The 57671-nt window shown below is 36.9% G+C and carries 54 protein-coding genes (2 of these 54 running past the window's edge); 29 read left to right on the top strand and 25 right to left on the bottom strand.

The window, feature by feature from the left end; translation table 11 throughout:
* Positions 1-2481, top strand: partial view of a carboxypeptidase regulatory-like domain-containing protein gene (locus MMF97_RS10320; RefSeq protein WP_243362173.1) — the 3' portion only. Its footprint begins 159 nt before the window's first position; only the last 2481 of its 2640 coding nucleotides appear in the window; its start codon lies off the left edge, out of view; its stop codon occupies positions 2479-2481.
* A 332-nt stretch (positions 2482-2813) separates the two neighbouring features.
* On the opposite strand, the gene MMF97_RS10315 is transcribed toward MMF97_RS10320, so the two are convergent.
* From MMF97_RS10315 to MMF97_RS10295, 5 genes are all read right to left on the bottom strand, one after another.
* Positions 2814-4235 (bottom strand): M56 family metallopeptidase, encoded by a 1422-nt coding sequence (locus MMF97_RS10315; RefSeq protein ID WP_243362170.1) that lies wholly within the window; start codon positions 4233-4235, stop codon positions 2814-2816.
* A gap of 3 nt (positions 4236-4238) precedes the next feature.
* Positions 4239-4601, bottom strand: coding sequence for a BlaI/MecI/CopY family transcriptional regulator (locus tag MMF97_RS10310; RefSeq protein WP_243362169.1), 363 nt, complete (start codon positions 4599-4601; stop codon positions 4239-4241).
* 121 nt (positions 4602-4722) lie between these two features.
* On the bottom strand, positions 4723-5238 hold the full coding sequence (locus MMF97_RS10305) for a hypothetical protein (RefSeq protein ID WP_243362168.1): 516 nt from the start codon (positions 5236-5238) through the stop codon (positions 4723-4725).
* Between the two features lie 2 nt (positions 5239-5240).
* Positions 5241-5744: a hypothetical protein gene (locus MMF97_RS10300; RefSeq protein WP_243362167.1), complete on the bottom strand. Its 504-nt coding sequence runs from the start codon at positions 5742-5744 to the stop codon at positions 5241-5243.
* Between the two features lie 10 nt (positions 5745-5754).
* On the bottom strand, positions 5755-7176 hold the full coding sequence (locus MMF97_RS10295; protein ID WP_243362166.1) for a dicarboxylate/amino acid:cation symporter: 1422 nt from the start codon (positions 7174-7176) through the stop codon (positions 5755-5757).
* Between the two features lie 209 nt (positions 7177-7385).
* Between MMF97_RS10295 and MMF97_RS10290 the strand changes: the two genes are divergently transcribed.
* From MMF97_RS10290 to MMF97_RS10255, 8 genes are all read left to right on the top strand, one after another.
* The gene (locus MMF97_RS10290) at positions 7386-7883 is read left to right on the top strand and encodes an RNA polymerase sigma factor (protein ID WP_243362165.1); all 498 of its coding nucleotides are present in this window, start codon (positions 7386-7388) and stop codon (positions 7881-7883) included.
* On the top strand, positions 7870-8469 hold the full coding sequence (locus MMF97_RS10285; RefSeq protein ID WP_243362164.1) for a hypothetical protein: 600 nt from the start codon (positions 7870-7872) through the stop codon (positions 8467-8469). The genes MMF97_RS10290 and MMF97_RS10285 overlap by 14 nt, the downstream gene beginning before the upstream one ends.
* Before the next feature lie 101 nt (positions 8470-8570).
* Positions 8571-10292 carry a lysine--tRNA ligase gene (lysS, locus tag MMF97_RS10280; protein WP_243362163.1) on the top strand — a complete coding sequence of 574 codons (1722 nt, stop codon included), beginning with the start codon at positions 8571-8573 and terminating at the stop codon, positions 10290-10292.
* Between the two features lie 168 nt (positions 10293-10460).
* Complete coding sequence (locus MMF97_RS10275) at positions 10461-10916, top strand: GNAT family N-acetyltransferase (RefSeq protein WP_243362162.1); 456 nt, start codon at positions 10461-10463, stop codon at positions 10914-10916.
* Positions 10917-10919: 3 nt separating this feature from the next.
* Positions 10920-11732: an AraC family transcriptional regulator gene (locus MMF97_RS10270; protein WP_243362161.1), complete on the top strand. Its 813-nt coding sequence runs from the start codon at positions 10920-10922 to the stop codon at positions 11730-11732.
* Positions 11733-11821: 89 nt separating this feature from the next.
* Complete coding sequence (locus MMF97_RS10265; protein WP_243362159.1) at positions 11822-12298, top strand: DUF6265 family protein; 477 nt, start codon at positions 11822-11824, stop codon at positions 12296-12298.
* Between the two features lie 176 nt (positions 12299-12474).
* Positions 12475-12846, top strand: coding sequence for a VOC family protein (locus MMF97_RS10260; RefSeq protein ID WP_243362156.1), 372 nt, complete (start codon positions 12475-12477; stop codon positions 12844-12846).
* A gap of 57 nt (positions 12847-12903) precedes the next feature.
* Complete coding sequence (locus tag MMF97_RS10255) at positions 12904-13155, top strand: hypothetical protein (RefSeq protein WP_243362144.1); 252 nt, start codon at positions 12904-12906, stop codon at positions 13153-13155.
* A 55-nt stretch (positions 13156-13210) separates the two neighbouring features.
* Here the strand turns inward: MMF97_RS10255 and MMF97_RS10250 are convergent, their stop codons facing one another.
* On the bottom strand, positions 13211-13756 hold the full coding sequence (locus tag MMF97_RS10250) for a DUF2892 domain-containing protein (protein ID WP_243362142.1): 546 nt from the start codon (positions 13754-13756) through the stop codon (positions 13211-13213).
* A gap of 81 nt (positions 13757-13837) precedes the next feature.
* On the opposite strand from MMF97_RS10250, the gene MMF97_RS10245 reads away from it, so the two are divergent.
* Together MMF97_RS10245 and ung are read left to right on the top strand one after the other, a co-directional pair.
* Positions 13838-14356, top strand: a complete 519-nt coding sequence (locus MMF97_RS10245) for a thioredoxin family protein (RefSeq protein WP_243362140.1) — start codon at positions 13838-13840, stop codon at positions 14354-14356.
* Positions 14357-14358: 2 nt separating this feature from the next.
* The gene (gene ung / locus MMF97_RS10240) at positions 14359-15033 is read left to right on the top strand and encodes a uracil-DNA glycosylase (protein WP_243362138.1); all 675 of its coding nucleotides are present in this window, start codon (positions 14359-14361) and stop codon (positions 15031-15033) included.
* 272 nt (positions 15034-15305) lie between these two features.
* Here ung and MMF97_RS10235 read toward each other — a convergent pair whose 3' ends face one another.
* Complete coding sequence (locus MMF97_RS10235; protein WP_243362137.1) at positions 15306-15776, bottom strand: Lrp/AsnC family transcriptional regulator; 471 nt, start codon at positions 15774-15776, stop codon at positions 15306-15308.
* A 139-nt stretch (positions 15777-15915) separates the two neighbouring features.
* Here MMF97_RS10235 and MMF97_RS10230 point away from each other — a divergent pair, with 139 nt between their 5' ends.
* The 5 genes from MMF97_RS10230 to MMF97_RS10210 all read left to right on the top strand — a co-directional run bounded on the left by MMF97_RS10230 (position 15916) and on the right by MMF97_RS10210 (position 20579).
* The gene (locus MMF97_RS10230; protein ID WP_243362136.1) at positions 15916-16566 is read left to right on the top strand and encodes a metal-dependent transcriptional regulator; all 651 of its coding nucleotides are present in this window, start codon (positions 15916-15918) and stop codon (positions 16564-16566) included.
* Positions 16563-18419 carry an Nramp family divalent metal transporter gene (locus tag MMF97_RS10225; RefSeq protein WP_243362135.1) on the top strand — a complete coding sequence of 619 codons (1857 nt, stop codon included), beginning with the start codon at positions 16563-16565 and terminating at the stop codon, positions 18417-18419. Before MMF97_RS10230 ends, MMF97_RS10225 begins: the two co-directional genes overlap by 4 nt.
* A 67-nt stretch (positions 18420-18486) precedes the next feature.
* Positions 18487-19335 carry a bifunctional helix-turn-helix domain-containing protein/methylated-DNA--[protein]-cysteine S-methyltransferase gene (locus tag MMF97_RS10220; protein ID WP_243362134.1) on the top strand — a complete coding sequence of 283 codons (849 nt, stop codon included), beginning with the start codon at positions 18487-18489 and terminating at the stop codon, positions 19333-19335.
* Positions 19336-19339: 4 nt separating this feature from the next.
* Positions 19340-19948, top strand: a complete 609-nt coding sequence (locus tag MMF97_RS10215) for an alpha-ketoglutarate-dependent dioxygenase AlkB family protein (protein WP_243362133.1) — start codon at positions 19340-19342, stop codon at positions 19946-19948.
* Positions 19949-20174: 226 nt separating this feature from the next.
* Positions 20175-20579, top strand: coding sequence for a hypothetical protein (locus MMF97_RS10210; protein WP_243362132.1), 405 nt, complete (start codon positions 20175-20177; stop codon positions 20577-20579).
* A gap of 9 nt (positions 20580-20588) precedes the next feature.
* Here MMF97_RS10210 and MMF97_RS10205 read toward each other — a convergent pair whose 3' ends face one another.
* From MMF97_RS10205 to MMF97_RS10175, 7 genes are all read right to left on the bottom strand, one after another.
* Complete coding sequence (locus tag MMF97_RS10205; protein ID WP_243362131.1) at positions 20589-21620, bottom strand: response regulator; 1032 nt, start codon at positions 21618-21620, stop codon at positions 20589-20591.
* A gap of 9 nt (positions 21621-21629) precedes the next feature.
* Positions 21630-22820, bottom strand: a complete 1191-nt coding sequence (locus MMF97_RS10200) for a PAS domain-containing sensor histidine kinase (RefSeq protein WP_243362129.1) — start codon at positions 22818-22820, stop codon at positions 21630-21632.
* 147 nt (positions 22821-22967) lie between these two features.
* Entirely contained in the window at positions 22968-23363 is a 396-nt protein-coding gene (gene rpmA / locus MMF97_RS10195) for a 50S ribosomal protein L27 (protein ID WP_243362128.1), read from the bottom strand.
* A gap of 56 nt (positions 23364-23419) precedes the next feature.
* Positions 23420-23731 carry a 50S ribosomal protein L21 gene (rplU, locus tag MMF97_RS10190; RefSeq protein WP_243362127.1) on the bottom strand — a complete coding sequence of 104 codons (312 nt, stop codon included), beginning with the start codon at positions 23729-23731 and terminating at the stop codon, positions 23420-23422.
* A 151-nt stretch (positions 23732-23882) separates the two neighbouring features.
* Complete coding sequence (locus MMF97_RS10185) at positions 23883-24773, bottom strand: helix-turn-helix domain-containing protein (RefSeq protein WP_243362126.1); 891 nt, start codon at positions 24771-24773, stop codon at positions 23883-23885.
* A gap of 19 nt (positions 24774-24792) precedes the next feature.
* Positions 24793-25395, bottom strand: a complete 603-nt coding sequence (locus tag MMF97_RS10180; protein WP_243362125.1) for an ankyrin repeat domain-containing protein — start codon at positions 25393-25395, stop codon at positions 24793-24795.
* Positions 25396-25474: 79 nt separating this feature from the next.
* On the bottom strand, positions 25475-26818 hold the full coding sequence (locus MMF97_RS10175) for an amidohydrolase (protein ID WP_243362124.1): 1344 nt from the start codon (positions 26816-26818) through the stop codon (positions 25475-25477).
* Between the two features lie 295 nt (positions 26819-27113).
* On the opposite strand from MMF97_RS10175, the gene MMF97_RS10170 reads away from it, so the two are divergent.
* Positions 27114-27917, top strand: coding sequence for a hypothetical protein (locus MMF97_RS10170; protein ID WP_243362123.1), 804 nt, complete (start codon positions 27114-27116; stop codon positions 27915-27917).
* A gap of 69 nt (positions 27918-27986) precedes the next feature.
* A complete protein-coding gene (locus MMF97_RS10165; protein WP_243362121.1) occupies positions 27987-28520 on the top strand; it encodes a hypothetical protein in 534 nt (177 codons plus the stop codon).
* 95 nt (positions 28521-28615) lie between these two features.
* On the opposite strand, the gene MMF97_RS10160 is transcribed toward MMF97_RS10165, so the two are convergent.
* Positions 28616-30499, bottom strand: coding sequence for a DNA topoisomerase 3 (locus MMF97_RS10160; protein WP_243362118.1), 1884 nt, complete (start codon positions 30497-30499; stop codon positions 28616-28618).
* A 320-nt stretch (positions 30500-30819) separates the two neighbouring features.
* Between MMF97_RS10160 and MMF97_RS10155 the strand changes: the two genes are divergently transcribed.
* Both MMF97_RS10155 and pbpC read left to right on the top strand, forming a co-directional pair.
* Positions 30820-36402 (top strand): alpha-2-macroglobulin family protein, encoded by a 5583-nt coding sequence (locus tag MMF97_RS10155; protein ID WP_243362115.1) that lies wholly within the window; start codon positions 30820-30822, stop codon positions 36400-36402.
* 135 nt (positions 36403-36537) lie between these two features.
* Entirely contained in the window at positions 36538-38907 is a 2370-nt protein-coding gene (gene pbpC / locus MMF97_RS10150; protein WP_243362113.1) for a penicillin-binding protein 1C, read from the top strand.
* Here the strand turns inward: pbpC and MMF97_RS10145 are convergent.
* The 3 genes from MMF97_RS10145 to MMF97_RS10135 are packed head-to-tail and all read right to left on the bottom strand — an operon-like array spanning position 38904 to position 41587.
* On the bottom strand, positions 38904-39593 hold the full coding sequence (locus MMF97_RS10145) for a lysoplasmalogenase (protein WP_243362112.1): 690 nt from the start codon (positions 39591-39593) through the stop codon (positions 38904-38906). The genes pbpC and MMF97_RS10145 overlap by 4 nt on opposite strands.
* Positions 39568-40803 carry a sterol desaturase family protein gene (locus MMF97_RS10140; RefSeq protein WP_243362110.1) on the bottom strand — a complete coding sequence of 412 codons (1236 nt, stop codon included), beginning with the start codon at positions 40801-40803 and terminating at the stop codon, positions 39568-39570. Before MMF97_RS10140 ends, MMF97_RS10145 begins: the two co-directional genes overlap by 26 nt.
* Before the next feature lie 13 nt (positions 40804-40816).
* Complete coding sequence (locus MMF97_RS10135; protein WP_243362109.1) at positions 40817-41587, bottom strand: queuosine precursor transporter; 771 nt, start codon at positions 41585-41587, stop codon at positions 40817-40819.
* An 86-nt stretch (positions 41588-41673) separates the two neighbouring features.
* Here MMF97_RS10135 and MMF97_RS10130 point away from each other — a divergent pair, with 86 nt between their 5' ends.
* Genes MMF97_RS10130 through MMF97_RS10110 form a run of 5 tightly spaced genes read left to right on the top strand, consistent with a single transcriptional unit; the run spans position 41674 to position 45841 of the window.
* Positions 41674-42819 carry a methionine aminotransferase gene (locus MMF97_RS10130; RefSeq protein WP_243362107.1) on the top strand — a complete coding sequence of 382 codons (1146 nt, stop codon included), beginning with the start codon at positions 41674-41676 and terminating at the stop codon, positions 42817-42819.
* A 22-nt stretch (positions 42820-42841) separates the two neighbouring features.
* Entirely contained in the window at positions 42842-43642 is an 801-nt protein-coding gene (locus MMF97_RS10125) for a nitrilase family protein (RefSeq protein ID WP_243362104.1), read from the top strand.
* Position 43643: 1 nt separating this feature from the next.
* Positions 43644-44654, top strand: coding sequence for a N(4)-(beta-N-acetylglucosaminyl)-L-asparaginase (locus tag MMF97_RS10120; protein WP_243362103.1), 1011 nt, complete (start codon positions 43644-43646; stop codon positions 44652-44654).
* Complete coding sequence (locus MMF97_RS10115) at positions 44654-45400, top strand: copper homeostasis protein CutC (protein WP_243362101.1); 747 nt, start codon at positions 44654-44656, stop codon at positions 45398-45400. The genes MMF97_RS10120 and MMF97_RS10115 overlap by 1 nt, the downstream gene beginning before the upstream one ends.
* Before the next feature lie 12 nt (positions 45401-45412).
* A complete protein-coding gene (locus MMF97_RS10110) occupies positions 45413-45841 on the top strand; it encodes a hypothetical protein (protein WP_243362100.1) in 429 nt (142 codons plus the stop codon).
* A 278-nt stretch (positions 45842-46119) separates the two neighbouring features.
* On the opposite strand, the gene MMF97_RS10105 is transcribed toward MMF97_RS10110, so the two are convergent.
* The 5 genes from MMF97_RS10105 to proS all read right to left on the bottom strand — a co-directional run bounded on the left by MMF97_RS10105 (position 46120) and on the right by proS (position 50893).
* The gene (locus tag MMF97_RS10105) at positions 46120-46623 is read right to left on the bottom strand and encodes a YdeI/OmpD-associated family protein (protein ID WP_243362097.1); all 504 of its coding nucleotides are present in this window, start codon (positions 46621-46623) and stop codon (positions 46120-46122) included.
* An 8-nt stretch (positions 46624-46631) separates the two neighbouring features.
* Positions 46632-47492, bottom strand: coding sequence for a TIGR02757 family protein (locus MMF97_RS10100; protein ID WP_243362096.1), 861 nt, complete (start codon positions 47490-47492; stop codon positions 46632-46634).
* Between the two features lie 82 nt (positions 47493-47574).
* Positions 47575-48714 carry a cystathionine gamma-synthase gene (locus tag MMF97_RS10095; protein ID WP_243362094.1) on the bottom strand — a complete coding sequence of 380 codons (1140 nt, stop codon included), beginning with the start codon at positions 48712-48714 and terminating at the stop codon, positions 47575-47577.
* A gap of 1 nt (position 48715) precedes the next feature.
* Positions 48716-49414: a hypothetical protein gene (locus tag MMF97_RS10090; protein WP_243362092.1), complete on the bottom strand. Its 699-nt coding sequence runs from the start codon at positions 49412-49414 to the stop codon at positions 48716-48718.
* Positions 49415-49420: 6 nt separating this feature from the next.
* On the bottom strand, positions 49421-50893 hold the full coding sequence (gene proS, locus MMF97_RS10085; protein ID WP_243362090.1) for a proline--tRNA ligase: 1473 nt from the start codon (positions 50891-50893) through the stop codon (positions 49421-49423).
* A 103-nt stretch (positions 50894-50996) separates the two neighbouring features.
* On the opposite strand from proS, the gene MMF97_RS10080 reads away from it, so the two are divergent.
* Positions 50997-51938 carry a hypothetical protein gene (locus MMF97_RS10080; RefSeq protein ID WP_243362088.1) on the top strand — a complete coding sequence of 314 codons (942 nt, stop codon included), beginning with the start codon at positions 50997-50999 and terminating at the stop codon, positions 51936-51938.
* Between the two features lie 28 nt (positions 51939-51966).
* Entirely contained in the window at positions 51967-53496 is a 1530-nt protein-coding gene (locus tag MMF97_RS10075; protein WP_243362086.1) for an OmpP1/FadL family transporter, read from the top strand.
* 56 nt (positions 53497-53552) lie between these two features.
* On the opposite strand, the gene MMF97_RS10070 is transcribed toward MMF97_RS10075, so the two are convergent.
* A complete protein-coding gene (locus tag MMF97_RS10070) occupies positions 53553-55385 on the bottom strand; it encodes a UbiD family decarboxylase (protein WP_243362085.1) in 1833 nt (610 codons plus the stop codon).
* Between the two features lie 87 nt (positions 55386-55472).
* On the bottom strand, positions 55473-55952 hold the full coding sequence (locus MMF97_RS10065) for a Dps family protein (protein WP_243363303.1): 480 nt from the start codon (positions 55950-55952) through the stop codon (positions 55473-55475).
* 156 nt (positions 55953-56108) lie between these two features.
* Between MMF97_RS10065 and MMF97_RS10060 the strand changes: the two genes are divergently transcribed.
* Both MMF97_RS10060 and MMF97_RS10055 read left to right on the top strand, forming a co-directional pair.
* Positions 56109-57665: a LysM peptidoglycan-binding domain-containing protein gene (locus tag MMF97_RS10060; RefSeq protein ID WP_243362083.1), complete on the top strand. Its 1557-nt coding sequence runs from the start codon at positions 56109-56111 to the stop codon at positions 57663-57665.
* A protein-coding gene (locus MMF97_RS10055; RefSeq protein ID WP_243362081.1) for a uridine kinase family protein crosses the window boundary here: on the top strand, positions 57655-57671 show its 5' portion. The gene runs 622 nt beyond the window's last position; the window shows 17 of its 639 coding nt (coding positions 1-17); the start codon lies at positions 57655-57657; its stop codon lies beyond the right edge, outside the window. The genes MMF97_RS10060 and MMF97_RS10055 overlap by 11 nt, the downstream gene beginning before the upstream one ends.

Genomic DNA, 57671 nt, shown 5'->3' with positions numbered 1-57671 from the left:
TATACCAGAACTAATGATAAAGGTGCTTTTACCCTAACTCTACCTAAGGAGGAAGCAGGATTAAAATTAGAAGCCAAAATATTGGGTTACGCTACAGAAACGCTTGATATTTCTGCGCAGAAGGATAGCTACAACTTTATACTTAAAGAAAAAGAAATGGAATTAAAAACGGTTGAAATTAAAAACCGTCCGTCTTTAAGTTACAATGGCGATACTTTAAATTACCGTGTATCTGATTTTAGCGATAAACAGGATCGTTCTATTGGCGATGTACTAAAAAAAATGCCTGGCGTTACAGTTGAAGAAAATGGGAAAATATCATACAATGGCAAGGATGTTAAAAACCTTTACATAGATGGGGATAATCTGCTTAATGACAAATATGGAATTGGCACTAAATCTATTCCGCATGGAGCAGTTGATAAAGTACAGGTTATTGAAAACGATCAGCCCATTAAAATGTTGCAAAAAAACAATAACAGTGATGATGTGGCCATTAACCTCCAAATAAAAGACGATGCCAAGTTAAAAATGATGGGTGATATCAAGGCTGGCTTAGGATTACCTGAAAAATTTGATGGTAGTTTTAATGGCATGTTATTTAAGAAAGATACCAAATTTGTAAACAGTATTAAAGGCAACAACGCAGGCATAGATGCCTCTAGCGAATTAACCAGTTTTGGTTTTGCGGCAAACCCTAAACCTAGTGCATTTTTATCTGCTGGTTCTGTAGGTGTGCCTACCCTTCCGGCAAACAGAACGCTGTTCAACAATTTGGGTATAGCCAATCTCAATAACCTGTTCAAATTCAATAAAGACCTGCAATTAAGGGCTAATATGCATTACCTGTACGATAAACAGAGTATGGCTTATAACCGCTTTTCTGAAACCTATCTGGGTAATCAGACCATCAGCTATCAAGAAACGCAGTACAACACCTTACAGCCGCAACGCTTAAAAGGACAATTTACCCTTAATCAGAATAAAGAAAATACCTACCTCAACAATGCGCTTACCGCTGAATATAATCCAATTAAAACCATTTCTAATGTGGTCATTAATCAGATTGCAGCTAACCAGGTATTAAGACAGGAAATGTTCGATTTTTCTAACGATCTGAATTACCGCTTCAAAATCAGCAAAAACAATACATTAAACCTGTATTCTTTTATCGATAAAAGTGCACAGCCCGAAAATCTGGGCATTAGTCCTGGTATTAATGCTGATATACTGAACAACAATCAACCCTATGCAGGATTAAATCAAAAAGTAAACATCCCTGCATTTTATACCAATAATTATGCAGCCATCAGTTTTGCAAAAGGCCAATTTACGCACTCTTATAAATTAGGCTTGAATTACCAGAACCAAACGCTGAATAGTAACCTGATCAAAAATTTAGATGGCAGTACGCAAACAGAGGTTGATCAAAGCATGAAAAATGACCTAAACTGGAATAAGCTGAACTATTATGCAGAATCTTCTGTTGAGTACAGTACTGGTAGAACCAAGGCCAATCTGGCCTTACCACTTAGCTGGATAGACATTAATTATAAAGATGATCTGCAGAATGTAAACAGTGGTTTAGAAAAATTGATCTTTAATCCGGTATTTAGATTGCAGCAAAAGGTTGGCAGAGAAAATGAGTTCAATATAAATTATGCATTCCGCAACAACGTAGGTAACATTACCGATGTTTACCATGGCACTATTTTAAAGAACTACCGTTCATTCTTCTCTAACAATGCACCTCTTTCAGAGAGCAACGTACATAATTTTGGGGGATCTTTTAATTACAAAAAAGCTGTAAAAATGTTCTTTGCCAATTTAGGTGCAAACTATAGTATCATAAATAATAATACGATCTCATCCTATCAGTTAACCAATAACACACAGGAAAGAATCGTGTTACCTTTAAAGAACACTGTAAGAAGTTTAAATACTACAGCGGGCATCAGCAAGTATTTATTTGATATAAGCACTACTGTTAATTTAAATGCTTCTTATTCTAATTCTAGTTTTAACCAGCTACAGAATAATGTATTGTTACCTTACAGCAGCAATAATTACCAGTATAAATTTGGTTTTGAAAGCAGGTTTATTAAGTCATTAAGTATAACTTATGAAGGGCTTTTTAATCAATCTTTCAATACTGCCAAACAAACACAGGTTAAAACCAGCTTTAATCAGTTTAAGCAAAATGCGGGTGTGAGGTATAGCATAAAAGATATCAGTTTCTTCTTAAATACCGACTATCTTCTTACCTACCAGAAAGACCAACCCAATCTGAGTTACGTGTTTGCAGATTTTTCTGTACGTTACCGCATTGCTAAAATCAAAACTGATATAGATTTTGTAGTGAACAACCTATTTAATGTAAAGAAATTTGAAGCCATTTATGTTTCTGCCAATAATTACTCTAACGGTAGTTATAATATTCCGGGCCGTATTGGTTTACTAAAAGCCACTTTCAATTATTAAGTAAAGTAACAACTAAGTTTAAATCTCTCATTGTTACATGAAACTGTTATTGTCATATTGAGCTTGTCGAAATATAAAAGCCCTTACATAGAGGCTTCGACAAGCTCAATATGACACAAAAAGCAACAATTTAGACTTCCTAGCTTTCCGTAGCCAACCTCACAAACCACTATTTAAACGTTAATACTAAAATTTACGTTACCCTGAACTCGTTTCAGGGTCTATATCAATAACCAATCAGAGAAAAAACATCAATTTAGAATAACACACAAACAAAAAAGGCTTCTATTAAGAAGCCTTTTTTGTTTGTTATCTTTTTAATGATAATGCTGCTACTGTTTTTTCATCTCTATATAAATCTCTCCAATTTTAGCAGGCTCTTCCTTTTTAACTACGGTAACAGATTTAATGTCTCCAATATTGAGCTTTTTAACTTCGCCCTCGTCAACCCTAACACCCTTTATGAAAAAATCAACACCTTCTTCTTTGTTTACGGGCATTTTATAACCTCTAACCATTACAACTTTCTTAGCATTAGTTTCATTTTTATCAGGCTCGTTATCACGATTACCTTCTTCATTATCGCTAATGTATAAAATTCTTGTTTGAAAAGAAAGTACATTGCTGGCTTTCAGCACAGCCTTACGAACATTATTGTACAATTTCACTTCTTTCTGGTTTAGGGTTCCTTTTAATGAATCTGCCGCATTCAAATCCGTATGCAAAGCTTCTAAAACCGTATGATTTACTTCTTGCACAGATTTACCTGATGCTTTAGCTATAGCAGGTTGCAAGTTATCTTCAACTGTTTTCGGTTGATCTAAAACAGGGTTTAAATTAATTTGCTTAATGATATTGCTTACCGGAGCCAAAGATTTAACCATTTCTTTTTTAGATATGGTAAAGGCTAACGTGGTAATCAAGATAACGGGCAACAGCAGCACATACAGACTTAATTTTAATTTAGAAGATGGGCGTGCATTCATCATCTTGATCCTTTGCTTCAAATCTGACAAGTTAAAATTATTAACGAATTGCACAGAATGCCGCAATTGCCCCACATCGAGTAAACTGTATTGGTAACGCTTGCGATCTATACCATTGCTAATGATCCTCTTATCTGTAATAAACTCAAGGTTTTCTTTTACAGCCTTTTTCATTAACCATACCCCTGGATTAAACCAGTAAAAAACCACGCTCAATTCGGCCAATAAAATATCTAGCGTATGCAATTGCTTTACATGTATGTGTTCATGTGCCAAAATAGCTTCAAGTTGTTCTTTACCATGAAGTGCCGGATTTATGTATATGCTTTTCCAGAATGAAAAAGGACTTACATCTTCTGCAAGTATTCTAACTGGATAGTTATCTAATACTCCCTTTTTACTTTTACTATGGATTTTATATAACGACAAAAGTTGAACAGCAAAACGTATCGCCATAACAAATACCCCAACAAAGAATACCAAACTCAATACATTCCAAAAATTGTGTATCCAAGATGCTTGTTCTATTTCTTGGCTTACATTGCTTAGATTAGGAACATAATCCTGCAATTTACGATCAAGATTCTGCCTGTAAAAAAACTCCGTAAGATCCACAAAAGGATACAACGTTGAAAAGAAGATACCGAATAGCAGAAATACACGGTTAATAACATAAAAAGTTAGCTTGCGCAACCAAAAATAATAAGTTGCCGCAAATACAAGCAGCACCAGGTTTATTTTAACAAGCAAAAGAAATAGATGAGGCATAACTTATTGTTCTGGTTTTTCAATTAGTTCAATGATCTCTTTTAGTTCTTTAGCGCTTATTTTTTTGTCTTTGGCAAAAAAAGCAACAAGCTCTTTGTATGAACTTTGGAAGTAGTTATTTACAAAACCGTTCATAAAGCGTTTTTTATACTCCGCTTCTTTTACCGCCGCACTGTATCGAATGGCATTGGCATAACGCTCGCCTTTTAAAAAGCCCTTACGTTCAAGGTTTTTAACGGTAGAAGCCAAAGTAGTGTAAGGTGGTTTAGGCTCGGGCATTACATCCATAAAATCTTTGATAAAACCAGGTCCTACCTGCCAAACAGCCAGCATCGCTTCTTCTTCCTGTATAGTTAACTTTTCCATCCTTTAATTACGAAATAATCGTAAATATAAAAATTATCTTTTTAATAAACATACTTTTTAACCGAAAATAAAAAAGCCCCAACATTCTCAATGTCAGGGCTTATGCTTTATTTTAGTTAGCTTAATTTTTAGTGTATCGCTGTTCAGCTTCATTTACGGTTTGCTCAACCAGTTTCTGTAATTTTATAGCTCGCTCTAAATATGCAGGATTTTCATTGTAATTGCTCATAAAAACAACTTTCTTATGCTGTTTTTCGTACTTAAAATCCATCTCATAACGCAATATTTTATCGTTGTGTACCGTATCGCTTTTGTTGATCAACGTATCTGGAATATTAAACAGGTCATCCTGATTAATCTTACTGTTCAAGTAAATGATGTTATAGGTTCTCAGCTTAAAAGTCTTGTAAATCGGTCTATCTCGCTGATCTAAATAGCTGTATGCCCCTGTAGCAGAATTGTAATGGTTTAGCAAGCTGTCTCCTGTTCCCCAACTGTAATCTAGTGAAATAAATGAGGCCGATGTATTGGCGTTTTTCTTGATCTGCAGAAAAAAGTAAATAGCCATAACCACAATAGCCACTACAGATATACCACCCATTAACCTTAAATTGATTTTACTTTTTTTCTTTTCCATCATTAATTAGCCTTACGTTCAGCATCGTTTAACATTTGCTCAAGTGTTTTCTGCATCTGTACGGCAGCGCTCTTTAACTTCGGATTACCATTAAAATCGGGATAAAAAGTAACTTCTTTAGACTTTTTCTGGTAATTAAATTTCATGTAATACTTCAGTGCTTTAGGATTTTTAAGATCTTCTTCACCATTGGCTATCTGCCCTGGTAAATTCCAAAATCCTTGTATATGTGCTACACTATCCAAATAAAAAAAATCCTGGGTATTAAATTTAATTTGCTTAACCACAACAGAGTCCTTGTTATTTACATACCTGTAAACACCAGTTGCCGAATTATAAGAATTTTCAAGGCTATCGCCTACGCCCCATTTGTATTCAAAAGACACAAATTCTTTCGCTTTAAACGGTGCATTTCTGATAATAGGCGCATAATAAACAATACTGTAAATTATAAACGGTACAACTACCGATAAGATTAAAAATATTTTTTTCCCTTTTGTTGTCATTTTATCTGTATTAAGCTGCGTTTAAAGCTTCTTCATCAAACTCACCCTCCCATTTGGCTATTACCACAGTTGCCAAACAGTTTCCTATTACGTTAACAGATGTTCTGGCCATATCCATCAATTCATCAACACCTAAAATGGCCGCAATAATATAAGTAGGTAAACCAAACTGATCGGCCGTTGCAATTAAAATGATTAATGATGCTCTTGGTATAGCTGCAACACCTTTACTGGTGATCATTAAAGTAAATACAATAATTAACTGCTGACCAAATGATAAATGCATACCCGCTGCCTGCGCCACAAAGATAGAAGCTAAAGACAGATACAAAGTTGTACCATCAAGGTTAAAGCTGTAACCTGTTGGAATTACAAAGGATACGATTTTACGCGGAACACCAAATTTTTCCATTGCACTCATTGCCTTAGGCAAAGCAGCATCAGAGCTGGTTGTGGCAAAAGCAATAGAAACTGGTTCTTTAACCGCATTGATAAATTTCAATACAGGTATTTTCAGGTATAAGGCAACCGGCAAAAGCACCAATAATAAGAAAGCTATTAAAGCTAAATACAAGGTTGCTACCAGCATAAAAAGGTGTTTTAAAATATCAACGCCCATGTGTCCAACCGTATAAGCCATTGCCGCACCTACGCCTATTGGCGCAAAATACATGATCAGGTTGGTAAACTTGAACATGGTTTCTGAAAGACTTTCGCAGAAATCTACCAAAGGCTTTCTTTTCTTTTCTTCAACCATAGCCAAACCAATTCCAAACAATACTGCAAAAATTACAATCTGTAATACCTGTGCCTCATAAACTGCTTTTACAATATTTTCAGGAAAAATATCTCTGAAAAAAGAGAAGGTTTTATACACCCAGTGCACCGAATCTGGTATATGCTCCAATAATTTAACATCAGCAGTATTTACAGGTGCTTTAGGCAGTTCTTCGTGAGCCATTTTGCTTACATCAACACCAACCCCCGCTTTAGAAAGATTAATAGCTGCCAAGCCTATAAATAAGGCCATGGTAGTAGCGCAATAGAAATATAACATTGATTTCCAGGCCATTCTTCCTACTTGCTTTAAATCAGAATGCCCTGCAATACCATATACCAATGTTGCAAATAAAATAGGTCCTACAATGGTTTTAACCAATTTGATAAAACCTTTACTTAAAGGTTGAAAGGCAATGGCAAGACCAGGAAAATCTACACCCAGAAAAATTCCCAACAACATACAGGTTAAAATCCATGTAGTTAGGTTTTTCTTAACAAATGCATGCACAACCAAAATAATGGCCAGAACCCAACGGGTAGCCATCATCATTTGTTCAGGAACTGCTACCAGGTCAAATTCTTTCAATAAGGTAATGATGATCGCAATAGTAACGGCAATTAAAGTAATAAAACCGATCCGAGATTTTTTCATTTTTTAGTTTTTAGTAAAAGGGCATCCTCTTAATTGTCTGTCTTCTTTTATCCTTGCTGGTAAAGACCCAAGAGCCCTACTACCTGTGCAATGAATTTGACAAAAATAATTATTTGACATTAGCAAGCAAACATTTATTATATTAGACGGCAATAAAGCTTGTAACAATTTATGTGAGTTTTATTCTAATAAATACACCAATCCTATAAATGGACTTAAAAGATCAGCTTTTTAAAGAAATTTTTGATAAGAATTCCAAGAAGATTTTTCACCTCTGTTACGGTTATACCGGCGATAAGGATGCGGCTAACGATCTGTTACAGGAAACGTTTTTAAAAGTTTGGCAGAACTTAGATAAATTCAGAAACAAATCACTGATCTCTACCTGGATCTACCGTATTGCCGTAAATACCTGCTTAACTTATCTGCGTTCAGAAAAAAGACAGTCTAAAGACGAGTTAACTGATAATATTATTGAGAACAGAATAGAAGAATATTCTGAAAAGAATGAACAGATAGCTTTACTGTATAAATCTATTGCTAAGTTAGAAGAGAATGACCGTTTAATTATTACCATGGTTTTAGATGAGCTGCCTTACAATGAAATTGCAGAAATATCAGGTATTAGTGAAGGCAATCTGAGAGTAAAAATCCATCGTATCAAACAAAAACTTACCGAAATTTATAATCAACATGCAAGAATTTGATCATATAGAAGCAATTTGGGCTCAGCATGACGTTGATGTTAAAATATCTGCCGATGAAATGCTGAAACAGGCTAAGAAAGAGGTAAATAGCATTAAGACCAAATCACTGCTAAATATTGTAGGCATGGCGCTTTCAATTGTAGCCATTGCGGTATTGTGGCTTTTCTTTGATTTTAAATCCATTACCACCCACATTGGCATAAGCATTGTAATTCTGGCCATAGCTATTTATACTTTTATCTTATATAAAAACTATAAAACCTTAACCAATACAGATTTCACCAGGCATCCGGCCGATTTTATTGCAGATTTAAAAAGCTACCAAATACAACGTTACAAGATTTACAGCAAACTATATTGGTTTTATATGATCGCTCTTTCAATTGGGATGATCCTTTATTTCTTTGAAATATTGATGATGATGAGTGTGCCTATGCAGATTCTTACCTGGGTAATTACTTTTGGATGGGTTGTATTCTGCTCTACACTGGTAAGAAAAGCCGTTATCAAAAAAGACAAAGAACGTATTACCTTGCTGATAGATAAATTTGAGCGTATAAACAACCAGTTTAACGAACCAAAATAGTTTTTAGCATCCAATATTTTTTCGCTTTTAAAAGCAAATTAAAATTGCTATAACCCTGTGTTTTATAGCTACAATTGTTATTTTTGCAAAAATTTTTATAGATGAGTTTAGGACTTTCAGAACAGGAGATATTACGTCGCGAATCATTAAAACAATTACGCGAACTGGGTATTAACCCCTATCCTGCCGAAGCATATGAAATTAATGCTTACGCCGCAGACATTAACGAAAATTACGAAAGAGATAAAACAGCTTATAAGAATATCAGCATTGCCGGCAGATTAATGACCCGTCGTATTATGGGTAGCGCATCTTTTGCCGAATTGCAGGATAGTACAGGGCGTGTTCAATTATATTTAAAACGTGATGATCTTTGCCCGGGTGAAGACAAAACCTTATACAACACTGTTTTCAAAAAGCTTTTAGATCTTGGTGACTATGTTGGTATAAAAGGTTATGTGTTTACTACACAAACTGGCGAGATTTCTGTTCACGTTACTGCTTTAACTGTTTTAGCTAAATCATTAAAACCACTTCCAGTGGTAAAACGCGATGATGATGGCAATATATACGATGGATTTACCGATCCTGAACTACGCTACCGCATGCGTTATGTAGATTTGACCGTTAATCCAGATTACAAGCAGATTTTCATCAACCGCTCAAAAGTAATCAACACCATGCGCAACTACTTTGACAGCCAGGGCTGGATGGAAGTAGAAACGCCTATTTTACAAGCCGTACATGGTGGTGCGGCGGCACGTCCATTTGCAACCCATCACAATACCTTAGATATGCCCTTGTTTTTGCGTATCGCCAACGAGCTTTACTTAAAACGTTTGATTGTGGCTGGTTTTGACGGGGTATATGAGTTTGGTAAGATGTTCCGTAACGAGGGCATGGACAGAACACACAATCCGGAGTTTACCTCAATGGAAATTTATGTAGCTTACAAAGACTATGTATGGATGATGGAAATGGTTGAAGAATGCCTTGAAAAAGTAGCAATGGCCATCCACAACTCGCCTGTAGTAAAAGTGGGCAATCATGAAATTGATTTTTCTGGGCCATACGAGCGTTTAACCATGTATGAGTCGATCCAGAAATATACTGGTATCGATATATCAAACATGAATGAGGCAGAGCTAGCTCAAACCTGTAAAGATTTGGGTATTGAAACAGACAGCACAATGGGCAGAGGCAAGCTGATCGACGAAATATTTGGCGAGAAGGTTGAAGCCAGCCTTATTCAGCCTACTTTCATTACCGATTATCCAATTGAAATGACACCGCTTGCCAAAAAACACCGTAGTAAAGATGGCTTGGTAGAACGTTTTGAGTTATTTGTAAATGGTAAAGAAATAGCCAATGCTTATTCAGAATTGAATGATCCTATTGATCAGAAAGAGCGTTTTGAAGAGCAGTTAAAATTAGCTGCCAGAGGCGATGATGAAGCTATGGCCATGGACGATGACTTTGTACGCGCTTTAGAATACGGTATGCCTCCTACCTCAGGTTTAGGGATTGGTATAGACCGATTGGTAATGTTAATGACCAACCAAAGCACTATACAAGAAGTATTGTTCTTCCCGCAAATGCGTCCTGAGAAAAAAGCTAAAGTAACTACAGATCAGGATTTTGTAGATGCAGGTGTAACTGCAGACTGGGTACCCGTAATTAGAAAAATGGGCTTTAACACCGTTGAAGAATTAAAAGCAGGTAATCCAAATAAAGTATTTAACGATTTAGGTGGTATGCGCAAAAAACTTAAGTTAGAAATAGCCATGCCTACCAAAGACGAAGTAATGAACTGGTTCAACTAAACCTTCATTACCTCAAACTCTTATTAAAGGGTATTCAAAAGTCTTTTTCGTCATCCTGAACTTGTTTCAGGATCTTGATGTAAGATTCCGTATCGAATACGGAATGACGATGATGCTGTTGAATACCCTTTTATTTTATATATTTAATACAACCAAACACTTAATCTGATGAAAATAAGAGAAGCCTTAATCAGCGATATTAAACAAATACAGTTCGTAAGAAACGCGGTTAAAGAAAATATGCTTTCTAACCCCAATTTGGTTACAGATCAGGATTGCGAAGACTTTATGACCATGAGAGGTAAAGGCTGGGTGTGCGAAACAGATGGTAAAATAGTAGGTTTCTCTATTGTGGATCTGGAAGAAAATAACATCTGGGCCTTATTTGTACATCCTGATTTTGATCAACAAGGAATTGGCAGGAAATTACATGATACCATGCTCAATTGGTACTTTACACAAACTGATGCTACCGTATGGCTGGGCACTGCTCCTCATACCCGTGCAGAAACCTTTTACCAGAAATCAGGCTGGATTGTTGTTGGAACCCACGGAAAAGGCGAAGTAAAATTTGAAATGACCGCACAAAACTGGAAAAATATCCAGAAAAACAAAGCCTGTTAAACCTTGGAATACCAGACTTACAGACCACATACAGATCTAAGCGCATTTATAAAATGCTATTGGACACTTGAAAGTCCTGAAGAAGAAAAAGCACAGAAGCAAACCATTGTTCCAGATGGTTGCATGGAAATGATTTTTCATTATGGAGATCTGTATAGACAATACACCGGTAAAGCAACCAGTATCATACAGCCCCGTTGTTTCGTTTTTGGGCAGCTATCTCAACCTCTTGAAATAGAACCTACCGGAGCAACAGGCATTTTTGCCATACGTTTTCATCCCGAAGGCTTTACACCATTTGCCACCATTCCCATAAAAACGATGGAAAACCGTGCCGTTCCTTTAACTGAATTATTTGGAGAGAAAGGAAATGATATTGCCCAAAAAATACTAACCGCATCTACAACCCATAAACGAATTACACTTATAGAAACCTTTCTAAGCGAATATTTAGCAAATACTGATGTAATTAACGACATTGTAAAATCTGTAGTAGATACCATTATTACCGCCAACGGACAACTTAGTATTCATGAAATTTCTGAGCAACAAAATATAAACCGTAGAAAGCTGGAACGGAATTTTGCACTGGCTATAGGTTTAAGCCCTAAGCAGCTTTCAAAAACAATAAGATTACAAGCTACACTTAAACTATTGTTGAATAAACAGTTTGCCAGTTTTACACATTTGGCTTATGAAGCTGAATACTATGACCAAGCCCATTTTATCAAAGATTTTAAAGAGTTTACCGGCTTAACACCCAAAGAATTCTACAACGACAATCTAAAATTATCTGCCTTATTTTATAAAGATTAAAATGAATTCTAATGGTCTTGTCGCAATTTTACAATTTCAAGATTGACCCTCTGTTTTTCTTTGTGAAAGAAAATTTAAATCTAATCATCATGAAAAAAACAAACTACAGTATGGTGCTTACAGGATTGATCATGTTATGCAGTTATAGTGCATATGCGCAATCGCAAATCAAAAAGGCAGAATGGCTTACAGGTACCTGGGAAAATAAAACTTCAAGAGGAAACCTTTACGAAGAGTGGAAAAAAGCAGGTAAGCATGAACTTGCAGGCAAAAGCTATATGCTTAAAGAAAAAGATACAATCGTATTTGAAACCTTACGTTTAGTAGCTGAAGGTAATGGTTTATTCTATATTCCAACGGTTAAAAATCAGAATGATGGAAAACCCGTAAAATTTGCTTTAAAAACGCTTTCAGATACACAGCTTGTTTTTGAAAATCCGCAACATGATTTTCCTCAGCTTATTACCTATACCAAGATCAAACCAGATTCACTGGTAGCCGAAATCTCAGGCACAAGAAACGGACAGTTAAGAAAACAAACATTTCCGATGAAAAAAGTAAAATAACTGCGAACAAGATTGATTTACAACATATAGTTTTGTAAATCAATCTAAATGCTTATTTTCGAGTAGAAGCTTCCCGAAAAGCTCATAATCTGTCATTCTGAATTTTTAAAGTAATCAATTAAGCAATTTGAGTGTTTATATCTAATGATCCTTATCACATATTAACCTAAATCATCATGAAAGAACTTTTACAGGGAATTGATACCATAATTATACGTGTGTCATCTATTAGAAAAGCAGCAACTTGGTACAAAGAAAAATTAGAATTAAGCGCTCTATGGGAAGATGAAGGTTTAAACTTAGTGGTATTAGATACCAACAGTGCAGTAAGTATTACCCTATGGCAAACCAAAGAACCGATAGAAATCAATAAGAAAACTGCAGCTTACCCTATCTTTAAAACACCCAATGCAGATCTGCTTAGAGCAAAACTTGAACTTAAAGATGTTGAGGTTGATGAGATTCTTCAAGACGATCATGTAAGGTATTTCTTCTTTTATGATCCAGATGGAAATGTACTCGAGGCCTGTCAGGTTATCGCGCATTAACACAGGGGTTAACATAATCATAACAAAAACATAAAGGCATGCTAAACTTACTATCGTATGCCTTTTTTAATTTTAGGTAATAAAAAGAATGCTATGAATACTTCGAGTATAGAAATTACCGACAAAGAATATTGCATAAAATTAAGTCGTGAAGCTTTTGACCTTTCCCTGATTAGACAATTGATCAAACGCATACAAGCAGAAGAACTCTTCTTTAAAAAGAGTTATGAAGAGGATGACAGCGATATCATCAGCAAAGCACATGAAAGTCATTTTGATGAAAATTTTGACAGACTTTGCGATAAATAAAAAAAACCGGTCAGATTTAAACTAACCGGTTTTAAATTCATTTGTGCTTAATATTTTATCTGTGACTGTAACGCACTTGAGTTTGCCTGTCTAACATACCCAACTGGTCTTTCATTTGCTTGATCTGATCAGCTAATAATTTATTTTTATCGGCTTTTTTAGCGTCTGCTAAATACATTTGAGCCTCACGTTTATTTCTTTTAGCCATAGCAATACCTGCTAAACTCAATTTAGCCAAGGCAATGTTATGATCCATATGCAATCCAAGATTTAAAGCTGCCTTAAAATATTTTTCAGATTTCATAGGTGCAGTTCTTGATTCTATTAAACCGATCAACAGGTTAAAATAACCATGCTGCATTCTGTTAAGCTGTGTTTCGTAATTGGTAATTCTGCCTAAAAATACAGCGGCTTTATCCATATTGTCTTTACGCAAATACCATTGTGCAATCAGCATATTTTCATTATAGAAGTAAGTAACGAATAAACATATACTAAAAAATACCGCTAATAAACCCCAACCCCAATGACCAAAAATAAATAATGCTACTGCAGCACCTACCAAAGCAAAACCAATAATTAGACGTATTAAATTTGACATAGTTTTTTAATATTTGTGCAAATATCGCTTTTCTGTTGCACATAATTGAGTTTTAATTGTAAATTAAACGAAAAAATAAAGATGAAAAACAAATTACTAATCCTCTTGTCTTTTATAGGCTTTACCGCCAGTGCACAAGAGTTAAATAAAAAAATTGAAGACCAGATTAAACATAAAGAAGTTATGTTAAACCAATGTACAAGAGAAGGTATTATAAATTTCCCTGAATTTAAGGCCAGTTATGATGTTAATTACGAGAACTATAAAGTAGATTCTACCCAATTAAAAGACCTTAAAAAATTAGCAGGCGATAAAAAGATTACCGTAGTAATGGGTACATGGTGTGGCGATAGTAAATTTCAGGTTCCGCATTTCATTAAGATTGCCGATGCCTTACATATTGACAAGAACATCACTTTTATTTGTGTAGATGGCAATAAAAAAGCAGAAAACGGCTTGATCGATAACCTTAAAATTGAGCGTGTGCCTACCTTCATTTTCTTCGACAAAAAAGGGCAGGAATTGGGAAGAATAACCGAATCTCCTAAAAAGTCATTAGAAATAGACATGAAAGAAATATTAACCGCAAAAACCAAATAGTTTTGGCTGTAGAATTAGAAAGCAGCTGGTTAGCAGTGCTTAAAGACGAATTTGACCAGCCTTACATGAAAGAATTAAAAGCCTTTTTGTTAAGTGAAAAACAGAAAGGCTTCACCGTTTTTCCTAAAAGCGCTGATATATTTAATGCTTTTAAGCATACCCCTTTCGATAAGGTAAAAGTGGTGATTTTGGGACAGGATCCTTATCATGGTGTAAACCAGGCACATGGTCTTTCTTTTTCAGTTCAAAAAGGTATTACACCTCCACCCTCTTTAAAAAATATCTATAAAGAACTTGCAGATGAGTTTCCTGATTTTAAGATACCTGCTCATGGCGACCTTACTTCGTGGGCCGATCAGGGCGTATTGTTATTAAATGCCACCTTAACAGTAAGAGCCAATACAGCCGGCTCGCACCAGAATAAGGGATGGGAGCAATTTACCGATCAGGTAATCAGGGTTTTATCAGCAAAAAAAACAGGATTGGTATTTATTCTTTGGGGTAATTATGCCAAACAAAAAGAAGTCCTTATAGATAAGAGCAAGCATTTTATCATCAAATCTGCTCACCCCTCTCCTTTTTCGGCTTATAGCGGATTTTTTGGTTCAAAACCTTTTAGCAAAACCAACCAGATTTTAGAACAGGAAGGTAAACAACCTATTAACTGGCAGGTTTAAATATAAATTGTTAACCATTTCTCCCATTAACGTCACCCTGAACTTGTTTCAGGGTCTATATTCAAGAACAAGATGCTGAAATAAATTCAGCATGACGTAAAAAGTAGGCACTAAAAGCTCCAAAAGGACTATTAATTAATTTTAATTGCACCAATATCACACAAGCAGGTAAAAAACCGTTTGTAAATGAGTACTACCGAGCTATCTTATAAGAAAATAGACTTCTTAATATATCTTAGAATTCTCAGGTGGTAAAAATAATACCCAAAAACTTAATACTCCAAAGGAACAATAGGTTCTTTTTTGGTAGTTGACATGATCATCATGGTTTGAAAAGTCTTTACCACAGAAATCTTGCTGATTTTATCCATAATTAAGCGCTCATAAGCTTTAATATCACTTACATACACCTTAAGTAAAAAATCTGCTTGTCCGGTAACGTGATGACACTCGGTAACCTCTTTAATCTGGTTTACCTCATCCAAAAAAGTTTGAATCGTGTTATTTTTATGAAAATCTAACTGGATCTGTATAAAAGTCTTTATACCTAAGCCCAGTTTTTCTTCATCAACCAAAGCATGGTAACTTTTGATATATCCTGCCATTTCAAGTTTACGCACCCTTTCTAAAGTAGGTGCAGGCGATAAACCTATTTCCTGAGATAACAATAAATTGGTTATTCTGCCATTTTCCTGTAATAGCTTTAAGATTTTAAAATCAATTTTATCTAGTTCTGCTGCCATAAGTTTGGTTATATACTTTGCAAAAGTAGTATTCGGAACTAAACAAACAAAATATTATTCTTAAAAACCTCTTTTATTTTATCATAAATTCTACAAACTATTTTTTAGATTTGTCTAAAATTTAAATTAGATAAATAAAATGCAGTCCTTTACCGAAGAAAACTATCTTAAAATCATATATCACCTGTCGCAAGACCAAAATCCTGTGCAAACCAATGCCATTGCAGATCGCATGCAAACAAAGGCGGCTTCTGTTACAGACATGATCAAACGTTTGGCTGAAAAAGAATTGGTAGATTATGTAAAGTACCAAGGCGTAACCCTAACACCACAAGGTGCTAAAACAGCTATAGATATTGTTCGTAAGCACAGACTTTGGGAAGTTTTCCTGGTAGAAAAATTAAATTTTAAATGGGATGAGGTACATGAAGTGGCAGAAGAATTAGAGCACATCAAATCTAATTTACTCGTAGAAAGATTAGATGCCTTTCTTGAATTTCCAAAAGTAGATCCTCATGGCGATCCTATTCCTGATAAAAACGGAAATTTTGCTGCACTTTCATTTATTAAGCTTACCAAATTAAAAACCAATGATGAGGGTACCATAACCGGGGTAAGCGAACATTCCTCTCCTTTTCTCAAACACCTCGAAAAATTAGGACTTACTTTAGGTAAACGTATTAAAATTATTGAAGTGATTGACTTTGACGGTTCTGTTGAACTACAAATTGAAGGGCAAAAAATTGTAATCAGCAGAGAAGTGGCCAAACATATCTTAGTTTCAAAATGAGCGACAAAAAATCATTAAGCGAAGTACATGAAAGCATCACCACCGAAAAGAAGGGGTGGCGAAAAATATTGGCCTTTTTAGGTCCGGCTTATCTGGTAAGTGTAGGTTATATGGACCCGGGCAACTGGGCTACCGACATTGCCGGCGGAAGTAAATTTGGCTATCAACTGATCTGGGTATTGCTTATGTCTAATTTGATTGCGCTTTTGTTGCAGTCGCTCAGTGCAAGATTAGGAATTGTACGCGGATTAGACCTCGCCCAAGCTTCTAGAAATGCCTATCCCAAATGGGTCAATTTTCCTTTGTTCTTTTTAGCTCAAACGGCTATTATTGCCTGCGATCTGGCCGAAATCATAGGAATGGCCATAGGTTTGAACCTACTTTTTGGATTACCTTTAATCTGGGGGATATCCATTACCATTTTAGACACCATTTTACTCTTATTCCTTCTAAACAAAGGAATGCGTAAGATGGAAGCCTTTATTATAGGCATGGTATCTATTGTAGGTCTCTCTTTTTTAGTAGAAATGTTCATTGTAGAACCTTCGGTTAAAGAAGTCATCAAAGGATTTGAACCCTCAATGTTAGGCGGCGAAGCATTGTACATAGCCATTGGTATTATCGGTGCTACGGTAATGCCTCACAATTTATACCTGCATTCATCACTGGTACAGACCCGTAAATTTGAAAGAGACCGAAAAGGGATTAAAGAAGCCATTAAATTCAATGTTATTGATACAGCAGTAGCGCTAAATCTGGCTTTTTTTGTAAATGCTGCCATATTGATATTGGCAGCTGCAGCATTCTATAAAAATGGTTTTCATGAAGTAGCAGAAATTCAGGATGCCCATAAATTACTAACCAATATTTTTGGAAATGTGGCCCCTGCCCTGTTTGCTATTGCACTAATCGCTGCCGGACAAAGCTCTACCGTAACAGGAACACTTGCCGGACAAATCATTATGGAAGGCCATTTAAACTTACGTATTCAGCCCTGGTTAAGAAGATTAATTACCCGCTTACTGGCCATTGTACCTGCCTTTTTTACCATCTTACACTTTGGAGAGGATTCTCTATCTGCTTTATTAATCTTAAGTCAGGTGGTATTAAGTCTGCAATTGGGCTTTGCCATTATCCCTTTAATCCATTTCACTTCTGATAAAAAAGAAATGAAAGAGTTTGCCATTAAAACATGGGCAAAAATATTGGCATGGATCAGCGCTTTGATTATCATAGCATTAAACATCAAGCTGGTTATAGAAGAAATCAATATTTGGAAAGCGGAAAATGACGGATGGTATATTTATGTGATTGTTATACCTATAGCCATCATCATTGCGCTGTTATTGCTTTATATTTTTATTTATCCGTTAATCAATAAACACAAGCTTAAAGTTAAGGTACCACATGGCGATGCGCTAGAGATTGCTACTGTAGAAAAAATAGACTACAGCAGAATTGGTATCACCATAGATTTTTCTAAACATGATCGCAACACCATTAGGCATGCGCTTATACAAGGGGGCAAACATGCTCATTATTACCTTATACATGTGGTAGAAACTGCTGCTGCCCGTTATCATGGGCAAACTGTATTGGATCATGAAACACAGGCCGATATGGAGAACCTCAAAAAATATCAGGAAAACCTGGCAGAACTGGGCTACCATGCTACACCACAGATTGGTTTTGGAGGTACCGCAAAAGCAATTGCAGAAATTAGCCATAAGCAGAATATTGAACTTTTAGTGATGGGTGCACATGGGCACAAAGGCTTAAAAGATATTATCTTTGGTACTACGGTAAATGCTGTAAGGCATAAAGTTTCTATACCTGTGTTGATTGTAAGATAGAATATAGCAATTTTCGGATTTTATTCAAGTCAGATATTTACCAACTTTGCTTTAGCAAGAATAAAAAATGAAAACGCAGGAAGAAATCAATTACCAACGTATTGCTGAAGCCATTGGCTATATTAAACAGCATTTCAAACAACAGCCTAACTTAGATGAGCTAGCAGAAAAAGTACACTTAAGTCCCTTTCATTTTCAACGCTTATTTAGCGAGTGGGCTGGTACAACACCTAAAAAGTTTTTGCAATATGTAAGTGTACAACACGCAAAAAGCCTGCTCAACAAACAACAGGCTACCCTATTTGATACAGCTTTCGATACTGGATTATCTGGAACTAGCAGGTTGCATGATCTATTTGTTAAAATAGAAGGTATGACCCCTGCCGAATACAAAAATGGCGGAAAGAACCTGATCATCAATTACAGTTTTAACCTAAGTCTTTTTGGCCAGGTCATTATTGCATCAACAAATAAAGGGATATGCTACATTGCTTTTTATGAAGATGAACAGGAAGCATTCAATCTCTTAACCACTAAATTTCCGAATGCCTCTTTTATTGCAAAAAAAGATGATTTCCAGGAGCAAGCTTTATTGATTTTCCAAAAAGACTGGAATAAGATCAATGAAATTAAATTGCATTTAAAAGGAACCGATTTTCAGCTAAAAGTTTGGGAAGCTTTATTAAAAATACCTATGGGCAAGCTTTCAACCTATGGGCAATTAGCTATGGAGATTGGTAGCCCAAATGCATCAAGAGCTGTAGGCACCGCTATAGGAAGTAATCTGATAGCTTTTTTAATTCCATGCCACAGGGTTATACAAAGTAGCGGAAATTTTGGTGGTTACATGTGGGGTAATACCCGTAAAACGGCTATAATTGGTTGGGAACAGGCACAGATCGAAAATCTAAGATAATTCTATGAAATTATTTGAAGAAACTTACAACCATGAAAAAAACCTATTGCCTTATGATGGAACTGTAAACTATTACGGCAAAATTTTTACGGATAAAGAAGCAGACTTCTATCTTGATTATCTCTTAAACAACATAGCATGGCAAAATGATCAGGCGCTAATATTTGGTAAACTTTTAACTACTAAACGAAAAGTAGCCTGGTATGGCGAACAGGCATTTGAATATACTTACTCTAACATCACTAAAAAAGCGCTCGCCTTTACACCTGAACTTAAAAAACTGAAAGAAATCATTGAGCTACATACTGGCGAAACCTATAACTCCTGCCTGCTCAACCTTTATCACAATGGCAATGAAGGCATGGCCTGGCACAGTGATGAAGAGATAGATCTAAAAAAACATGGAGCCATCGCTTCTGTAAGTTTTGGTGCCGAACGTAAATTTGCCTTTAAACATAAAGGCACTAAAGAAACCATAGCTTTAAAATTAGTTCATGGTAGCATATTGGTTATGAAAGGTGTAACTCAGGATTACTGGTTTCATCGCTTACCTTTAACTACCAAAGTAAATACTTTACGTGTTAATCTTACCTTCAGAACAATTGTAAGGTAAAACTCTAAATTTGACCATAGTTATACTTCAGATTTGTTTTATTGCTCGTCATGCTGAACTTCCCGAAGTCTCGGGACAGGCTTTTTCAGCATCTTTTATAATATTTTATGACAAAGGGAGACCCTGAAATAATTCCGATAGCTATCGGAACAGGGTGACGATAATATAAAAAAGAGTTTTGAACTTTTAAATACTTGATAAATGCATTAACTTGCCTAAGTTAATTATGAACACAAAAAGAAACCGTTACCTTTTATTGATCCTCATAGTGGTTATTGCCATTGTGATGTTTAAAGATACCTTATCACAATCTGGTATTGAGGACTTAAAAGGAGGCTTTAAGGAAATAGCTAAATACAGAAATGAAAACAATACCGGTCCTGTACAACGCATTTTTGTTGTTACCGTAAAAGACACGCTTAATGCGCAGTATATTGATTATGGCAATCTGATGCCGCACAACAAATATGGCAATACCAAGGTATATTTCTTTTTGGAAGGAAGTGCTGTACCAAATGAGTTAACCCCGGGTAAAGTAAACTTCGACGAAAAATACAATAACAACTGCGTTGCACTTTATGAGAAAAGTGCCATGAGCAATTTCGGATTAATTAAATATCCTTTCAAATAAGCCTGAAATTTACTGCTTTATTTTTTTCAGTTTTTCTATAGATAGAATTTTGATGGCATTGCCCTGCTTTTCTATCAGTTTCTCCTCTTTGAAATCGGCCAGCATACGGCTCACCGTTTCACTTGCCGTACCTACCAAAGCCGCCAGATCATCTCTTGATATTTTCAATAAAGATTCATCCTCATTATGGTTAGCTCTCAATTTCTCGGCAACCTGAATCAAAGCTTCTGCCACGCGTTTACGCACAGAAAAATAGGCTAATTTGAGCATTTGCTCTTCCTTAAAACGCACATTATCTGAAAGTAACTGGATAAAAGAATGCGCAAATTCATGATGGTTATGCAGATAGTCCATGAAATCGGCTTTGGGTATCAGGATCAATTCGGTATCGGCCATGGTAGCAGCATTATCTGCATAATTCTCACCACAGCACAAACTTTCGTAACCAAAAAAATCTCCTTCTTTAAATAATCCCGACGACAATTCACGACCGTTATCAAAACGTTTATACGTTTTAACCTGTCCTTTTTGTATGTAATAAAGGTAATTCGGTTCATCATTTTCCATATAGATAACCTGCCTGTTATCATAGTGACGTACCTTACCTTTCTTTTTAAGCTCTTGATATACGGTTTGCAGATTTTTACCGCTGCTCTTATGTGTTGTCTGTAAATTCTTCTTCTTTAAGCGGCTTTCTATGGCATTAAACAATTCTACATCATCAAAAGGTTTGGTAATATAATCATCGGCCCCCATTTCCATTCCTTTACGCATATCTGCCCTTTCGGCTTTAGCGGTCATAAAAATGAAAGGTATATTGGCCAGTTCCGGATTTTTTCCCAACAAATACAGCACACCATAACCATCCAGCTCGGGCATCATGATATCGCATAAAATGATATCAGGAAGTTCTTTACCAGCTAAATATACACCTATCTTACCATTTTTGGCTGTTATGGCATGATATCCTGCAAGCTCCAGAACTTCGGCAGTACCTTCTCTTATATCGTCGTTGTCTTCAATGATCAATACCTTTTTCATCTGTGCTGATTAATTATTCAAATTAAAGCTGAGTGTAAATGTGGTTCCTTTATTCTGCTGGCTCTGGCATTTAACCGTTCCATCCATCAAACCTACATAGCGTTTCACAATATTTAACCCTAACCCTGTTCCTGGTATATCACCAGTATTATGCGCCCTAAAAAAAGGTTCAAATAAATTACCCTGATCCACATCTGGTATGCCAATGCCATTATCTGTTATTTCTATCGTTAATCTTTCTGCATCCAAAATGCTGTTAAATTGAATCATAGTGTCTTCACCAGAGTATTTTATGGCATTCGAAATCAGGTTAATGATGCAATTCTTCAATAAATTCGGATCTAAATAAATCTGTGAACTGGTTCCGGTATGTTGGTAAACGATCAGCTGATTCTGTTTACTGATCAATTGCATTTCTTCAACAATTTCTTCTGCAAAAGCAATCAGATCAAAATTGCTAAAAGCAGCTTCAACCTTTCCTGCTTCAAGTTTTTCTAGCGAAAGGAAATCATTGAGAATAGTGGTTAAATTGTTGATGGCATTCTTTATTTTATAAGTATGTTTCTCAACATTTGAAATATCGTGTTTTGCCGCATATTTATCTATCAAAGAAGCCGATAGCTGTATGGAACTTAAAGGTGTTCTAAACTCATGCGATGCCATCGATACAAACCTTGTTTTCAACTGACTGAGTTCTTTTTCTTTCTCAAATAGCGCACTTACGTTTTCTTTTGCCAACTCAAGTTCATTAATGGATCTGATCAGGTCTTCGGTACGCTCCTTGATCTTTTCTTCCAGCTCTTCAGTATAACTCCTTATTTTTTGTTCGTCTTCTTTCTGACGGCTCAGATCGTGTACAAAACCCGTAAAAATACGTCTGTCGGTAAACTTTACCTCACTAACTCCCAATCTAAAAGGAAAAGTAGTGCCATCTTTACGTTGACCCGTAACCTCTCTGCCTATACCAATAATATGTTTCTCCCCTGTTCTCCGGTAATTGGCAATATAACTATCATGCAAGCCTTTATCAGGTTCAGGCATTAAAACAGATACATTTTTACCAATCAGCTCATGTTGCGTGTAACCAAATAATTTTTGTGCAGATGGGTTAATGTGCTCTATAATCCCAAACTCATCAATCGTGATAATTCCATCAATTGCATTCTCTATAATAGCACTCAGTAATTTAGCCTGATTCATAAAAACGGGTTTTTACAAATATAACCAAGTTAGTTTTTGGGCATATAAATTTTTCTTATGTAAAACCAATACAAATAAAAAATCCTTAACCTAAATAGGTTAAGGATTAGTATATTTTAGGCTGCTTTTAAACAGCTACTTCTTTAATTATTCAGCAGAAGCTTCTTCTTTTTTAGCAGCTTTTTTAGCTGGTGCTTTCTCTGCTTTAGGTGCAGCAGTCTTTTTAGCCGGAGCTTTTTCTGCTTTAGGCGCAGCAACTTTAGCTTTTTTTACAGGTGCAGCATCTTCTACTTTAGGAAGTACTGATACATATGATTTGTTATCAACTTTCTTTTTGAAAACTACGATACCAGGTACTAAAGCAAATAAAGTATGATCTTTACCTATACCTACACCTTTATCAGGGTGATGTTTGGTACCACGTTGGCGAACAATGATGTTTCCAGCTATAGCTTCCTGACCACCAAAAATTTTAATACCTAAACGCTTGCTATGCGATTCGCGTCCGTTCTTTGAACTACCGGCTCCTTTCTTATGTGCCATTTTATTTTATCTTTAAAAGCTTAGTTAGCTAAACTTACAATTTAACAAATAATTAATTACAGCGTAATGCTCTCAATTTGAATTTTAGTGAACGACTGGCGGTGACCATTTTTCTTTTTGTAACCTTTTCTGCGTTTCTTTTTGAAAACGATTACTTTATCACCTTTTAAATGAGACACGATTTTAGCTGAAACCTTAGCTCCTTTTACTGCAGGTGCACCTACGGTAATTTTACCACCATTATCAACCAACAATACATTGTCAAATTCAATACTAGCGCCTTCATCTCCTTGTAAACGGTGCACAAAAAGATGCTGGTCTTTTGCAACTTTAAACTGTTGCCCTGCTATATTTACTATTGCGTACATTGTTAAATAATTAATTTATTTCTATTTATTTTTTTATTCGAGGTGCAAATATAGAACTTTTAACAGTTAAACACAAACATATAAACAAAATATTTTAACAATCAGATTCCATATCTATCTGGTTTATTTCATTCTAAGTCTGCAAAGCGCATTAATCCATTTTATTACCCCTAAATTGCGAGGGTGTCATTCCTGTATGCAGTTTAAAAAATTTGGAAAAACTGGCCTGATCATAAAAATCAAGTTCATACACAATCTCTTTTATAGACAGATTAGAAGCTTTCAGCAAACGTTTTGCCTCTAACAACACTCTGTTCTGAATTAAAGAAGATGCTGAAAGCTGTAAATGCTTTTTACAGATAATATTGAGGTAATTTGATGAAATGTTCAATTTACCTGCATAAAAAGCCACCGAATGTTCGTTTTTAAAGCAACTGTCTACAAGCAATATGAACTTAGATATTAAGGGGTTAAAATGATGAGTTCGAGAATGTCTGAACATTTTTTCAGCCTCTCGACTGATCAAAAGCATCATGATCCTGATACGTGCATTAACCAGATCTTCAAAAACATTTTCTTCACCCAGCTCTCTCTGAATATTTTTAAACTCGTACAACAACCTGCCATAAATTTCGCTCGAGATATTCAGTACCGGATGCTGATGGTAATAAGAAGCAGAAAAACGAAGCGAAGGGGATATACTTTCGAACAATTCCCGACCGATCATTAACTGATAACCCATGGTTTGCAATTCAATATGCCATTTATGTACCTGATCAGGAAAAACAAGATGAATTTGATGATTGGCTATTGGGTGCTCAACAAAATCTATAGCATGTATCCCCTTTGCCTGTCCAAACAAAATCACCATAAAAAAATCGTGCTTATGCGGTTTTTCTATCGTTCTTTCACCATTCAACTCATGAAACAACACATCTTGCCCTACCCTGCCTTCGTTAAACTCCTGTATATCTAAAACAGGAAAATAATCTGGTTTATCATTTACATTTTCTACCATATGAAAACAGAAGTCTAACGTCATGTCGGGCCTTATTTAAAAATTAATGACCGGCATTTTCCAGGATCTTAACGATTTTATCGTATTTCAACGATCTGGCATGCTGTAAAGGTGTTACCCCGTTTTTATCAGCAATGTCAATATCACATCCTGCATTGACTAAGATAGTAACTATTTGCTGATATTTCTCACTTCCATTTCCTAATATAACTGCTTCCATCAATGCTGTCCAACCTAATCGGTTAACATGATTAATAGGAAAACCTGATGTCTGAGTCAGAACTTTCACCGTTTCTACGTGTCCACGCTCACAAGCCGGGATCAAAGCAGTGCCATTGTAACGATTAAATACATCAAAACGTGCACCATGAGTTAAGAAAAGCTTAACAAATTCTGTTTGTCCCGAAGCGCCGGCATATAAAAACGGACTATCCAATTGTTCATCCTGTTTGTTAACATCTGCGCCATAAAACACCAATAATTTTGCCATTTCAAAATAGCCTTCATGTGTAGCCGTCAACAATAAAGATTGTCTATGCTCGTTTTGAACATCTACATCAATGCCCTGCTTCAATAGCGTTTCTACCTCTTGCAAGCGGTTATTTTTCACTGCCTCTATAATGACCGATTTCTGGTTTTTATTCATATTTATCGGTTTTGTTTGCCCCGAACAGGCATTTGCAAATAATAAGATTAAAAATAAAGTTAGGTTCCTCATTACAAAGTTAAAATACTTTATTCCCCTTGTAGATCAGGGATTTTACTTCTGATACACGTGATACAGCTTCTGCAGAACAACTGGCATCTACCAATACCATACTGGCATCATCACCTGCTTTTGGCCATTGCTGTTTACCATTATCATCTAAAGGCAATACATTATAAGTAGCTAATTTTAAACTTCTCGACAAGTTAAATTCTGAACCATAGCCATACAACTGGGCCATTAAATTGACTTTATGCAATACACTTCCAGTTCCCCAGGTATTCCAGTGATCTATAATACTATCGTTACCGGTTGCCACATTTACACCATGTTTGTACAATGATGGTATAGGCATGATCAAACTGCCAAAAGGTATGGTAGAAACAATGCCTATTTTGGCGTTGCCCAATTTAGCAATCACTTCTTCCTGTTTATTTTTATCTAAACGCCCCAGTACAAAACAATGACTTAAAAACGTTTTTTCTTTTAAAACAGGATTTTCATTTACTTTATCAATTAAGTATTCAACTGTTTTTAGCCCCGATTCTCCAGTTTCATGCAGATGGATATCTATACCCTTATGACTGTCAAGTGCCAGTTGTACAATAAAATCCATCGTCTTTTCAACACTTCCGTCAACTGTATAAGGATCAACCCCACCTATGTAATCTATATCCATTGCCGCCGCTTCTTTCATCAGTTGCGCCGAGTCTGTATAAAAGATACCATGTTGTGGAAAAGCAACCAGTTCTGCACCGAAGGTATTCTTCTTGTTTTCAAGCGCTTTTTGAAGATTCTTTAATGAATCGAGCTTAGAAGTTGGCTCTATATTTACATGGCTTCTGGCATAACCCGAACCATGCTTTTGTAAAAGCTCTATTAGTTTCTCTGCCCTATAGGTAGAGGTTTTCAGCATTTCGGGTAAAATCTGTTGCTCTAATGCAATCATACCTTTTACACCACCCTGTCTCTTTCGCACTGCTTTCCATGGTCCGCCATAAAATGTTTTATCCAAATGAATATGCATATCCTTAAAGACAGGCAACATAAGCATGCCTTTTGCATCTATGGCGTTGGCATTAGGGTTATTGGCATATATTTTTGTAATCTTTCCGTTTGCAACTTCTACACAGAACAATGCGGTTTTGGTAGCTACTACTTCTTCTCCATCATATTCAAAACCAGTTTCTAAACGAACATTTTTTAAAATCATATCTTTTTTATCTGAATAAAGGCCAGTAGGATGCGCTTCTTTTGGTAGCTCACTGGCAGAAAGCACATCAGGTATTGCGGCCATCCCCGCTACAGTTAGGGCCGAATTCCTGATAAAAGCTTTACGTGATAATTTTGTTGAATCTGACATATGTACTCTTTTTTCACAAAGATAATTTCCACTACATATGCTTTTGAGTAGCTTTTATAAGAAGACTTGTAAAAATTATAACTACTTTAATAAATACATTAATTATTTACATTGTATGTGCTTTATTTATAAGGCAAATAAAAATACCTATTAACAGGTATTTCTATCTATCCTGACATTCAGTATCTTTATATTAAAGATCTGCAGAAGATATTCCGATCACATTCTTATAACACTGCACTTGCTCTCGTTCTCCAATCAAAAAATAGGTTATTAATCCTATAATCTTAACGCCATGAAAATAAAATTAACCTTTATAGGAATTTTACTGATCAGTACATATTCCTATGCGCAAATAAAAATCTTAGATACCACTAAAAAAGATACCGCAGCGCTTATCAATGTGAGTTATCAATTTAAATATGATTTAAACGGCCTCCAGCTTGAAGAATTATTTTACGAAAGAGGTAATAAACAAGAAGGCATAACAGATCAGAAAGTGCCGCCTGGTGGGTATAAAATAAAAGCACTTTATGAAAAACAGGGATATGTATATTACAAATACTGGGAATTTGAGGATAGCTCCTTACAATCTAAATATAATGATGGTAAGATATTTAAAATGAAAAAAGAAAATTTCATGACCATAACCAATAGGCTATATCAAAAATATAAAGGTGCAAAAGTAGGCGCTTATACCATCCCTTTCAGGTTAAGGGGAATAAATAGTGACGATTTCGACTTTGAAACCGCACTTTCTCTACAGGCCAATGTGGTATTTGGATTTGGGCAACAAACAAAGCCGGAATCATGGCTTGATCTTTCGTGGGGATTGGGTCTTACCAGAATTAATTTAGATAGCGACAACAGTAAAGTTACAGAAAACCGTACCGCTTCGGCACTCACAACCTCTCTAGGCGCACTAATCAAACCTGATAAATATGTAAATCTTGGGCTTTTTGTGGGTTGGGATTTCTTAGGAAAGAAAGATAAGGAAGTTGAGTGGATCTACAACAAAAGACCCTGGTTAGGTATTGGCATCAACATCAGTTTTGACGGCATCAGTACTACCAAAACAACTGATAAGAACAGTCAGTAATTGTCCTTAATATTTTAACTTATTGATTAATTTTAATTAACCGATTTCAAGAAATAATTTAACTTCTCTATGAAAACAACGCTTAATTATCTCAAAATCCTGTTACCAGTAACTTGCTTATTGGCAACTTTAAATGGTTTTGCACAAAGTAAAGAACCCGAAGTTTTTAAAGCCCGGATCATTAGTGCAGATAAACCTGCTGCACCCCTTCAGAAAAACACGCAGCCCGTTGCAGCTTCGTCTAATGCTGCAAGCAACCTAAACAAATTCTACGGAATTTATTATTATTGGGTACCCGGTACTTCTTTTATTGTACCGGATTATAGTCGCCAACAAAATGTAATACACAATTCTGCCGGAACAGGTGTATTGCCCGGAAGCATAAAAATCAACGCCGATGGCACTTATATCTGGAACAGCAGTTGGGATCAAAAAATAATCAAAGGAAAATGGCGCCTTACAGGAGACAAGGATTACCCAATTGAAATGATAAATGCCCAAGAAAAGAAAAACTGGAAAGTAGGTTTACATGACCGACCAAAAGAAGCAGACCTCTATATTAAAGATGGCAACACGTGGTATAGTGCAAAGAAAGTGAAGTAAGAGCTAATCTTTTCAAGAAATAAAGGCAGGTGAAAGTTAATTTACCTGCCTTTATTTATAAATCTGTTCCTTGGAACACTTAGATGAATTAAATATTACTTTGAATTTATTTCAGGTTCTACTAAATCAGTAGCATTACTGTTGGCTTTTTGTTCAGGTTTTTGACCTAATGATATACCAGCCACTAAAAGTTCTTGCGTAATGTTTCTGGTGTAATCTAAGATTTCAGCTTTAAATTCTTGCACAGAAGCACCTGAACGTATTTCTTCCAATCGTTTTTCCCATTGTCCGGTAAGTTCAGCCTGTGCAATCTGCTTGTCTTTTACCACCTCATATACCGCCAAGCCTTTGGCTGTAGGCACTAAATTTCTTTTTTCCCTGATGATATACTCGCGGGTTAGCAGGGTTTCTATAATGGCTGCTCGGGTTGCAGGCGTACCCAAACCACTGTCTTTCATCGCATCTCTAAGCTCTTCGTCTTCAATATCCTTTCCGCAGGTTTCCAGAGCCTTTAACAAAGAAGCTTCATTGTACATGGCTTTAGGTTTGGTTTGTTTTTCCAGTAATGCTTTATCTGCAAGAGGCAACTCCTCTCCTTTTTTTACTTTAGGTAAAGCAGTATTGTCTTCATCTTTTTTATCATCCTCTGTATCGTTAAATACCGAACGCCATCCTGCACTTCTTATCACGGTACCATTGGCCGTAAATAGAATTTCGGATTCTACCGTAATCTTAGTGATCTCTTTGATACATTCCTGATGAAAAGCTTCCAACATACGTCCGGCTACCAAATCATAAACAGCCTGATGATCTTTGCTTAAATGCGTAGGTTTTACACCCGTAATTAATACAGCATGATGATCTGTTACCTTTTTAGCATTTACGCTGCGCTTGGTTAATTTAGCTTCCTGTAAATTACCTGCCTGTTTACCGAATGCAGGATGTTCCAGTAAACTGCTGATCAGTTGCGGAACCGTAGCAAAAACATCATCTCCTATATAACGACTGCCTGTACGTGGATAGGTAACCAGCTTACTTTCGTACAGATTTTGCAAGAGCCCTAAAGTTTGATCAGCTGTATAACCATATTTTTTATTGGCCTCTTGTTGCAGCGAACTCAGATCATGCAATAAAGGTGGTGGTTCTTTTCTAGGTTTGGCTTCTACATCAACAATTTGGGCGCCTGCTGCAAAACCCGATGCTACATCCCTAACTTTTGCAAATACTTCTTCACCAGCTTCCTTGGTATCAAAACTATCGGCAGATATGGCTTTAAAAACCTGCCCGTCTTTATCTACCTGTATAGCTATCTGATAATATATTTTCGGGACAAAGTTTTTGATTTCGAGATAACGGGCACAGATCATAGCCAACGTAGGCGTTTGAACACGACCTAATGACAGCACATCTTTTCCTCCAGCCGACAAACTTAATGCCTGAGTAGCATTCATTCCTACCAACCAATCTGAAACCGATCGGCAATGAGCCGAACTGAATAAGGTATCATATTCACTACCCGGTTTTAAATTCCTGAAACCATCTTTGATAGCTTCGTCGGTTTGTGAAGATATCCATAACCTCTTAAAAGGCTTTTTACATTTGAGATAAGAATAGATATACCTGAAAATCAATTCCCCTTCCCTCCCGGCATCGGTTGCTACAATGATCTCAGATGCTTCATCAAACAATTTTTGAATAATATCCAGTTGTTTTCTTACACCCGGGTCTTCAACAAAACCGTCTTTGGTTTTTACTTTCCGAATGGAGAGTTTAAATTTTTGCGGTAGCATGGGCAAATTGGTTCTACGCCAGCCATAATAGCCATATTCTTGTGGCGGTGCCAGTTGCAGCAAATGCCCAAAGGCCCAGGTAAAGGAATATCCCTTACCTTCAATATACCCGTCTTTACGAGTATTTGCGCCAAAAACTTTTGCCAGTTCACGTCCAACCGATGGTTTCTCTGCTATGATAACTTTCATGCTTCCCTTTCACAAATGAAACGTTAAATATCTGAAAAAATATAGTTTTCGGATGTGTTTCAACTCAACAAGCAGTTTATCTGTTTGTGTTTTAGTTAGATAAAAACAGATTTTGAATTGAAGGAAATGTTATGTAATCGTTATCATTTTATCCAAACACTTTAAAAATGCCCAATACAGAGCTTTAAAAATTAATGAGATTAATTTATATCACTAAAACATTTACAACTTAAAGGGGTTAATCTTAAAACTTTAAGGTTTGATAATTATATTTGGATGAGGCTCTGTGCCCCTATTACATCTTTCAATCATTCTAAGAAATGGAAAAAACCCCGAAAAACACCAAATCTTTTAAGCGCATTATTATTGCTGCAATGGCAATTATTGCGGTAACCGCAGCCGGATTTTATTTCTTCGGCAGAAAAAAAACAAAAGATAAACAAGCCTATGCAAAATATATAGATGCCTATACATCAGGAACCATTTCTAAAAAAAGTTTCATAAGAGTACACCTTGCTAGTGTAATACAATCTGTTAACGATCTGGGCAAACCCGATGAACGTAAATTACTGGATTTCTCACCCAGCATAAAAGGAAAAACCTATTGGATAGATGCCCAGACAATAGAATTCAGACCAGATGAGCCTTTAAAAGCCGATCAGGAATATACAGCTACTTTAGATTTAGAGAAGTTAACTCCGGTTGAAAAAGGTCTGGAAGAATTTGAGTTCGAGTTTAAGATTATGAAACCGGGAATGATGGTCACACAGAATGGCTTAATTTCGCAAAATAATACCTCGTTAAATTACATGAAACTAACGGGCGATGTTTACACTGCCGATGAAGAAGACCAAAAAGAAATTGAACAGACCTTAAGCATCGATTTCGGACAAAAACTAAACATCAAATGGTTTCATAATCCTGAAAAACACCGCTCTTCTTTCTCCATAGACAGCATTAAAAAAACCGGGCAAGAGCAAGGAATTACCCTTAAATGGAACGGAAAACCCATAAAAGCCAGCGAGAGCAAAGGAGAGCTCAAATTAAATGTACCAGCACTGGGTATTTTTAAAGTTTTAGATATCAAACCTGTGCAAGAAACCGACAACTATGCTTTGGTACAATTTAGTGAACCTATAAATGTGGGTCAGGATTTAAATGGGTTGATCAGTTTAGGCAGTTTAGAAGATTTACGTTATACCATAGATGGCAGCCAGGTAAAGGTTTATGCAGCCGATGTGCTTGAGGGCAATTACAATGTTGTAGTAAGCACTGGCATCACCAACATTAACGATAAGAATTTAGAAGCGGCCAAAACTGCAAATATCATCTTTGAGAACAAGAAGCCTTCTGTAACCATAGCCGGAACAGGTAGCATTATGCCTAATTCTGGTAAACTGGTATTGCCTTTTGAAGCCGTTAACCTAAAAGCTGTTGATGTAACCATTATTAAAATATATGAAAATAATATCCCTCAGTTCTTCCAGTCTAACAATTACAAAGATGAAAATGAACTGCGCAGAGTAGCCAGGCCCGTTGCACAAAAAACCATCCGTTTAGATGAAGACAAATCTGTTGATCTACACAAGAAAACCCGTTTCACTTTAGATCTCGATAAAATCATAAGAACCGAACCCGGTGCTATGTATCGGGTAACCATAGGTTTTAGGCAGGCCTATAATCTGTATAACTGTGATGAAAAAACAGAGAAAATAGCAGATGGTAATCAAGATGAAGAAGAAGGTTATGGCTACGGCGAAAAGATTGATGAAGATGATGAATTTTGGCAGGCCTATAACAGCTACTACCCTTCTAATTACCGTTGGGATGAGCGTGACAATCCTTGTACGCCTTCTTATTACACCCGTGAAAAATGGGCTAGTCGTAATTTAATTGCTTCCAATATTGGTTTAATTGCCAAACGAGGTAATGATAACAGCATGCTGGTTATTGCTACAGATTTGCTCACCGCCAAACCAATGGCCGATGTAAACATAGAACTGCTCGACTACCAGAAACAAGTATTAACTCAAGTAAAAACAAGTAGCGATGGCATAGTTTCATTAGATCTGAAACGTAAACCCTTTCTATTAGTGGCTAAAAAAGATAAAGAACGAGGTTACCTGCGTTTAGACGATGCCAACTCACTGCCTTTAAGTCGTTTTGATGTAGGAGGCGATGTGGTGCAAAATGGCGTAAAAGGTTTTATTTATGGAGAACGTGGTGTATGGCGCCCGGGCGACAGTGTATTTGTTTCTTTCATTTTAGAAGACAAACTCAATAAATTGCCTCAAAACTATCCGGTTACTTTTGAACTGTACAATCCAAAAGGACAACTAGACAAAAAGGTAATCAGTTCACAGTCCTTAAATGGATTTTACACTTTTAAAACCAAAACAGAAAGTACTGCCCCTACTGGCAACTGGCTCCTTAAAGCCAAAGTGGGTGGTTCTACATTTACAAAGGACTTAAAAATCGAAACGGTAGTACCTAATCGCCTTAAAATCAATTTTGATTTAGGAGGTCGTACTTATTTAGGAAATGGTGCCACAGCTCCTGCCAAATTAAATGTAAAATGGCTGTTCGGTACTCCGGGCAAAGGACTTAAAGCCAAAGTAGATGTAAATCTCAATACCACCACAACTACATTCAAAGGTTTTGAGGCCTATAGTTTCGACAATCCTACGGTCCATTTTCAATCGCAGGTAAAAACCATTTTTGAAGGTACATTGAACGATAACGGCGAAGCTGCCATAAATACCAATTTAAGTGAGAATGGCGAAGCTCCAGGCATATTAAGGGCTAATTTTACCACTAAGGTTTTTGAACCTGGAGGTAATTTCAGCATCGATAATTTTAGCATTCCTTACCATGTATATAACAGTTATATCGGTATAAAAGCTCCAGAAGGGGAAAAACTTAGCGGTATGTTATTTACGGGTAAATCGCACAGCATAGATATTGTAAATGTAAATCGTGATGGTAAACTTTTAGCCACCAATAAAAATGTTCGTGTAGAAATGTACAAGGTACAATGGCGCTGGTGGTGGGAACAGGATAATCAGGATACCTATGCCAATTTTACACAAAACGAATACAACAAGCTCATTAAATCGCAAACCGTACAATTGGTAAACGGTAAAGCAAGTTGGAGTTTCAGAATAGATGAGCCCGAATGGGGCAGATATCTGATTTTGGTAAAAGATGGTAATGGTGGACACACAGCTGGAAAATCTGTGTATATCGACTGGCCGGGATGGAGCCAGCGAGAGCAGGCCAGCAATCCTACAGAAGCTGCAATGCTTTCTTTTACAGCCAACAAAGCTAAATACAATGTAGGCGAAGAAATTGTACTTACTATACCTACCGGCGAAAACGGCAGGGCATTAATTTCTATAGAAAATGGCAGCAGGGTATTAAAAACTTTCTGGACAGATACCAAAAAAGGACAAACGCAGTACAGTTTTAAAGCCGAAAAAGACTGGGCTCCCAATGTATTTGCCAATGTTACTTTATTACAACCACATGCACAAACCGTAAACGATCTGCCTATACGTATGTATGGTGCTATTCCTTTAAATATAGAAAACCCGCAAACCATTTTAAAACCTGTAATCAAAATGGCTTCGGTATTGAAACCCGAAGTAGAAAGTAGCGTAACCATAAGTGAGAGCAGTGGCAAGGAAATGACCTACACTTTAGCCATGGTTGATGAAGGTTTACTTGACCTTACCCGTTTTAAAACACCACAGCCGCATCAGGCATTTTACGCACGTGAGGGACTAGGCGTTAAAACATGGGACTTATTCGATTATGTTTTAGGCGCATGGGGAGGTAATTTAGAACGTCTATTGAGCATTGGCGGTGATGGTTCAATTAACCGCAATCTTAATCCTGCAAAAGCCAATAGGTTTAAACCAGTGGTTAAGTTTATGGGACCATTCCACCTCAACAAAGGAGAAAACAAGACCCATCAATTTAAATTACCGCAATATATTGGTGCTATACGTGTAATGGTTGTAGCCGGACATGATGGCGCTTATGGAAACGCCGAAAAATCGGTAGAAGTTAAAAATCCTTTGATGTTGCATGCTACTTTACCAAGAGTAATAGGTGCGGGAGAGAATTTTGTACTTCCTGTGAACGTATTTGCAACCAATAACAACATTAAAAACGTATCGGTACAAATTCAAAGTGATAAATTAATCTTGAGCTCAGGTAATACGCAACAGCTTAATTTTGCACAGGCTGGCGAGCAGATGGCCTATTTTAATGTAACCGCTCCTGAGGCAGTTGGTGTGGCAAAAGTTAAAGTCATTGCCCGGAGTGGAAAAGAGCAAAGTGTTTATGATGTAGAATTAGAAATCAGGAACCCGAACCCTTACATCAGCAATGTGGTTTCATATACCCTGCATCCTAACCAAAGTCAGCAGATCAATTACAAAGCCATAGGTATGGCAGGAACAAACTCAGGTACCATAGAAGTTTCTTCCATCCCGCCTATTAACCTGCAAAAAAGACTGAATTACCTGATCCAATACCCACATGGTTGTGTAGAACAGATTACTTCGGGCGTTTTCCCTCAATTGTTCTTAGACAGGCTTACACCATTAAACGAACAGAAAAAAACTGAGGTAGAACGCAATGTTAAAAAAGGAATAACCAAACTTAAAGGTTTTCAAAGTACAGAAGGCGGTTTAAGTTACTGGCCAGGCGAAGCAAGGGCTGATGAATGGGGAACCAATTACGCATCGCATTTCTTAATAGAAGCCCAAAATGCTGGTTATACGCTGCCAGTTGGTATGCTAGATGAAATTCTACGCTATCAGAAACGTAAGGCTAACAACTGGACACCAAATACAGATAATTTTTATGGTGGCGATTTGAACCAAGCTTATCGTTTATATACACTTGCCTTAGCCAAAAAACCTGAAATGGCAGCTATGAACCGTTTAAAAGCCTTCCAGTATTTAAGTGTAGCAGCAAAATGGCGTTTAGCCGCAGCTTATCAATTGGCCGGACAAAGCGGAGCAGCCCTTAGCTTAATACGTGGACTCGATAAAACGGTTAAACCTTATCAGCAGTTAGGTGGCACTTATGGTTCTACCCTACGCGACGAAGCCATGATTATGGAAACCCTTACCCTGATGGGGCAAAAAACAGAAGCCGCCAAACTGATGCAAAGTGTTGCTGCAAAAATAGGCGAAGATAGCTGGTACAGTACACAGACCACGGCCTACGGATTGCTTGCCATTGCCAAATTCTGCGGACAAAATAAAGCAGGTACACGTTTAAGCTACAATTATACGATAGATGGCAAAAAAGGAAATACCAATAGCAATGAGTTTATGAATAGCCAGGCCTTAAACTTTAAGTCTAACCAGGCTCTAATAACCAATACAGGTAATAATATCTTATATGTTAGATTAGTTTTGCAAGGTCAGCCAGCCAACGGACAAAATGATTTTCTGCCTAACAATGCCGAGAACTTAAGCATGAGTGTAAGTTATAAAACGCTTAAAGGTCAGGATATAGATCCTACTGTAATTAAGCAAGGAACTGATTTTTATGCCGAAGTAACCCTAAAAAACCCTGGAAATATGGGTTACTATGAACAAATGGCACTTACCCAGATCTTCCCTTCTGGTTGGGAAATCATCAATACAAGGTTAAATGACAACGAAGGCTTCTTAAGTTCTTCGCCTGCCACTTATCAGGATATAAGAGACGATCGCGTATTTACCTATTTTAACATACGTGAGCATGAAAGCCTTACTTATAAAGTACTACTCAACGCATCGTATATAGGACGTTACTATTTACCTGCTGTATATTGCGAGGCCATGTATAACAACAGTATTAGTGCTACACAGGCAGGCAAATGGGTTCAGGTAGTAAAATAATTAAAGACGGGGCCACACATTGATAAAGATAAAACGGATAAAGCCCACCGAAAAACGTATAAATGCATAAATCTTTTCCATAGCAACTGATTTTATAACAAATCAGCTGCTATGGAATTTTGTTACCCTTAAAAAATGAAGAAATTAAAAAAGACATTGGTCATTACTGATTTGATTTGTCTTTTATTGTTTTTATGCTTTGTATTTTCACTGCCGGGGAAATTATTTAAATCGCCCACTTCATATATTGTAGAAGCCGCTAATGGCGATTTATTAAGCGCAGCCATAGCCAAAGATGGACAATGGCGTTTTCCGCAAAGCGATACCGTTCCCGATAAATTTGCGAAATGCATTGTTGCATTTGAAGATAAGCGTTTCTACCACCACTTTGGTGTAGATTTTATGGCACTAAGCCGTGCCATGAAGCAAAATCTGAAAGCCCATAGTGTAGTGAGTGGTGGAAGCACAATCAGTATGCAGGTAATACGCCTGTCAAGAAAAAAAGACCGTACGCTATGGCAAAAAATCGTAGAAATCTATTTGGCATTTAGACTGGAGTTTACACATAGCAAAAAGGAAATACTAGCTTTATATGCTGCAAACGCACCATTTGGCACAAACGTGGTTGGACTTGAAGCAGCAAGCTGGCGTTATTTTGGCCGAGATGCCGGAAGCTTATCATGGGGCGAAATGGCAACTTTAGCTGTCCTGCCCAACTCGCCATCGCTGGTACATCCGGGAAAGAACACAACACGTTTAACCCAAAAACGAAACAACCTGCTCGATAAAATGGTAACCCTCGGATACATAGACCGGGAAACTGCAAATTTAGCCAAAACAGAACCACTTCCGGGTCGTCCTATTTCTTTACCACAATATGCCCCCCATTTATTGAACAGGTTTAAAGAAGAAAATCGTACGAACGATACACGGCTAAAATCTACCATAAATTACAATCTGCAATTAGAAGTCAATAATATTTTAAAAAGATACCATAACAGGTATAAAGCCAATGACATTAACAATATTGCAGCTTTGGTTATTGAGGTAAAAACAGGCCATGTAATGAGTTATGTAGGTAATTATTTTCAACCTGAAAACAAAGAACTTGAAAGCCATGTAGATATGATCAAGGCTCCTCGCAGTCCGGGCAGTACCTTAAAGCCTTTATTGTATGCCAGTATGTTAACCGATGGATTGATTTTACCACATACTTTGATCCCCGATGTGCCTACTCAGATTGCAGGCTATAAGCCGCAGAATTATGATTTAGGCTATGATGGTGCCATTGCCGCAGACAAAGCATTGAGCAGATCATTAAACATACCTGCCGTAAAAATGTTGCAGCAATACAAATACGAACGCTTTTATGATAAATTGAAAAAACTGCATTTTAGCACATTAAATCAGCCTGCCGATCATTATGGATTATCTTTGATTTTAGGGGGTAGTGAAGTTACCATGTGGGATTTGTGCCGAGCTTATTTAGGCATGGCCCGCACGCTAAACCATTATAATCTTTACCAGGGTAAATACAACGCAGCCGATTATAGTGTACAAAGCTACAAGCTTGAAGAAAAGACAAAGGAACATGAACCCGAACCAAACTCCATCTTAGATCATGGCGCCATATGGGCTACTTTTAATGCCATGCAAGAAGTGATGCGCCCCGGCGACGAAGGTTTATGGGAGCAATTCTCTTCTTCACAACGCATCGCATGGAAAACCGGTACCAGTTTTGGTTTCAGAGATGCATGGGCAATTGGTCTAAGCCCTAATTATGTGGTATGTGTATGGGTAGGCAATGCCGATGGCGAAGGCAGACCAGGTTTGACCGGAATTGAAGCCTCTGCTCCCGTCATGTTTGATATTTTTAGGTTATTACCCAATAACAAATGGTTTGCGGTACCACAAACCAAACTCAAAAAAATAGAAGTTTGTAAACAAAGTGGATATAAGGCAGGAGAATATTGTACAGAAAAAGTATTAGAACAAATATCTCCTGCAGGAGAAAAAACCGCTATTTGCCCTTATCATAAATTAATACATTTAAATCCTCAGGGTACATTTCAGGTTACTGATGCCTGCATGAGCCCAACACAAATGCGCCACGAAAAGTGGTTCATATTGCCTGCTACCATGGAATATTACTATAAGGTAAAACATGCCGATTACCGTCCTTTACCCCCATTTATGCCTGGCTGTAATGAAAGCGGAGAAAGTGGTATCATGGAAATGATTTATCCTAAAAATAATGCTCTGGTTTATATTCCTTTAGAACTTGATGGTAGTCGGGGTAAAGTGATATTAGAAGCAGCTCATCGTCGTACTAACGCAACTGTTTACTGGCATTTAGATGAAGAATATATCGGCAGTACCAAAACATTTCATCAAATGGCCGTAAATCCTCCTGCAGGCAAACACACGCTTACCTTAGTTGATGATAAGGGAGAACGACTGGTGCAGGTGTTTACTGTAATGGACAAATCAAAAGGCAAGCATTAATTCTTCTTTACGTACTTACGTTCTACTGTACCCGTAGTAATTAAAAATTGTGCCCCCATATAAGTTACCATAATGATGAGTGGCGCATAATCTACCTGAGCAACAAACTTATTGTAAGCAAGTACCGTATCAGAAATAATGAAAAGTATCGATCCCCAGCAGATCCATTTAAAACTCCTGAAATTGGTCTTGCCATAACGCAGTGCAGCCATGATTCCCATCATGGTAATCACAAAACAATACACCATAATCGGGATTTTTAAAGCACCTAAATACGGCCGCAGGTATAAAAAAACAGATACGCAAAAAGTCATGTAAACTAAAAAGACAGGCAGCGCATTTCTATGCTCAACCTTAACTTCGTTTGATGCATCAACGTAAAAAGCAAATATGTAAAACAGGTGTGCAGTTAAAAAAGCTACCATGCCACAAATAAAAAATGTATCCGTATGAACGGGCAACATCAGGAAAATATCGCCCAATAAAGAAAAAAACAAACCACCTATTATCCGCTTGGTAAACCTACCCTTGCGCTTTACCGATAAAATAATAAAAATAATCAGCGAGATACAAATGGCCGATTTGGTAAAATACCTTAACTCATCAAAGCCGTTTACAATGGCAAAAAGCTCGGCAAAGGCAATAATGGCAAAACCGAAACTAAATTGAGGATAATTTTTGATCATGGTTCAAAGAACGTTTGAGAAATATAAATAAGATTACAGAGAGCAATAAAAGCACAACAGAAAGATACACAACCTGATTTGAAAAACCTGTTTGCATAAAATGGTAAACAATAAATGCCCCTAATATAAAGCGCAGATATTCAGCTGGGTTTAACCATCTTTTTTTCTCGAGCAATGCCCCACAGGTAAGTAAGGTAGATACTGTGAACAAAGCCAATAGCACATTGGTTAACCATCCAAACTTAGCAAACATAAATAACAACACAGAGCCGGTGCCTAAAGCAATCAAGAACTGAAATACTACATAAAAAACTACGGATGCGGTTCCATTGGCATCGAATTTTCTATAATTAACTACATCTATTTCAGGTGCAGATTTAAATCCGCCCAATTTTTCGGGAAACCAACCCGGAGGCTTGATAAACACCCTGATTTTATCCCCCATTCCATCCGCTTTTTGAGCAGTTTGCCATAACTCAACCCAATAATGCACATTTGCCCATACCGGATTCCAGCTGGCTAGTGGAGTAGTTATTCCGTAATAAACCTCCTCCTCTTCTTTTTGAAAAGTACCAAACATCCTGTCCCAGATAATTAAGGTACCTGCATGATTTTTATCAATGTACTTAGGGTTTGAACCATGATGCACACGGTGATGTGACGGCGTATTAATGATATACTCCAAAAAGCCCATATTTTTAATAGCCCGGGTATGAATCCAGAATTGGTACAAGGTATTAAAAGAACTCAGGGTTAAAAACATAATAGGATCAAAGCCAATAAATGCCAAAGGCAGGTAAAACACCCACGAAAACCAACCCTGAAACCACGACTGGCGTAAAGCTACAGTGAGGTTGTATTCTTCAGATTGATGATGCACAATATGCGCAGCCCAAAGTGCATTGACCTGATGGCTCATACGATGAAACCAGTAATAAAAGAAATCAACACCGATAAAGAGAATAATCCAGATCCAGATGTTATGTGGCAGATCAAATAAACGCCAGTGCTCAAAAATATATTTATATCCAAAAAACAAGATGGTTTTCATAGACAATCCTACAATCTGCGAGCCTATACCCTGGCTCAAATTTGCAAGAGAATCATTTAACCTGTAATAATTGAGCTTCTTGTAAAAAGCATAAGCCAGTTCAACACCTATCAGGATAAAAAAAATAGGTACCGATAGTGCTATATAATCTACTTTCATAATCTCAAAATATTTATTCTCTTGTAGCTGATTTAATCATATCTGCTGCCAGTTCTTTACCTAAATAATTGTCTATAGCTACATGCATAAGGTACAGAATTGGGGTCATAGCCAAAGCAATAATGAACTTGTAGGTATAGCCTACCAAACCAATGGCAGCTACCATTTGCCAACTCCAGTTAAACTGTGGATTTAAATAAAAAGCAATAAATATAACCACAAAACTATCTATCAATTGGGATATTACTGTTGATCCGGTAGCTCTTAACCATAATGCCTTATCGCCTGTAACTTTTTTGATTTTATGGAAGATCAGTACATCAGCCATCTGCCCAAAGATAAAAGCAGTAATCGACCCCACAATGATCCACATACCCTGTCCAAATATCGCCTGAAATGCTCTTGGCATATCTACTTCCTTTCCATCAACATGTTGGGTAACCCAAAAATCTGAAGGCTCCAACCACATAGCGGCAGCCACAATTACAAAAGCACCAGCAATAAGAACAGCGGTTAAAACGGATAGAAACCTTACCTGTTTTACACCAAAATATTCATTGATAATATCTGTCATGATAAAAATAACAGGCCAGGTAATTACGCCAACAGACATGTTAAATGACAGGTTGGGAACACCAAACAGGTTAATATCAAATTTATTGATGCCTAAACTGGATTCAACACTAAATATCTTCACCCCAATAAATTCAGAAATAATGGCATTAGCCACAAAAAAGGAACTCAATACCAATAGTAATCGGCTTTCTTTAGTTTTAAAGGTCATAAAATTAAAAGTACAAATTTTTAATAAATAAGAATTGAACTTTAAGCAAAATCAGGTATATCAATTTAATTGTTAATTTCGCAAAGATGATCAACCTTAATTCAAAGCTTCCTACCGTTGGTACAACTATCTTTTCGCTCATGTCTAAAATGGCAGCAGATTACAATGCCATTAATCTTTCGCAAGGTTTTCCTGATTTTATGCCAGATGCCCGCTTAATTGAATGTATTAATGATGCCATGAAAAGTGGGCATAATCAATACGCACCAATGGCTGGTAATATCCGGTTACGTGAACATATTGTTGAGAAAGTTGAGCGCCTGTATAAAGCAAATTACAATCCCGAAACAGAGATTACCATCACAGCCGGAGGAACTCAGGCTATTTTTACCGCTTTATCTGCCGTTATTCATCCGGGTGATGAGGTGATTGTATTTGAACCAGCCTATGATTGTTACGCACCTGCCATAAAACTGTTAGGTGGCTTGGTAAAACCTTTTGAACTTACCGCCCCCGATTATAAGATAGACTGGGAAATGGTAAAAAAGCTATTTACAGCTAAAACCAAGCTTATTATCCTGAATACACCACATAATCCAACAGGCACTATATTAACACCAAAAGATATTGCAGCCTTAATCAAATTAACCAAAAACACCGATATCCTCATTTTAAGTGATGAGGTATATGAACATATTATATTTGATAACGAGGAACATCAGAGCATTGCAAGATATCCTGAATTATTTGAAAGAAGCTTTATCGTTGCATCTTTTGGTAAATTGCTACATGCCACCGGATGGAAGATCGGTTATTGCATGGCACCTGAGAGATTGATGAACGAGTTCAGAAAAATTCATCAGTTCAATGTGTTCAGTGTAAACACGCCTATGCAGGCTGGAATAGCCAATTATTTGAATCAGGAAAATATTTACCCTGAAATCTCCGTTTTCTTTCAAAAGAAAAGAGATTTTTTCAGAGATTTAATTGCACAAACCAGATTTAAACTTTTACCCTGCAAGGGCTCATATTTTCAATGTGTAACATTTAAGGATATAAGCAACGAAAAAGATCTTGATTTTGCTGAACGACTGGTCAAAGATTTTGGTGTGGCAGCAATACCTGTTTCGGCATTTTACAGTAAAAATCCGGACGAGGGAACCCTTAGATTTTGCTTTGCAAAAAAAGAAGAAACTTTACAAAAAGCCTTTGAAAAATTGATAAAGGTTTAATTTTATAGAACAAGATATTGATATGGAACCACATTACTTAAATATCCAAAATCTGAAAATAACCGTATTTCAGGCTTATTTATTTTGGGAGAATATCGAAAAAAACCTGCAAAATTTAGCCTTACGACTATCTATTGGCTTACGTGAAAAAACCGATCTCATTGTGCTGCCCGAAATGTTCAATACCGGCTTTACCATGAATGCGGAGCAGCTTGCCGAAGAAATGGATGGCAATACTATGCAATGGATGCACCAAATGGCACGTAAATACGATTGCGTAGTTACCGGAAGTCTGATTATAAAAGAAAACAACAATTACTATAATCGCATGATCTGGATGTTGCCTGATGGAAGTTACCAGCATTATGACAAACGTCATCTTTTTGGATTGGGTAGTGAAGACAAACATTATACTGCCGGAAAAGATGCCCTGATTGTAGAACTGAAAAGCTGGAAAATACGTCTGGCTATTTGCTACGATCTACGCTTTCCAGTGTGGTTACGTAATAAAGACGCCGAATATGATTTACTACTGATCATTGCCAGCTGGCCTGATAAGAGATCTGCACACTGGCGCACCCTAATACATGCCCGTGCTATTGAAAATCAAAGCTATGTAATTGGTGTCAATCGTGTTGGCCATGATGGTGACCAGATTTACCACAGCGGACATTCTATGTGCATAGATCCTTTAGGTAATACTGTTTATTATAAACCTGAAGACGAAGATTTGTACACTTTCAGTATCAATTACACAGATTTAGAAAAAACAAGACGTCAGTTCCCATTTTTAAAAGATGCTGATACCTTTAACCTGAATTAACATGATCAACCGTAGAAAATTTATACAATCCACCGTTTTAGCTTCTGCTGCTGTTGCTTTAAATAATAAAACAGCACTTGCTGCGTTTTCTGGCAAACCTATTGTAATTTCAACCTGGGATTTTGGGATAGCAGCCAATAAAGATGCTTGGAAAATATTAAGCAAAAATGGAACTGCGTTGGATGCCGTTGAATTGGGCGTACAGAATGCCGAAGCCGATGTAACCAACCAATCTGTAGGTTATGGTGGTTTACCAGACCGCGATGGTATTGTTACTTTGGATGCCTGTATCATGGATGATAAGGGAAATTGTGGTGCTGTTTTAGCGTTAGAAAACATCAAACATCCCATTGCTGTGGCAAGAAAGGTAATGGAAAAAACACCTCACGTAATGCTGGCAGGAAACGGAGCATTACAATTTGCATTAGAACAAGGTTTTAAAAAAGAGAACCTTCTTACCGAAAAAAGCAAAAAAGACTGGCAAGAATGGCTTAAAACAGCCAAATACGAGCCTGTTATGAATATAGAAAACAAGCTTTACAACACCACTCCTACTAAATTACCCGGAAATCAGTACAACCACGATACAATTGGCATGCTGGCATTAGATAGCAATGGAAATCTTTCTGGTGCCTGTACCACAAGCGGTATGGCTTATAAATTACATGGCCGTGTAGGCGATAGTCCTATTATTGGTGCTGGTCTGTATGTAGATAATGAAGTAGGCGGAGCAACATCAACTGGAGTTGGCGAAGAAGTGGTACGAAACGTAGGTTCATTTCTGGTAGTAGAGCTGATGCGTCAAGGCTATTCTCCTGCCGAAGCTTGTAAAGAAGCTGTTATGCGTATCATCAAGAAAAAACCTGAAACAGCTAAAAATATACAGGTAGGTTTCTTGGCCCTAAATAAAAAAGGCGAATATGGCAGCTATGCCATACAACAAGGCTTTAGTTATGCGGTATGCAATAACGAGAAACAAGATCTGCTGATTAAATCTTTAAGTTACTATTAATGCTACTTGAAGTTTGCGCAAATTCTTATGCTTCTGCTTTAGCTGCACAACAGGGCGGAGCAAAGCGGGTTGAACTTTGTGATAATTTAGCCGAAGGAGGAACAACTCCAAGCTATGCACAGATTAAACTTTGTATAGAAAACCTGTCCATAGAAATCTGGCCTATCATAAGGCCGAGAGGTGGCGATTTTCTGTATAACGACATAGAGTTTGAACTGATTAAAGAGGACATCAGACTTTGTAAATCCTTAGGCTGCCACGGAGTGGTTACAGGCATACTCAAAGCCAATGGCGACATAGACAAAGAACGCATCCATATTCTAAAAACAATTGCGGATTCTATGCCTGTTGCCTTTCATCGGGCTTTTGATATGAGCAATAATCTTCCAAAATCTTTAGAGGATTTGATTGAGTTAGGTATCGTAAGAGTATTAAGTTCAGGGGCAAAACCTACTGCCCTTGCGGGAGCCAATAAACTTGCTCAATTGGTTAAACAAGCCAATAAACGAATAGAAATTATGCCGGGTGCCGGAATCAATACCAATAACATCAAAAAATTAATTGAAACTACGGCTGCACCTTGTTACCATGCTTCTGCAAAAGATATTGTACGTAGTAAAATGATGTTCAAAAATCAACAAGCTAAAATGGGTGATATTGAAGATGAATATGCTTATGAACTCACCTCGTCTGTAAAAGTTGAACAACTCGTTACAAAAATTAACAAGTATACTAAACATCCATAAATCTGAAATCAAATGAGCAAAAATATAATCCTTTCTTTGGGTTTTCTTCTTATTTCTTTATCGGTATTTGGTCAGATTGGGAAAAAAGCTCCTGCATTTGCCCTTGGTAATTTCACAGATGATTATGGTATAAAATACGAAGTGAATGATACCGTATGGACGCAGGGTACAAACATCAAATACCATATCATTAAATGGGTACCCGAAAAGCAATATTTAATTGCAAAAAATGCCTCTACCAATAAATTCGATGCAGGTAAATATACCCGCATAGATTACATGACCTTTGAAAACATGGGTGATTGGAAATGGGGATTTTGCCTTACGGTTTATAAAGCCGAAACAGATGAAATAGCCGAAAAAACTGCCGCCGCCGATAGGGAAAATCCTAAAAAGGGATGCAATGGTTATCCTTTCTCCAGAATGAAAAAGGTTGAGTAAAATCAATATTAACAGAACTGTCATGCTGAACTTGTTTCAACATCTTTCTTAAATCGTTAATTAACCACATAGAACGCATAGCTTTATTGAATCAGGTTAAAATAGAGCCTGAAATAAATTCAGGGTGACGCTATTTTTTCACTTTCTTTCCTCTTACCGTCATGCTGAACTCGTTTCAGCATCTTTTAGCGGTAAATTTGCATTGTTAACATTTCGACAAGCTCAATGTGACAATCCAAATTCAATGTCACAATTCTCTAATAGATTATAAATTCTGCCTATTGTTTAGAAGCTCGAATCATTTGTCCAAAATCATATTTCTTAGCCATGGCATCAACAATCATTACCAAACGTTTGGTACGGGTAGGTTCCGTTTTTGCTGAATTGAGCCAATTGATGTAATAATTCTGGTGCGATTTGGGCATCTTAAGAAAAGTATTCAAAAATTCAGGTTCATCAGAAAGACAAAGTTCAAGATCATCGGGCATTTCAATCTTAAAATCAGCATCAAAGCTTAATTGCAATAACACTTTGGCTCCTTCTTCTTTTCTCAGTTTTTTACGCAGACTACTTTTTAAAGCCAAGATAAAATCGCCCTCACCCATAGGTACCAAAGACATTCCGCTAACTTCAACCTGATCTATTTTACCCTTAACTCTGAAACTTTTCTTATCGCCGGCTTTAATCTGTTCAGCTATTGCATTTGGAACAAAAACATAGCTCCAGCCAGTTTTTTCTCCCTTTTGATCAAATTTTTCTATTTCAGCCTCGAAACTTACCATACCTAAAATTAAAATTTTTCTTCTACACCTATTCCAAAAAGTGCGAAATCATATTTAACCGGATCTGCAGGATCAAATTCTTTGAGCTTATCAGTCAATTGTACAGCAGTTTGCCAATCGGTTTGTTTCCTTTCAATCAGGCCTAAATTTCTTGCTACCCTGTCAACATGCACATCACATGGGCAAATCAGCATTGAAGAATCTATATTGTGCCAAAGACCAAAATCTACCCCACAATTGTCTTTTCTTACCATCCACCTTAAAAACATATTTAAACGTTTACAGGTAGATTTTTGTATCGGAGAAGAAATATGTTTCATGGTTCTTCGGGGAAAATCGGGAAGACTGAAAAAATATTTTCTGAAATGATTTAAAGCCGCTTCTGCGCTTAGATTTTGCTTAATTAACTGGCTTTGCATACAGGCCGAAGAACTGAGCTTGAGCTCTTCATTATCGGCTTCAATATCTAAGTAGGCAAAATTAAATTCACTTTTAACGGGTAAAAAGGCATCTTCTAAAGACAAAGAATTCTTGTAATGCTGCTTAAGAAATTCAACAAAATACAACAGATCAGTATCATTAAAAGTACGATGCTTAAACTCTAATAAAGCTTTCAGCTCATGGTCTGAATGATTTAAGATAAATTGATAAGGTTGGTTATCCATTCTCAAAAACAATTCATTGCACTTATTGATGATTGTTTTCCGCTGCCCCCAAGCTAAAATTGCCGCAAAAAATGCGGCAATTTCAATATCCTGTTTTAATTTATACTGATGTGGAATGCTGATCGGGTCATTGGCAATAAAACCGGGTTGGTTGTACTGCAAAACCTTAGCATCCAAAAAATCTTTAATATCTGTAATTTGCATGTTTTGTTTAATTGCAGAGATCGTTGAATTAGTTAACCCATAGAAGCGCATTAACCAGCTCAAACAGTTAAACGATTAAACCTTACGCAAGTGCTTGCTCTAAATCCGCCAACAAATCATCAATATCCTCAACACCAACGCTTAAACGCAACAAATTATCAGTTACACCTACCTTTTCACGTTCTTCTTTTGGTATAGAGCCATGAGTCATGGTTGTTGGGTGATTAACCAAGCTTTCTACTCCACCCAATGATTCGGCCAATGAAAAAACTTTAAAGCGTGAAGCCACACGGAAAGTTTCTTGTAAATCTGCATCTTTTAGCGTGATAGAAACCATACCTCCAAAACCTTTCATTTGCCTTTTAGCAACATCATGGTTAGGATGATCTTCAAAACCCGGCCAGTAAATTTTATCAATTTTAGGATGATTTTTTAAATATCGGGCTACTTTTTCACCATTCTCACAATGTGCTTTCATGCGTAAATGAAGCGTTTTTATCCCTCTTAGAACCAAAAATGAATCTTGCGGTCCCGGAGTTGCACCACATGCATTATAAATAAAGAACAAGTCTTTGTACAACTGCTCGTTATTGGTTAACAATGCGCCCATTACCACATCAGAGTGACCGCCAATATATTTGGTAACTGAGTGCATAACCAAATCAGCCCCTAAATCTATTGGGTTTTGTAAATAAGGTGAAGCAAAGGTGTTATCAACGGTTAGCAAAATACCATGTTGTTTGGTTATTTTAGCCATACCTTCAATATCAATGATACGCATAGTTGGATTGGTAGGTGTTTCTATCCATACCATTTTGGTATTTGCATTGATATATGGAATGATGTTCTCTGGTTTTGACAGATCCAGAAAATGAAATTTAATTCCATATTTCTCATAAACCTTTGTAAAAATACGGTATGAACCACCATACAGGTCATTTCCTGTAATTACTTCATCGCCGGGTTTAAGCTGGCGCAGAACACAATCTGTTGCGCCCATACCGCTACTAAAAGCTAAACCATACTTACAGTTTTCAAGTGCCGCCAAACAATCTTCCAAGGCTTTACGCGTAGGATTTGTACCTCTCGAATATTCGTAACCTTTGTGGTCGCCGGGCGATTTTTGCCAGTAAGTAGAAGTCTGGTAAATTGGCGTCATCACCGCTCCCGTTGTTGGGTCAGGCTCTTGCCCTGCATGGATAGCTTTTGTTGCAAATTTCATCTTATTGATTATTTTGTTGTGTCTCTGATTTAAATTGATAGCCTAATCTTTTTCCTGTAGGATAACCACTGGCTGCCATAATAGATTGTTTTTGGTGTAAGGTTACATCTTTAACCTGTGCATAAGGAGGCAATTGCAGATCATTATTTAAACACAAAAGAATAGCTCTTTCAAGTATATCTGTTAAGGTTTCTTCATTGATTACATCATCTCCAAACACCTCATATAAGAAACCAAGTGCACCTTCTCCTTCAACTATAAAACGTTTCTCTTTATTTACAAGAATACGGGCAACCAGCATCCCTTCATCTGCCAAGCGATTGTATTTAATTGAATCGGCCAAAAAGTTATGAAGATAGATTACCCCGCAATAACTTAGGGTTGGATCTGCTTTTACATAACTGGTCTGAAAAATAGAATGCCCGGGTTCAAAATTAAAAATGTTGCTGTGCATAGAAAGCATCAGCATATCGCCCGAAAACTTCAGCTCAGCCTCAAACTGGTTAGTTTCTCTGTAAAAAACCTCTACAGAAGGGTCTTTAACTGAGTAATCCTGATGTAAACGTGAAGCTGTTTTTGAAAGCACTTTTTTTGCAAGTGCAAAAACTTCAACCGTATTTCTGTATATCTCTTGTTTAATTGAAGCCTTGCTCTCTAACTTTTCAAGTATCTGATTATAATTGCTGTTTTCTTCTTCCATGTTCAATTAATATGCCTTAGCAAATAACACGCGTTGTTTAGAAGGCTTGCCTGTTAAGATACAAACACCATCCTCCAGTTTATTGTTTAAAGGAATACATCTTATTGTAGCTTTGGTCTCTTCTTTAATTCGTTTTTCTGTTTCTACAGTTCCATCCCAGTGCGCAGCAATAAAACCGGTCTTAGTTTCTAAAAGTTCTTTAAACTCTTCGTAGCTGTTCGCTTCAGTAATATGTTCATCTCTAAACTTCAAGGCTTTTTCGAACATACTGGTCTGAATATTATTTAACAGATCAGCAATATACATTGCCAATCCCTTCTGAGCAACTGTATTTTTCTCCTTGGTGTCTCTCCTGGCAATTTCAACCGTTTGGTTTTCCATATCGCGTGCACCTATGGCAATACGTACAGGAACACCCTTAAGTTCATATTCTGCAAATTTAAATCCAGGGCGTTGGCTATCTCTATCATCATATTTTACAGATATACCCAAAGCTTTAAGCTGAGGGATCAATTCATCTACAAAACTGGTGATCTTATCCAGTTCTTCCTGTCCTTTATGGATAGGTACAATGACTACTTGTGTAGGAGCCAATTTAGGTGGAAGAACCAAACCATTATCATCGCTGTGCGCCATAATCAAAGCACCCATCAAACGGGTAGAAACCCCCCATGAAGTAGCCCATACATGTTCCAGTTTACCTTCTTTGCTGGTAAACTTAACATCAAATGCTTTGGCAAAATTCTGTCCTAAAAAGTGAGAAGTTCCTGCTTGCAAAGCTTTTCCATCCTGCATTAATGCTTCAATACAATAAGTATCTAAGGCACCTGCAAAACGCTCGTTTTCGGTTTTTCTGCCTCTTATTACAGGTACTGCCATCCAGTTTTCTACAAAATCAGCATATACATGTAACATTTTTTCTGTTTCTTCTATGGCTTCTTCTTTTGTGGCGTGGGCGGTATGGCCTTCCTGCCATAAAAACTCGGTGGTACGTAAAAACAAACGGGTACGCATTTCCCAACGTACTACGTTAGCCCATTGGTTAATCAGTAATGGCAAATCACGGTAGGATTGGATCCAGCCTTTGTAAGTGTTCCATATAATGGTTTCAGACGTAGGGCGAACGATTAATTCTTCTTCTAATTTCGCTTCTTCATCCACAATAATATTTCCATTACCGTCGTTCTTTAAACGGTAATGTGTTACTACAGCGCATTCTGTAGCAAAACCATCTACGTGGGCTGCTTCTTTGGAAAAATACGATTTGGGTATAAATAAGGGGAAATAAGCATTTTGATGACCTGTTTCTTTAAATTTATAGTCCAAAACAGACTGCATTTTCTCCCAGATTGAATAGCCGTACGGTTTAATTACCATACAACCTTTTACCGAAGAATGTTCTGCTAAATCTGCTTTTATAACAATGTCGTTATACCATTGCGAATAATCGTCATTTTTACTTGAAATGCCCTTGCTCATAACTAATTGGAACGTTTTTTGTGTTAAATTTCTTGTATATTACTATGCAAAGCTATAAATTTATAGTGATTATTTAAGCAGAACACACTTAAAACTCAATAATATGAAACCTAAACAATTATTAGTTACTGTACTTGCATTTACAGCATTATTTGCTGTTTCATGCTCTACATCTAAACTTGCGCAGCAGGCTGCTCTGCAAGATGATGTATACAACAGCACAGCTCAGGCTAAAGAATATAAGCCTGCTCCTCCTGTGCAGTATGACGAGTATCGCAGATTAAACGATTCTACTTATGTTTCAAGTGATCCAAATTATGATATGGATTACTATTCTAGAATAGATCGTTTTTACTACGGGAACCGTTTAAGACCATATTATGATGATTATTACAACTATTATGGTTACAATTCATGGTATGATCCATATTACAGGGGTTATTACTATAATGGCATGTATGATCCTTGGTATTCTTCTTATTACAGTTGGTACTCTCCTTATTACAATTGGAGATACTATGGTTCACCTTATTACTGGAGCACTTGGGGTCCTTATTCTTATTATAACCCATGGTATGGAGGTTATGGCTGGGGTGGCGGTTACTGGGGTAATGGTTATTGGGGCGGCGGCTACTGGGGTGGTAATGTTATCGTAAGAAACAATGAAAACTATCGTCCAAGACCTGTAAGAGGTGGAGATAATGGAGTTGGTTACAGGCCAAACGGAACTGTTATTGACAGAACCGGTGGAACCGCAGGCAGAACTGGTGGTATTGTAGATAATGGAAACTACGGACGTACCGGCGGAAGACCTGAAGCTTATAACCCTACTACAAATGGTACTTCAACCAATAGAACTACACAGAGCAGACCAAGCAGGGGTCCTGAAACCAGACCTTCTTATACACCTGATCGTCCTACTTATACTCCTCCACCAAGCAGTAGCAGTAGTGAACGTACAGGAGGTTCAACAAGTAGCGGTAGCAGTAGCGGTTCATCTACAGGTGGTGGCGGTGGCAGACCATCAAGAGGTGGAGGCAGATAATCTATTAACGTAACCAATAAACACACACATGAACAAGATATTTTCTATGCTTGTAATAGGCTTGGTAGCCTCTGCAAGCGGTGCTTATGCACAATATGGTAGCGATGGTTTACGCTTCTCACAATTAAATTATGGAAGTACTGCCCGCTTTAAAGCAATGGGTAATGCGCAGATTGGTGTAGGTGGTGATATGAGTTCTCTAAGTGGAAACCCTGCCGGATTAGGCTTATTTACCCGTTCTGAATTTTCATTAACTCCTGAATTTAACCATACCGGAGTTGATGGCAGTTATTTAGCAGGTAAAAATAGCAGAACCAATAAAGGAACGCTTAATTTAAACCAATTGGGTGTAATATTGTACGCACCTTCTTATAAGAAAAAAGGAGAAGATACTAAAAAAGGGCTGATCAGTTCTGTTTTTGGGCTGGGTTATGCAAGAAATAATGATTACGCTTTAGAATCAAGCTATGGGGGTCAGAATAGCAATAACTCTATCAGACATTTTTTTGCTGATCTGGCCAATCGGTCAAAAGATCCTAATAACTTTACCATTTCCAAAAATTCATTGGAAGGAATGGCGTTTGATAGTTATCTGATTAATTTTAATACACCCGGTAATCCTAATATGTACACTGCATCAAGTGCAGGAAATGCATTTTCTGCAAATAATCAGCAGAAAAATGAAGTAAGAGCCGGCTCTGTTTCTGAATTCAATATTGCCGGAGCTTTAAATTTTTCTAACCAGTTTTATATTGGTGCAAATGTTGGTCTTATTAATCTGAGATATACCAGTGATGCCGAATTTATTGAAGCGGGAAGTTTAAATACTTACGATCCTGGTGATGGCTACGGACCAAGAGAAAATTACAGACTAAGCTATGTACAAAATCAGGAGACTAAAGGTTCTGGTATTAATGCCCGTTTAGGGTTAATTTTCAGACCTGTAAGCAATTTCAGAATTGGTGCTACCCTACAAACTCCAACCTGGTTCGTAATAGATGATAGTTACTCAGAGAAAATTGACAATAAAATCTCTAATGATGTAATTACCAACAAAGCTCAGATATATGACTTCAGATATAACCTTAGAACGCCGTTAAAAGGATCTCTGGGTGCAAGTTATGTAATTGGCAACAAAGGTTTAATCTCTGCGGATGTTGATTTTGTAGATTATTCGAGCATTCGTTTTTCATCTAACGATGGCAGAACTCACGAAGAAATTACAGGTAGTAATGCTACTGTAAAAAACAATTATACCAGCGCTATAAATTACCGTGTTGGTGCAGAATTTAAAGCTGTTGATAATTTAAGTGTCAGAGCCGGATTTGGTATAAATGGATCGCCTTATAAAAATGACAGCAACAATGATTTTGATACCAAATTTTACAGTGGAGGTTTAGGTTACAGAATTAACAATTACTATTTTGATCTGGCTTATCAACGTGTTGAAAATAATGGAACTAATATTCCTTATACTTTAAATAACGGCAATGAACCTGTAGCAAATCTAAAAACTACTAACAATAATGTATTCCTTACTTTTGGCATAAAGTTCTAAACAGAACATTCTCAGATAAATAAAAAAGGTTGAGCAAATGCTCAACCTTTTTTATTTTATAGTATGCCGTTTAATGAACCACCTCGTTCCATCAAACGTTCTATGCGCTTTTCAATTGCTTTATCTTTAATCAATTCAGGTGCATGATGCGGCTTTTTTCGTGCATCTATGATCAGGCTGCCATTACAACCCCAATGTTTGTTCTCTATAAAATCATGAACTCCATCTATATCTACAGCTGGATTGCTCCGGGTAAAGGTAACCCAAACCAAATTATTGATATGAGCCGCTGTAAAATGTGCATCATCACATAGTACAATTAAAGGAAACCCTTTGAGGTCAAATCGTTTCAGCTCTTCTTTCAAAGCAGCAATTTTGTTTTTCTCTTCTTTAGCTTCTTTGTAAACATCTAACTGTAAAATCAATACACCCCGCATGGCTATGGCCATGGCTGGAGCCGTGTTCAATTTAAAATCATCAGGTAGTTGTTGCCACAATTCCCTTTTCTTCTCTCCTGCTGCAGCCCAAACTACTTTAGAACCTGAATTTAAACCCTCACCTGAGTAATCTAAAGTATCAATAGTGGTATTGGTATAAAAATGCAGGTCTTTGCTAAAATCGATACGCTCAAGAATATGTTGTAAGAAACCTTCTATATTCTGTGTACTCAATTGTTCATTATCCTGCCTAGCGGCAATTAATAAGTACTTAGCCAAGCTCAATTGGTTTTTACCCAATATCTGGTTGGCTATGGTTAAAATCTCCTGCGGTTTGCGCTCTTTTAAATAGGGTGTGTAGCGCTCGCTTCCTATGGCGAACAATAAAGGATGTACGCCAGCGGCATCTACCGCATTTACTTCTTTTAAACCTGCTATTTCTTGGGGCATGGCTGCTCCTGTTATTTCATGAATCAAGGCACCAAAGCTCGTATCTTCCTGCGGTGGCCTGCCTACCACCGTAAAAGACCATATGGCATCTTTTTTATGGTAAACATGATGCACTTTCATTACCGGGAACGGATGGGTAAGACTATAGTACCCCAAATGATCGCCAAAAGGTCCTTCGGGTTTATTATCATGCGGATAAACAGTACCTGTTATTACAAAATCGGCATCAGCAGATATGCAAAACCCTTCATCATCATAAAAATACCTAAACCTGCGATTTCCTAAGGCTCCGGCAAAAGTAAGTTCAGACAATCCTTCAGGGAGAGGCATTACTGCAGCTAAAGGATGTGAGGGCGGACCTCCCACAAAAATACTTACTTTCAAAGGTTCTCCTTTAGCATTGGCCTTAGTCTGGTGTACACCAATTCCTCTGTGTATTTGGTAATGCAGGCCTACTTCTTTATTGTGTATATATTCATTACCGCTCAACTGGATCCTGTACATCCCTAAGTTGGCATTCATTACACCTGGCTTATCGATATCTTCTGTATAAACCTGTGGCATTGTAATAAATGCTCCGCCATCCATAGGCCAGTGTACAATCTGTGGGATCTGGTCTATCGTGGTTTTTTGAAATATATTTTTAAAAAGCGATTGTTTAAGAGGCAATGCTTTAAATGCCGTTAAACCAGATCCTGCATACTTTAAAGGATGTTTCAATGCCTTCATCGGATCGCCTCGCAATGCTACTAATTCTTCTACGCGCTTTAAGCTATCTCTGAACATGAATTTGGAGCGCTCTAAGGTGCCAAATAAATTAGATACGGCCTTAAAAGGCGAGCCTTTTACATTTTCAAATAAAAGTGCAGGGCCTTGCTTTTCAAAAACCTTCAAATGTATAGCCGCCATCTCTAAGTAGGGATCTACTTCTTCCTTGATACGAATCAAATGACCATGTTTCTCTAAATCAATTATACAGTCTGATAAACTTTTATAGCCCATGCGCCAAAGATATGAATTACCGATTATACTCAACAAAAAGGCCACAGATTTAAATCCGTGGCCTTTTTTTAGAACATTACTTTTAGCTTATTTTTTACCTAAAAAAGATTTAAGCATCCAGATATTTTTCTCTTTAAACTGCATAAAACGGTTAACCATATCATTTGATCCATCATCTCCTACTTTGTCAGTTTCTTCCAGCAAAGATCTTTCAAATTCTATTAATCTGGTCATGTCATTTAACAGTTCTTCTACCATATCTGTATCTTTCATGCCAATGGTATTCACTTCTTTTATGCTCGATTCTTTGATATAATCAGCAAAACGGCTATGAGGTGGTTTACCTAAGGTTAGCACACGCTCAGCAATTTCATCAATAGTAAGTTGCGCATTGGTGTAAAGCTCTTCAAACTTTATATGTAATGTAAAAAAATGCGGACCTTTAACATTCCAGTGACATCCTCTTAATTTTTGATAATGTACATGATAATTTGCCAAATATTCATTTAGCATATCTACTACAGGTCTAACCTGCTTTTCTGTTAGATCGATTTCCTTAGCCATAATTTGTATTTATTCTTTGCTTAATAACAAATATTAGTCATTTTAGTTTTAAATAAAAGCAAAATCGTACAATAGCATGCCCCTGTTTCCGTTTTTGATTAAGTAATGTAGTTAATCTATATTATTTGTATTATTGTAGGCTCAAAAATTGAAATGTTAATGATTAAAAAATATATCTTTCTCGCCACGATTTGTCTTAGCACATTCATTGTTCGGGCATCAAACCCAATCGATTCAATCGGTGTAGAAAACATCAATGGTAAAAAAGTTATTATCCACAAAGTAGATCCCAAAGAAAGCTATTATTCTATCTCAAGAAAATATAATGTTAATGTTAAGGATGTAATCAGCTATAACGAAAACAAAAATCTGCAAATCGGAACCATTGTTAAAGTACCCACAGAGTTAGCATTTAATGCAGTGACTAAAAATACAGGAAAATCAGCTGAAAATGCTGGCTTTTTTGAACATACCGTAATAGCTAAAGACAATCTGAATATGCTGGCCGAGAAATACGGCACCACAATCAACGAAATTAAACAACTTAATAATTTAACTTCAAGCAATTTACAGATAGGTCAGGTCTTAAAAATACCTTTTGTTAAAACCAACAATGTTGCAGCAAATGTTCCTGTAGAAAATAACACAGTTACACCTACTGTTAAAGAGGCTCAACAAGGAAGTGTTATTGAGCACACTGTAAAAGCTAAAGAAACACTTAATCTTTTATCGGGTTTATATGGTACTACTGTAGAAGACATCAAGAGATTAAACAATTTAAGTTCTAGCAATTTACAGATCGGACAGGTCTTAAAAATTCAGAACAATAAAGACGAGAGTGTTGCAAATAATCCTGCTCCTGCAGAAAAAGTTAAAAACACCATCGAAAAGGCTGCAAATACCATAGAGAGCAAAACTGATGAACCCAGCTTTAACTATACAGTTAAGGATAATGAAACAATTTACAATATAGCGGCTCGTTATAATCTAACTACCTACCAATTGATCCAGTTTAACAAATTAACTTCTTATAATTTAAAACCGGGTCAAACCCTTAAAATTCCAGGCAATAAAGAAGCCGTTGCCGAGGTAGAAAAAACCCAACCTGCACCTGTTCAAAAGAAAGTTGAAACAGAAAATACTGCTGTAACTAAGCCCATTTCTACCAATGAGAAAAGCTTTGAACATACCGTAAAAGCAGGAGAAACCATTTATGCAATAGCTTCTAAATATGGGCTAACAACTTACCAGCTAAAACAAGCCAATAACTTAACAGATAATGAGCTCAAGGTTGGACAAAAATTGATCATCAAGGGCGATAAAATAGTCAATGCTACAAATAGCAATGAGGAAAATGACGAAACAGATTCTTCTCCTTCCACTATGATTACTCCGGCATTAAAACGATCTGCTGCAACTTATGGATTAAATCAGGTAGAAGAGAAAGGAACCGGAATTTGGATTGCTGATCCTGATCTGGATCCTGCCAAAATGCTGATCTTACACAAAACTGCACCGGTGGGTACTATAATAAAAATAACCAATCCTATGACCAACCGTTCTACCTTTGCTAAAGTAGTTGGAAAATTTACTGAAAATGAGACCACTAAAGATGTGATCATTGTAATGACCAAAGCTGTTGCTGATGCAGTTGGTGCTTTAGACAAAAGATTTTTCTGCCATTTAACTTACGGACCTCAAGATAATGACCAATAACAAACC

Source organism: Pedobacter montanisoli (genome assembly GCF_022809115.1).
Classification (GTDB): Bacteria; Bacteroidota; Bacteroidia; order Sphingobacteriales; family Sphingobacteriaceae; genus Pedobacter; species Pedobacter montanisoli.
Note: the sequence above shows the minus strand (reverse complement) of the source record. Positions and strands in the feature narration are given on the sequence as shown.

Coding starts and splice junctions, on each gene's coding strand:
- MMF97_RS10095 (WP_243362094.1), bottom strand. CDS start 48,714: ATGAAATTTGCAACAAAAGCTATCCATGCAGGGCAAGAGCCTGACCCA.
- MMF97_RS10060 (WP_243362083.1), top strand. CDS start 56,109: ATGATTAAAAAATATATCTTTCTCGCCACGATTTGTCTTAGCACATTC.
- rpmA (WP_243362128.1), bottom strand. CDS start 23,363: ATGGCACATAAGAAAGGAGCCGGTAGTTCAAAGAACGGACGCGAATCG.
- MMF97_RS10100 (WP_243362096.1), bottom strand. CDS start 47,492: ATGCAAATTACAGATATTAAAGATTTTTTGGATGCTAAGGTTTTGCAG.
- MMF97_RS10200 (WP_243362129.1), bottom strand. CDS start 22,820: ATGAATCAGGCTAAATTACTGAGTGCTATTATAGAGAATGCAATTGAT.
- MMF97_RS10300 (WP_243362167.1), bottom strand. CDS start 5,744: ATGACAACAAAAGGGAAAAAAATATTTTTAATCTTATCGGTAGTTGTA.
- MMF97_RS10145 (WP_243362112.1), bottom strand. CDS start 39,593: ATGATCAAAAATTATCCTCAATTTAGTTTCGGTTTTGCCATTATTGCC.
- rplU (WP_243362127.1), bottom strand. CDS start 23,731: ATGTACGCAATAGTAAATATAGCAGGGCAACAGTTTAAAGTTGCAAAA.
- MMF97_RS10160 (WP_243362118.1), bottom strand. CDS start 30,499: ATGAAAGTTATCATAGCAGAGAAACCATCGGTTGGACGTGAACTGGCA.
- MMF97_RS10295 (WP_243362166.1), bottom strand. CDS start 7,176: ATGAAAAAATCTCGGATCGGTTTTATTACTTTAATTGCCGTTACTATT.
- MMF97_RS10285 (WP_243362164.1), top strand. CDS start 7,870: ATGCAAGAATTTGATCATATAGAAGCAATTTGGGCTCAGCATGACGTT.
- MMF97_RS10175 (WP_243362124.1), bottom strand. CDS start 26,818: ATGTCAGATTCAACAAAATTATCACGTAAAGCTTTTATCAGGAATTCG.
- lysS (WP_243362163.1), top strand. CDS start 8,571: ATGAGTTTAGGACTTTCAGAACAGGAGATATTACGTCGCGAATCATTA.
- MMF97_RS10210 (WP_243362132.1), top strand. CDS start 20,175: ATGAACACAAAAAGAAACCGTTACCTTTTATTGATCCTCATAGTGGTT.
- MMF97_RS10135 (WP_243362109.1), bottom strand. CDS start 41,587: ATGACCTTTAAAACTAAAGAAAGCCGATTACTATTGGTATTGAGTTCC.
- MMF97_RS10080 (WP_243362088.1), top strand. CDS start 50,997: ATGAAACCTAAACAATTATTAGTTACTGTACTTGCATTTACAGCATTA.
- MMF97_RS10165 (WP_243362121.1), top strand. CDS start 27,987: ATGAAAACAACGCTTAATTATCTCAAAATCCTGTTACCAGTAACTTGC.
- MMF97_RS10125 (WP_243362104.1), top strand. CDS start 42,842: ATGGAACCACATTACTTAAATATCCAAAATCTGAAAATAACCGTATTT.
- MMF97_RS10290 (WP_243362165.1), top strand. CDS start 7,386: ATGGACTTAAAAGATCAGCTTTTTAAAGAAATTTTTGATAAGAATTCC.
- MMF97_RS10205 (WP_243362131.1), bottom strand. CDS start 21,620: ATGAAAAAGGTATTGATCATTGAAGACAACGACGATATAAGAGAAGGT.
- MMF97_RS10090 (WP_243362092.1), bottom strand. CDS start 49,414: ATGGAAGAAGAAAACAGCAATTATAATCAGATACTTGAAAAGTTAGAG.
- MMF97_RS10305 (WP_243362168.1), bottom strand. CDS start 5,238: ATGGAAAAGAAAAAAAGTAAAATCAATTTAAGGTTAATGGGTGGTATA.
- MMF97_RS10105 (WP_243362097.1), bottom strand. CDS start 46,623: ATGGTAAGTTTCGAGGCTGAAATAGAAAAATTTGATCAAAAGGGAGAA.
- MMF97_RS10185 (WP_243362126.1), bottom strand. CDS start 24,773: ATGACGTTAGACTTCTGTTTTCATATGGTAGAAAATGTAAATGATAAA.
- pbpC (WP_243362113.1), top strand. CDS start 36,538: ATGAAGAAATTAAAAAAGACATTGGTCATTACTGATTTGATTTGTCTT.
- MMF97_RS10255 (WP_243362144.1), top strand. CDS start 12,904: ATGCCTTTTTTAATTTTAGGTAATAAAAAGAATGCTATGAATACTTCG.
- MMF97_RS10180 (WP_243362125.1), bottom strand. CDS start 25,395: ATGAATAAAAACCAGAAATCGGTCATTATAGAGGCAGTGAAAAATAAC.
- MMF97_RS10315 (WP_243362170.1), bottom strand. CDS start 4,235: ATGCCTCATCTATTTCTTTTGCTTGTTAAAATAAACCTGGTGCTGCTT.
- MMF97_RS10140 (WP_243362110.1), bottom strand. CDS start 40,803: ATGAAAGTAGATTATATAGCACTATCGGTACCTATTTTTTTTATCCTG.
- MMF97_RS10170 (WP_243362123.1), top strand. CDS start 27,114: ATGAAAATAAAATTAACCTTTATAGGAATTTTACTGATCAGTACATAT.
- MMF97_RS10225 (WP_243362135.1), top strand. CDS start 16,563: ATGAGCGACAAAAAATCATTAAGCGAAGTACATGAAAGCATCACCACC.
- MMF97_RS10115 (WP_243362101.1), top strand. CDS start 44,654: ATGCTACTTGAAGTTTGCGCAAATTCTTATGCTTCTGCTTTAGCTGCA.
- proS (WP_243362090.1), bottom strand. CDS start 50,893: ATGAGCAAGGGCATTTCAAGTAAAAATGACGATTATTCGCAATGGTAT.
- MMF97_RS10155 (WP_243362115.1), top strand. CDS start 30,820: ATGGAAAAAACCCCGAAAAACACCAAATCTTTTAAGCGCATTATTATT.
- MMF97_RS10275 (WP_243362162.1), top strand. CDS start 10,461: ATGAAAATAAGAGAAGCCTTAATCAGCGATATTAAACAAATACAGTTC.
- MMF97_RS10245 (WP_243362140.1), top strand. CDS start 13,838: ATGAAAAACAAATTACTAATCCTCTTGTCTTTTATAGGCTTTACCGCC.
- MMF97_RS10235 (WP_243362137.1), bottom strand. CDS start 15,776: ATGGCAGCAGAACTAGATAAAATTGATTTTAAAATCTTAAAGCTATTA.
- MMF97_RS10120 (WP_243362103.1), top strand. CDS start 43,644: ATGATCAACCGTAGAAAATTTATACAATCCACCGTTTTAGCTTCTGCT.
- MMF97_RS10110 (WP_243362100.1), top strand. CDS start 45,413: ATGAGCAAAAATATAATCCTTTCTTTGGGTTTTCTTCTTATTTCTTTA.
- MMF97_RS10130 (WP_243362107.1), top strand. CDS start 41,674: ATGATCAACCTTAATTCAAAGCTTCCTACCGTTGGTACAACTATCTTT.
- MMF97_RS10075 (WP_243362086.1), top strand. CDS start 51,967: ATGAACAAGATATTTTCTATGCTTGTAATAGGCTTGGTAGCCTCTGCA.
- MMF97_RS10230 (WP_243362136.1), top strand. CDS start 15,916: ATGCAGTCCTTTACCGAAGAAAACTATCTTAAAATCATATATCACCTG.
- MMF97_RS10215 (WP_243362133.1), top strand. CDS start 19,340: ATGAAATTATTTGAAGAAACTTACAACCATGAAAAAAACCTATTGCCT.
- MMF97_RS10070 (WP_243362085.1), bottom strand. CDS start 55,385: ATGGGCTATAAAAGTTTATCAGACTGTATAATTGATTTAGAGAAACAT.
- MMF97_RS10220 (WP_243362134.1), top strand. CDS start 18,487: ATGAAAACGCAGGAAGAAATCAATTACCAACGTATTGCTGAAGCCATT.
- MMF97_RS10310 (WP_243362169.1), bottom strand. CDS start 4,601: ATGGAAAAGTTAACTATACAGGAAGAAGAAGCGATGCTGGCTGTTTGG.
- MMF97_RS10250 (WP_243362142.1), bottom strand. CDS start 13,756: ATGTCAAATTTAATACGTCTAATTATTGGTTTTGCTTTGGTAGGTGCT.
- MMF97_RS10260 (WP_243362156.1), top strand. CDS start 12,475: ATGAAAGAACTTTTACAGGGAATTGATACCATAATTATACGTGTGTCA.
- MMF97_RS10265 (WP_243362159.1), top strand. CDS start 11,822: ATGAAAAAAACAAACTACAGTATGGTGCTTACAGGATTGATCATGTTA.